50 protein-coding genes and 2 pseudogenes (2 of these 52 running past the window's edge) are annotated in these 56794 nt (G+C 70.5%); 36 read left to right on the plus strand and 16 right to left on the minus strand.

The annotated features are described in order from the left end of the window. From ACH34R_RS34695 to ACH34R_RS34735, 9 genes are all read left to right on the plus strand, one after another. Window positions 1–1008, plus strand: the 3' portion of a protein-coding gene (locus tag ACH34R_RS34695) for a GntR family transcriptional regulator (RefSeq protein ID WP_397565784.1). It extends 135 nt beyond the left edge of the window; 1008 of the gene's 1143 nt are visible here — the last part of the coding sequence; the start codon falls outside the window, past its left edge; its stop codon occupies window positions 1006–1008. A gap of 72 nt (window positions 1009–1080) precedes the next feature. Beyond that, window positions 1081–2376, plus strand: coding sequence for an ABC transporter substrate-binding protein (locus ACH34R_RS34700; RefSeq protein WP_397565785.1), 1296 nt, complete (start codon window positions 1081–1083; stop codon window positions 2374–2376). After that, window positions 2376–3308 carry a carbohydrate ABC transporter permease gene (locus ACH34R_RS34705; protein WP_397565786.1) on the plus strand — a complete coding sequence of 311 codons (933 nt, stop codon included), beginning with the start codon at window positions 2376–2378 and terminating at the stop codon, window positions 3306–3308. Before ACH34R_RS34700 ends, ACH34R_RS34705 begins: the two co-directional genes overlap by 1 nt. Continuing rightward, window positions 3301–4113 carry a carbohydrate ABC transporter permease gene (locus ACH34R_RS34710; protein ID WP_397565787.1) on the plus strand — a complete coding sequence of 271 codons (813 nt, stop codon included), beginning with the start codon at window positions 3301–3303 and terminating at the stop codon, window positions 4111–4113. Before ACH34R_RS34705 ends, ACH34R_RS34710 begins: the two co-directional genes overlap by 8 nt. 42 nt (window positions 4114–4155) lie before the next feature. Beyond that, window positions 4156–5163 (plus strand): Gfo/Idh/MocA family protein, encoded by a 1008-nt coding sequence (locus ACH34R_RS34715; protein ID WP_397565788.1) that lies wholly within the window; start codon window positions 4156–4158, stop codon window positions 5161–5163. Beyond that, on the plus strand, window positions 5160–5930 hold the full coding sequence (locus tag ACH34R_RS34720; RefSeq protein WP_397565789.1) for a sugar phosphate isomerase/epimerase family protein: 771 nt from the start codon (window positions 5160–5162) through the stop codon (window positions 5928–5930). Before ACH34R_RS34715 ends, ACH34R_RS34720 begins: the two co-directional genes overlap by 4 nt. After that, entirely contained in the window at window positions 5927–7384 is a 1458-nt protein-coding gene (locus ACH34R_RS34725; protein ID WP_397565790.1) for a beta-N-acetylhexosaminidase, read from the plus strand. Before ACH34R_RS34720 ends, ACH34R_RS34725 begins: the two co-directional genes overlap by 4 nt. Beyond that, on the plus strand, window positions 7371–8396 hold the full coding sequence (locus ACH34R_RS34730) for an NAD-dependent epimerase/dehydratase family protein (protein WP_397565791.1): 1026 nt from the start codon (window positions 7371–7373) through the stop codon (window positions 8394–8396). The genes ACH34R_RS34725 and ACH34R_RS34730 overlap by 14 nt, the downstream gene beginning before the upstream one ends. Before the next feature lie 2 nt (window positions 8397–8398). Beyond that, complete coding sequence (locus ACH34R_RS34735; protein WP_397565792.1) at window positions 8399–9406, plus strand: dihydrodipicolinate synthase family protein; 1008 nt, start codon at window positions 8399–8401, stop codon at window positions 9404–9406. 46 nt (window positions 9407–9452) lie between these two features. Here ACH34R_RS34735 and ACH34R_RS34740 read toward each other — a convergent pair whose 3' ends face one another. Next, complete coding sequence (locus ACH34R_RS34740) at window positions 9453–10598, minus strand: mandelate racemase/muconate lactonizing enzyme family protein (protein WP_397565793.1); 1146 nt, start codon at window positions 10596–10598, stop codon at window positions 9453–9455. A gap of 95 nt (window positions 10599–10693) precedes the next feature. Then, window positions 10694–10849 (minus strand): annotated as a pseudogene (locus ACH34R_RS34745) (LUD domain-containing protein); the annotation flags it as partial. Between the two features lie 308 nt (window positions 10850–11157). Between ACH34R_RS34745 and ACH34R_RS34750 the strand changes: the two are divergent. Then, complete coding sequence (locus ACH34R_RS34750) at window positions 11158–12273, plus strand: NAD(P)-dependent alcohol dehydrogenase (RefSeq protein ID WP_397565794.1); 1116 nt, start codon at window positions 11158–11160, stop codon at window positions 12271–12273. 20 nt (window positions 12274–12293) lie between these two features. Continuing rightward, window positions 12294–13769 (plus strand): aldehyde dehydrogenase family protein, encoded by a 1476-nt coding sequence (locus tag ACH34R_RS34755; protein ID WP_397565795.1) that lies wholly within the window; start codon window positions 12294–12296, stop codon window positions 13767–13769. Between the two features lie 38 nt (window positions 13770–13807). On the opposite strand, the gene ACH34R_RS34760 is transcribed toward ACH34R_RS34755, so the two are convergent. Then, window positions 13808–14557, minus strand: coding sequence for an IclR family transcriptional regulator (locus ACH34R_RS34760; protein WP_397565796.1), 750 nt, complete (start codon window positions 14555–14557; stop codon window positions 13808–13810). 182 nt (window positions 14558–14739) lie between these two features. Here ACH34R_RS34760 and ACH34R_RS34765 point away from each other — a divergent pair, with 182 nt between their 5' ends. From ACH34R_RS34765 to ACH34R_RS34825, 13 genes are all read left to right on the plus strand, one after another. Next, window positions 14740–15384 carry a nuclear transport factor 2 family protein gene (locus ACH34R_RS34765; RefSeq protein ID WP_397565797.1) on the plus strand — a complete coding sequence of 215 codons (645 nt, stop codon included), beginning with the start codon at window positions 14740–14742 and terminating at the stop codon, window positions 15382–15384. Continuing rightward, window positions 15381–16469, plus strand: coding sequence for a maleylacetate reductase (locus tag ACH34R_RS34770; protein ID WP_397565798.1), 1089 nt, complete (start codon window positions 15381–15383; stop codon window positions 16467–16469). Before ACH34R_RS34765 ends, ACH34R_RS34770 begins: the two co-directional genes overlap by 4 nt. Continuing rightward, window positions 16466–17362 carry an intradiol ring-cleavage dioxygenase gene (locus tag ACH34R_RS34775; RefSeq protein ID WP_397565799.1) on the plus strand — a complete coding sequence of 299 codons (897 nt, stop codon included), beginning with the start codon at window positions 16466–16468 and terminating at the stop codon, window positions 17360–17362. Before ACH34R_RS34770 ends, ACH34R_RS34775 begins: the two co-directional genes overlap by 4 nt. Window positions 17363–17394: 32 nt before the next feature. Further along, the gene (locus ACH34R_RS34780; protein WP_397565800.1) at window positions 17395–17862 is read left to right on the plus strand and encodes a cupin domain-containing protein; all 468 of its coding nucleotides are present in this window, start codon (window positions 17395–17397) and stop codon (window positions 17860–17862) included. 54 nt (window positions 17863–17916) lie between these two features. Beyond that, a complete protein-coding gene (locus ACH34R_RS34785) occupies window positions 17917–18441 on the plus strand; it encodes a DoxX family protein (protein ID WP_397565801.1) in 525 nt (174 codons plus the stop codon). Between the two features lie 244 nt (window positions 18442–18685). Next, window positions 18686–20086, plus strand: coding sequence for an amidohydrolase family protein (locus ACH34R_RS34790; RefSeq protein ID WP_397565802.1), 1401 nt, complete (start codon window positions 18686–18688; stop codon window positions 20084–20086). 122 nt (window positions 20087–20208) lie between these two features. Continuing rightward, on the plus strand, window positions 20209–21432 hold the full coding sequence (locus ACH34R_RS34795; RefSeq protein ID WP_397565803.1) for a sugar ABC transporter substrate-binding protein: 1224 nt from the start codon (window positions 20209–20211) through the stop codon (window positions 21430–21432). Continuing rightward, on the plus strand, window positions 21429–23018 hold the full coding sequence (locus ACH34R_RS34800) for a sugar ABC transporter ATP-binding protein (protein WP_397565804.1): 1590 nt from the start codon (window positions 21429–21431) through the stop codon (window positions 23016–23018). Before ACH34R_RS34795 ends, ACH34R_RS34800 begins: the two co-directional genes overlap by 4 nt. Before the next feature lie 100 nt (window positions 23019–23118). Continuing rightward, window positions 23119–24072: an ABC transporter permease gene (locus tag ACH34R_RS34805; protein WP_397565805.1), complete on the plus strand. Its 954-nt coding sequence runs from the start codon at window positions 23119–23121 to the stop codon at window positions 24070–24072. Between the two features lie 9 nt (window positions 24073–24081). Then, the gene (locus ACH34R_RS34810) at window positions 24082–24969 is read left to right on the plus strand and encodes an alpha/beta hydrolase (protein WP_397565806.1); all 888 of its coding nucleotides are present in this window, start codon (window positions 24082–24084) and stop codon (window positions 24967–24969) included. An 11-nt stretch (window positions 24970–24980) separates the two neighbouring features. Further along, a complete protein-coding gene (locus tag ACH34R_RS34815) occupies window positions 24981–25730 on the plus strand; it encodes an SDR family NAD(P)-dependent oxidoreductase (protein WP_397565807.1) in 750 nt (249 codons plus the stop codon). 60 nt (window positions 25731–25790) lie between these two features. Next, on the plus strand, window positions 25791–26156 hold the full coding sequence (locus ACH34R_RS34820) for a cupin domain-containing protein (RefSeq protein WP_397565808.1): 366 nt from the start codon (window positions 25791–25793) through the stop codon (window positions 26154–26156). 29 nt (window positions 26157–26185) lie between these two features. Beyond that, window positions 26186–27100: an alpha/beta hydrolase gene (locus tag ACH34R_RS34825; RefSeq protein WP_397565809.1), complete on the plus strand. Its 915-nt coding sequence runs from the start codon at window positions 26186–26188 to the stop codon at window positions 27098–27100. A gap of 94 nt (window positions 27101–27194) precedes the next feature. Here the strand turns inward: ACH34R_RS34825 and ACH34R_RS34830 are convergent. After that, window positions 27195–27646 (minus strand): annotated as a pseudogene (locus ACH34R_RS34830) (7-cyano-7-deazaguanine synthase). A 152-nt stretch (window positions 27647–27798) separates the two neighbouring features. On the opposite strand from ACH34R_RS34830, the gene ACH34R_RS34835 reads away from it, so the two are divergent. From ACH34R_RS34835 to ACH34R_RS34850, 4 genes are all read left to right on the plus strand, one after another. After that, a complete protein-coding gene (locus ACH34R_RS34835) occupies window positions 27799–28428 on the plus strand; it encodes a TetR/AcrR family transcriptional regulator (protein ID WP_397565810.1) in 630 nt (209 codons plus the stop codon). A 23-nt stretch (window positions 28429–28451) separates the two neighbouring features. After that, window positions 28452–30083, plus strand: a complete 1632-nt coding sequence (locus ACH34R_RS34840; RefSeq protein ID WP_397565811.1) for an FAD-dependent oxidoreductase — start codon at window positions 28452–28454, stop codon at window positions 30081–30083. Then, the gene (locus ACH34R_RS34845; RefSeq protein ID WP_397565812.1) at window positions 30080–30709 is read left to right on the plus strand and encodes a phosphatase PAP2 family protein; all 630 of its coding nucleotides are present in this window, start codon (window positions 30080–30082) and stop codon (window positions 30707–30709) included. The genes ACH34R_RS34840 and ACH34R_RS34845 overlap by 4 nt, the downstream gene beginning before the upstream one ends. 317 nt (window positions 30710–31026) lie before the next feature. Continuing rightward, window positions 31027–31488 carry a hypothetical protein gene (locus tag ACH34R_RS34850; protein ID WP_397565813.1) on the plus strand — a complete coding sequence of 154 codons (462 nt, stop codon included), beginning with the start codon at window positions 31027–31029 and terminating at the stop codon, window positions 31486–31488. A gap of 294 nt (window positions 31489–31782) precedes the next feature. Here ACH34R_RS34850 and ACH34R_RS34855 read toward each other — a convergent pair whose 3' ends face one another. Next, window positions 31783–34446: a BTAD domain-containing putative transcriptional regulator gene (locus ACH34R_RS34855; protein ID WP_397565814.1), complete on the minus strand. Its 2664-nt coding sequence runs from the start codon at window positions 34444–34446 to the stop codon at window positions 31783–31785. Between the two features lie 59 nt (window positions 34447–34505). Between ACH34R_RS34855 and ACH34R_RS34860 the strand changes: the two genes are divergently transcribed. Beyond that, complete coding sequence (locus tag ACH34R_RS34860; protein WP_397565815.1) at window positions 34506–38054, plus strand: protein kinase; 3549 nt, start codon at window positions 34506–34508, stop codon at window positions 38052–38054. A gap of 121 nt (window positions 38055–38175) precedes the next feature. Here the strand turns inward: ACH34R_RS34860 and ACH34R_RS34865 are convergent, their stop codons facing one another. Continuing rightward, complete coding sequence (locus ACH34R_RS34865; RefSeq protein ID WP_397565816.1) at window positions 38176–38565, minus strand: hypothetical protein; 390 nt, start codon at window positions 38563–38565, stop codon at window positions 38176–38178. Between the two features lie 372 nt (window positions 38566–38937). Here ACH34R_RS34865 and ACH34R_RS34870 point away from each other — a divergent pair, with 372 nt between their 5' ends. After that, window positions 38938–39822 carry a LysR family transcriptional regulator gene (locus tag ACH34R_RS34870; RefSeq protein ID WP_397565817.1) on the plus strand — a complete coding sequence of 295 codons (885 nt, stop codon included), beginning with the start codon at window positions 38938–38940 and terminating at the stop codon, window positions 39820–39822. Between the two features lie 50 nt (window positions 39823–39872). On the opposite strand, the gene ACH34R_RS34875 is transcribed toward ACH34R_RS34870, so the two are convergent. The 7 genes from ACH34R_RS34875 to ACH34R_RS34905 all read right to left on the minus strand — a co-directional run bounded on the left by ACH34R_RS34875 (window position 39873) and on the right by ACH34R_RS34905 (window position 46600). Beyond that, window positions 39873–41174 (minus strand): amidase, encoded by a 1302-nt coding sequence (locus tag ACH34R_RS34875; protein ID WP_397565818.1) that lies wholly within the window; start codon window positions 41172–41174, stop codon window positions 39873–39875. Then, window positions 41171–42331 carry an aminotransferase class I/II-fold pyridoxal phosphate-dependent enzyme gene (locus ACH34R_RS34880; protein WP_397565819.1) on the minus strand — a complete coding sequence of 387 codons (1161 nt, stop codon included), beginning with the start codon at window positions 42329–42331 and terminating at the stop codon, window positions 41171–41173. The genes ACH34R_RS34875 and ACH34R_RS34880 overlap by 4 nt, the downstream gene beginning before the upstream one ends. Next, window positions 42324–42950, minus strand: coding sequence for an RraA family protein (locus ACH34R_RS34885; protein ID WP_397565820.1), 627 nt, complete (start codon window positions 42948–42950; stop codon window positions 42324–42326). The genes ACH34R_RS34880 and ACH34R_RS34885 overlap by 8 nt, the downstream gene beginning before the upstream one ends. After that, window positions 42947–43597, minus strand: a complete 651-nt coding sequence (locus tag ACH34R_RS34890; RefSeq protein ID WP_397565821.1) for an RraA family protein — start codon at window positions 43595–43597, stop codon at window positions 42947–42949. Before ACH34R_RS34890 ends, ACH34R_RS34885 begins: the two co-directional genes overlap by 4 nt. Further along, the gene (locus ACH34R_RS34895) at window positions 43597–44274 is read right to left on the minus strand and encodes an RraA family protein (protein ID WP_397565822.1); all 678 of its coding nucleotides are present in this window, start codon (window positions 44272–44274) and stop codon (window positions 43597–43599) included. Before ACH34R_RS34895 ends, ACH34R_RS34890 begins: the two co-directional genes overlap by 1 nt. Before the next feature lie 82 nt (window positions 44275–44356). After that, on the minus strand, window positions 44357–45028 hold the full coding sequence (locus tag ACH34R_RS34900; protein WP_397565823.1) for a GntR family transcriptional regulator: 672 nt from the start codon (window positions 45026–45028) through the stop codon (window positions 44357–44359). Between the two features lie 198 nt (window positions 45029–45226). Further along, window positions 45227–46600: an MFS transporter gene (locus ACH34R_RS34905; RefSeq protein WP_397565824.1), complete on the minus strand. Its 1374-nt coding sequence runs from the start codon at window positions 46598–46600 to the stop codon at window positions 45227–45229. A 247-nt stretch (window positions 46601–46847) separates the two neighbouring features. On the opposite strand from ACH34R_RS34905, the gene ACH34R_RS34910 reads away from it, so the two are divergent. The 5 genes from ACH34R_RS34910 to ACH34R_RS34930 are packed head-to-tail and all read left to right on the plus strand — an operon-like array spanning window position 46848 to window position 51486. Beyond that, window positions 46848–47702: an urea carboxylase-associated family protein gene (locus ACH34R_RS34910; RefSeq protein WP_397565825.1), complete on the plus strand. Its 855-nt coding sequence runs from the start codon at window positions 46848–46850 to the stop codon at window positions 47700–47702. 1 nt (window position 47703) lies between these two features. Beyond that, window positions 47704–48531 carry a LamB/YcsF family protein gene (locus ACH34R_RS34915; protein WP_397565826.1) on the plus strand — a complete coding sequence of 276 codons (828 nt, stop codon included), beginning with the start codon at window positions 47704–47706 and terminating at the stop codon, window positions 48529–48531. Next, entirely contained in the window at window positions 48528–49925 is a 1398-nt protein-coding gene (locus ACH34R_RS34920; RefSeq protein ID WP_397565827.1) for a dipeptidase, read from the plus strand. The genes ACH34R_RS34915 and ACH34R_RS34920 overlap by 4 nt, the downstream gene beginning before the upstream one ends. Continuing rightward, entirely contained in the window at window positions 49922–50560 is a 639-nt protein-coding gene (locus ACH34R_RS34925) for an allophanate hydrolase subunit 1 (protein WP_397565828.1), read from the plus strand. Before ACH34R_RS34920 ends, ACH34R_RS34925 begins: the two co-directional genes overlap by 4 nt. Further along, a complete protein-coding gene (locus tag ACH34R_RS34930; RefSeq protein ID WP_397565829.1) occupies window positions 50557–51486 on the plus strand; it encodes a biotin-dependent carboxyltransferase family protein in 930 nt (309 codons plus the stop codon). Before ACH34R_RS34925 ends, ACH34R_RS34930 begins: the two co-directional genes overlap by 4 nt. Before the next feature lie 48 nt (window positions 51487–51534). On the opposite strand, the gene ACH34R_RS34935 is transcribed toward ACH34R_RS34930, so the two are convergent. Together ACH34R_RS34935 and ACH34R_RS34940 are read right to left on the minus strand one after the other, a co-directional pair. Beyond that, complete coding sequence (locus ACH34R_RS34935) at window positions 51535–52188, minus strand: hypothetical protein (protein ID WP_397565830.1); 654 nt, start codon at window positions 52186–52188, stop codon at window positions 51535–51537. Between the two features lie 169 nt (window positions 52189–52357). Next, the gene (locus ACH34R_RS34940; RefSeq protein ID WP_397565831.1) at window positions 52358–54106 is read right to left on the minus strand and encodes a right-handed parallel beta-helix repeat-containing protein; all 1749 of its coding nucleotides are present in this window, start codon (window positions 54104–54106) and stop codon (window positions 52358–52360) included. 29 nt (window positions 54107–54135) lie between these two features. On the opposite strand from ACH34R_RS34940, the gene ACH34R_RS34945 reads away from it, so the two are divergent. Continuing rightward, a complete protein-coding gene (locus ACH34R_RS34945; RefSeq protein ID WP_397565832.1) occupies window positions 54136–54969 on the plus strand; it encodes a TetR/AcrR family transcriptional regulator in 834 nt (277 codons plus the stop codon). Window positions 54970–55532: 563 nt separating this feature from the next. Here the strand turns inward: ACH34R_RS34945 and ACH34R_RS34950 are convergent. Beyond that, on the minus strand, window positions 55533–56794 hold the 3' portion of the coding sequence (locus ACH34R_RS34950; protein WP_397565833.1) for a DUF3427 domain-containing protein. 1804 nt of this gene lie beyond the right edge of the window; 1262 of the gene's 3066 nt are visible here — the last part of the coding sequence; its start codon lies off the right edge, out of view — the gene reads right to left on this strand; its stop codon occupies window positions 55533–55535.

The raw sequence follows: 56794 nt of genomic DNA on the forward strand, positions 1-56794 counted from the left end.
GTCAACACCGTGCGCCGCGCCGTGGACCTCCTGGTCGAGGAGGGGCTCGTACGTCGCCGGCAGGGATCGGGCACGTTCGTGACGAACTCCGTCACGGCCACCCCGGGCGCCGGACCACGGCTCATCGGCGCGCTCGTCCCGTCCACCACCTACTACTTCCCCCGGATCGTCGAGGGTATCGAGCGGGCCGCCACCGCGGCCGGCGTCCGGCTCGTGCTCGCCTGTTCCAACTACGACCCCGCCACCGAACTGGCCCAGCTCCAGCAGCTCGTGGACGTCGGCGTCGCCGGCCTGCTCCTGGTGCCCAACCTGCATCTGGCCGCCGACCCGGCCGCCCACCTGGCCCGGCTGCGCGCGCTGCCGGTGCCGTACGTGCTGGTGGAGCGTCGGCCCGCCGACCCCAGGCCGGCCGATCCGACCTCGTATGTGTGCACCGACGTGCACGGCGGCGGCTACGCGGCCGTGCAGCACCTGAGCGGGCTCGGCCGCGGCCGGATCGGCTACCTCGGCCGCGTCGGCACCGCCACCTCCGAGCAGGTGTTCGCCGGATACCGCAACGCCATCGCCGACCTCGGCCTGCCGGAGATCCCGGAGACCACGGCCAGGCAGGCGGTCTGGACCGGCCCCGACCTGCTCGCCTACGCCAACGCCCTGGTCGCCGAGAAGGTGCGCGCCGTGGTGTGCCTGGGCGACCGCGAGGCCACCGCCCTGCTGCCCTACCTGCGCAGGCTCGGGCTCACCGTCCCCGACGACATCGCTCTGGTCGCCTACGACGACGAGGTCGCCGACCTGTCGGAGGTGCCGCTGACCGCCGTGTCGCCGCCCAAGGCCGAGGTCGGCCGGATGGCGACCGAGCTGCTGCTGCGCCGCATCGAGCTCGGCCCGGCCGCCCCGGTCTGCCGCATGGTGGTGCAGCCCCGCCTGGCCGTGCGCGCCTCCTGCGGCGCCGCTTCGGGCAGCCTCGTCGAGGTACGCGTCCCCACTTCGATCGCGCCCGACCCCGAGTGACGCGCCCGGCCCCCGAACGACGCGCGACCCCTTCACCCCCCTGATCCACCCTCTTTTGCTCGTGGAGGACCTATGAAAGTTCGCATGCTCGCCGCCGGCACGCTGGCCGTGCTCGCCCTGGCCGGGACGGCGTCGTGCGGAGGCGGCCCGGCCGGGGAGTCCGGCACGGTCACCCTGCGCCTCGGCTTCTACGCCGGCGCCGGCGACCCCGCCGAGAGGCTCATGCGGGAGCTGGCCAAGGAGTTCACCGCCGCCAACCCGTCCATCAAGGTGGAGCTGGAGGTCGCACCGTACGTCAAGTTCTTCGAGCGGCTGCGCACGCAGATCGCCGGTGGCCAGGCACCACAGGTGTGGCTGTCGGACGGCGTGCTGGTGCAGGAGTTCGCCGCCCGCGGCGCGCTGGCCGACCTCACCGACCGCGTCAAGACCATGGACGCCGCCGCCTACTCTGGCCTGGAGCTGAACCGCGACGACAAGGGCCGCGTCCACGGCTTCCCGCAGGGTGCCCAGACGCCCGTGCTGTTCTACAACAAGAAACTCTTCGCCGAGGCCGGCGTGGCCGAGCCGACCGCCGAATGGACCTACGACGACCTGGCCACCGCCGCCAGGAAGCTCACCAAGGACACCAACGGCGACGGCAAGCCCGACACCTACGGGTTCCGCGCCTACTCGCCCGGCTTCACCGAGAGCTGGTGGCCCATCGTCAAGGCGTTCGGCGGTGAGGTCGCCACCGACGGTAACCGCAAGGTCGCCATCAACACCCCCGAGTCCAGGGCCGCGCTCGACTGGATGCTGGCCGCGATGGGCAAGGACGGGTTCGCTCCCGACTACGTCACCACCGAGTCCTTCGGCAAGGGCGCCGTGCACACGCTGTTCGCCACCGGCCGCGTGGCGATGTCGTACGGCATCTACGCCCGTACCCTGCCCGCCTTGAGCGCGAAGGTCGACTTCGGCGTCGCCCCGCTGCCCAAGGGGCCCGGCGGCCGGGGAAACGTCGGCATCGTCAACTCGTGGGTGGTCAGCAAGGCCGCCACGCCCGAGCAGGCCGACGCCGCCTGGAAGTGGATCACGTACTTCTCCGGCGAGGAACCCCAGAGCCGCTGGGCCAAACTCGGCGAGGCGATCCCGATCAACAAGAAGGCCGCCGCCACGGCACTGCCCGCCGACCGGGGCCCGGTGTTCCTGGAGGCGCTGGACGCCGCAAGCGACCTCGGCACCAACGCCGTGTGGTCGGAGTACACCGAGGCCCTGGCCAAGCGGGTCAATGAGGCGCTGTCCGGTGCCATCCCCGTGGCCACCGCGCTGGAGACCGGGCAGAAGGAGGCCCAGCAGGTCATCGACCGGTTCTATGCGGGGCAGGCGCAGTGATGTCGCTCCTCACCCGCAGGGCGCAGCCGGTGGCCGCCGCGCCGCCGCCGACGGCGCGCACACGCAAGGTCAGGGAACGCGCCTGGGCCCTGGCCTTCGCCTCCCCCTACCTGCTCCACCTGGTCGCGCTGACCGCCTGGCCGGTGCTGGCCTCGCTGTTCTTCAGCATGACCGACTACGACCTGATGTCCCCGCCCACGTTCGTCGGGTTCGGCAACTTCTCCCGGCTCCTCGGCGACGAGGTGTTCTGGCGCACCCTCGGCAACACCGCCTACTTCGCGGTGCTGTTCGTACCCACTCAGACGGTGCTGGCGCTGCTGCTGGCGATGGCGCTCAACCAGCGGCTGCGCGGCATGGCGCTGTTCCGGGCGGCCTACTTCGTGCCGGTGGTCTCCTCGTGGGTGGTGGTCGCCTACGTTGCCGACGCGGTGTTCAATCCGCAGACCGGCATCGCCAACCAGGTGCTCGGCCTGGTCGGGCTGCCGGCCGAGAACTGGCTCCAGGACCCCGCCCTGGTCATCCCCACCCTGGCCGCCGTCGCGGTGTGGAAGGGCGTCGGCTACATGATGGTGCTGTTCCTGGCGGGGCTGCAGGCCATCCCCGAGGAGCGGTACGAGGCGGCCAAGATCGACGGCGCTTCGGCGTGGAGCCGGTTCCGCTACATCACGTTGCCCGGCATCTCCGGTACGACGTTTTTGGTGCTGGTGCTCACCTCCATCGAGACGCTGCAGTCGTTCGAGCAGGTGTACGTGATGACCGACGGAGGCCCGCACGGTGCCAGCGAGCTGACCGTGCTCTACCTGTACCGGCAGGGCTTCCAGTTCTTCCAGATGGGCTACGCCTCGGCCGTGGCGTGGGTGCTGTTCGTGCTGGTGCTCGCGCTCACCCTGGTGCAGTTCCGGCTCCAGCGCAGGTGGGTGCACTATGCGTAAGACGCTGTCGTACATGCTGGTCCTGTCGGGTGCGGCGGTCATGCTGGTGCCGTTCCTGGCGGCGCTGGGCAACTCGCTCAAGAGCTTCGCGCAGTACATCCAGGTGCCGCCGGTGTGGATCCCCGACCCCGTCCAGTGGAGCAACTACGCCGAGGTGTGGGAACGCGCCCCGTTCGGGATCTACCTGGCCAACAGCCTCGTGATCGCCGTTCTGGCGGTGATCGGCAACGTCGTCACCAGCTCGACCGTCGGCCACGCCCTGGCCAGGATGCGCCTGCCCGGCAAGCAGGCCCTGCTCACCATGGCGCTCGGCACGATGATGCTGCCCACCGTCATCACGATCGTGCCGAACTTCCTGCTGTTCCGGTCGCTGGGCTGGCTGGACACGCTGCTGCCGCTCATCGTGCCGTACTGGCTGGCCACCCCCATCGGGATCTTCCTGATGCGGCAGACGTTCCTGGCCATCCCCAGGGACTTCGAGGAGGCCGCCGGCCTGGACGGCGCCAACCCGTGGCAGGTGTTCTGGCGCGTGCACCTTCCGCTGGCCAAGCCCGCCCTGGCCACGCTGGCCGTCTTCACGTTCACCACCTCCTGGAAGGCCGTGCTGGAGCCGGTCATCTACCTCACCTCGCCGGAGAACTACACGCTGCCCGTCGGCGTGCTGAGCCTCAAGGGGCAGTGGGTGGGCAACGACCAGCTCGTCACGGCCGCGGCCATGATGAGCCTGCTGCCGATGCTCGTGGTGTTCGTGCTGGCCCAACGCTACTTCGTCCGCGGAACCATGTCCGCGGGACTCAAGGGCTGACCTCGCATCCCGCTCAGCCTCCTCCACCTCAGAAAGGACATTGTGACCACTACATCCGGGCTGCGCCTGGGCGTCATCGGCGCGGGCACCATCGCCGAGTTCCACATGGCGGCCGCCCGCCAGAGCGCCGGGCGGGTGAACGTCGTCGCGGTGTGCGACGTGCGGGCCGAGGCCGCGGAGAAGCTGGCCGCCGAGGCCGGCGCCCGTGTCCACACCGACCACCGGGCGATGCTCGACGCGGGCGGCCTCGACGCGGTCGTCATCACGGTCCCGCACGCCCTGCACGCCCCCATCACCCACGACGCCGCCGCGGCCGGGCTGCACGTCCTCGTGGAGAAGCCCATCGCCACCACCCGCGAGGACGCCCTCGGCATGATCGAGGCGTGCCGCGCCGCCGGTGTCGTACTCGCCGTCGGCCACGTGCTGCGCTTCGTGCCGACGCTGCGCGCCGCGGCGGCCTACCTGGCCTCCGGCGAGCTGGGCGGCGTCGTGGTGGCCTCCGAGCGGCGCACCGCCGACTACGCCGACCCGGCCCGGCCGCGCTGGTTCCTGGACGCCGACATGGCCGGCGGCGGGATCGTGCTCAACGTCGGCACCCACAGCATCGACAAGCTCCAGATGCTCGTCGGCTCCCCGATCGCCGAGGTCACCGCGCACGTGGCCGTGCCCGCCGGCAAGGCCGTGGAGACCGAGGCGGTCGCGCTGGCCCGGCACGCCGACGGCACCCGCTCGACGATCAACGTCACCGGCACCGGCCTGCCGTTCACCGACGAGGCGGAGATCGTTTGCGGCCAGGGGGCGGTGCGGATCAGCCGCGGCGACGGGGTGTGGTCCTTCCGCGCAGGCGCCGCGACCCAGGTGGCCGCGCCCGAACCCGGCGAGATGGCCAGAGCCTTCGCCGCCCAGCTCAACGACTTCGCCCGCGCCTGCGCCGAGCGCACCCCGCCCGAGGTCACCCCCGAGTACGCGCTGTCCGTCCTGGACGTCGCCCTTGCCATCTACCAGTCGGCCCGTCTCGGCTCCACCGTCACCGTGAAAGGACACCCGTGAACCCGCTCGCCTTCAGCACGCTCGGCACCCCCGGCGCTCCCGTCGCCGAGGTCGTACGGATCGCCGCCGAGCACGGCTGCGCCGGCGTCGAGCTGCGATGCGCCGACGGCGAGATCATCGCGCCTGACACCCCGGCCGCCGGGCTGCGCGCGGTCGCCCGCGCCTTCGCCGCGGCCGACATCGAGATCGTCGCCGTCTGCTCCTACACCCGCGTGGCCCGCCCCGACGGCGACCCCGTCGCCGAAGTGCTGCGCCACGTCGAGATCGCCGAAACGCTCGGCGCGCGGTACGTGCGCGTCTTCGGCGGTGTCGAGGGCCAGTCCGACCCCGCCTCGGCCGCCGCGAAGCGGCTGGCCGAGGTCGCCGCCCAACTGCCGGACAACGGCGTGGACGTCCTGCTGGAGACCCACGACGTGTTCCTCACCGGCCAGGCCGTGGCGGCGGTGCTGTCCGGGATCGGCTCCGAGCGCGTCGGCGCCCTGTGGGACGTCGTCAACCCGTGGCGGGCCGGCGAAGCGCCCGCGCGCACCGCCGACGCGCTGGCGCCGCACCTGCGGCACGTCCAGATCAAGGACGCCGCCTCGCCCGCCGACCTGGCGCCGGTGCTGCCCGGCCACGGTGCCGTCGGCGTGCCGGCGGTGCTGGCCGAGCTGGACCGCATCGGGTACACCGGCTACCTGGCCCTGGAGTGGGAACGCGCCTGGTACCCCGACGCGCCGCCCGTCGGCGCGGCCCTGGCCGCCTTCCGGGAGGTGCTCGGCCGGTGATCCCCCAGGTCACCTCGTGGCGGCCCGGCGAGGGGCTGCTCCCGCTCGGCGCCGATGTGCGAGTGCGGGGGCCGCAGGCCGGGCTCGTGCGCGACCTGCTCGGCCTGCCCCCGCACGGCGACGGCCCGGCCGAGATCGTCTTGCGGCTCGTGGACGACGCCTCCCTGGGCCCGGAGGGCTACGTCCTGGCCATCTCCCCGGAGCGCGCCGACGTCACCGCCGCCGCCGAGGCCGGGTTGCGGTGGGCCGCCCAGACCATGCGCCAGTTCCGCACCCCCGCCGGCCTGCCGTGCGGCGTCCTGCGGGACGTCCCCCGGTACGCCTGGCGCGGCGTCATGATCGACGTCGCCCGCTGGTGGCGGCCCCTGTCCTTCCTGTACGCGTACGTCGACCTGCTGGCGCTGCACAAGTTCAACGTCCTGCACCTCCATCTCAGCGACGACCAGGGCTGGCGGTTCGAGGTCCGCGCCCACCCGAGGCTCACCGAGGTCGGGGCGTACCGGAGGCGGTCCCCGGCCGGGCACGTCCGCGACGGCGTGTCCGACGACACCCCGCACGGCGGCTTCTACACCCAGCGCGAACTGCGCGCGCTGGCCGAGTACGCGGCGACGCGCGGCGTCACCGTGGTCCCCGAAATCGAGTTCCCCGGCCACTCCCAGGCGGCCATCGCCGCCTGCCCGTGGCTGGGCCACCCCGGCGCCGAGCCCATCGAGGTGCGCACCACCTGGGGCATCTCGACGCACGTGCTGAACGCCGGCGACCGTGCCGCCGCGTTCGCCCGCGACGTGCTCGACGAGCTGTGCGAGGTGTTCCCCTCGCCGTACGTGCACATCGGCGGGGACGAGGTCCGCGGCGAGGAGTGGGCGTGCAGCGCCGAGGCCGCGCGGCGCGTGGCGGCCGAGGGGCTGCCCGGCTCCGCCGCCCTGCTCGGCTGGTGGGGCCGCCTGCTGGCGGGCCACCTGCGCGGGCTCGGCCGCCGCACGGTCGCCTGGGACGACATGCTCGACCATGACCCGCCCGACGACATGGTGATCATGGCGTGGCGGGGCGTGGACCGGGTGGAGGCCGCGCTGCGCGCCGGGCACGACGTGGTCGCCGCCCCGCACACGCACACCTACCTCGACTACGCCGAGTCCGACGGGCCCGGCGAGCCGGTCAGCATCTCCGGGCCGCTGCCGCTGGAGACCGTCTACGGGTTCGACGCCGGAGACGCCGTTCTCGGCCTCCAGGCCCAGTTGTGGGGGGAGTACCTGCCCACGCGGGAGCGGTTCGACTACAACGCCTTCCCCCGGCTGTGCGCCGTCGCCGAGGCCGCCTGGTCGCGGGGCCGGGACCTGGGCGACTTCACCCGCCGCCTGTCGGCCCACCTGCCGCTGCTCGACCACCTCGGCGTGCGCCACCGCCGGCCCGGCCAGGCCGGCACAATGGGAGGAGCCCCGCATGTTCGGGTCTGAGAAGGAACTCGAGGAACGGCTGGCCACCCCGTCCGCCGCGCTGGTCGCCGACGCCGCCCGGCTCGACGGCGACCTCGTCATCCTCGGCGCCGGTGGCAAGATGGGCCCCAGCCTGGCGCGCCTGGCCCGCCGCGCCCTGGACGCCGCCGGGCGCGCCACCACCCGCGTGCATGCCGCCTCGCGCTGGTCGGACGAGGCGGCGGCGCGGGCACTGCGCGACGAGGGCGTGGACGTCGTCCGCCACGACCTCATGGGCGGCGACGACCTGGCCGGGCTGCCCGATGCCGGCTGCGTCGTGTTCATGGCCGGCGCCAAGTTCGGCACCTCGGCCGAGCCGTACCGGGCGTGGGCGGTAAACGCCGCGCTGCCGGCCGCGGTCGGGCGCCGCTACCGCGACGCCGCCATCGCCGCGTTCTCCACCGGCAACGTGTACCCGCTCGTAGACGTGGCCCGCGGCGGCAGCGCCGAGGACGACGACCCCGGCCCGGTCGGCGAGTACGCCATGAGCTGCCTGGGCCGCGAACGCGTCTTCGAGCACGCCGCGGCGACCCTCGGCGCACGCGTGGCGATCCTGCGCCTGTCCTACGCCGTGGACCTGCGCTACGGCGTCCTGGCCGACCTCGCCTCCGCCATACTGGCCGATCGGCCCGTGGACGTCACGACCGGGCACGTCAACCTCGTCTGGCAGGGGTACGCCAACGAGGTCGCACTACGGTCGCTGCTGCACGCGCGCTCCCCGGAGCCGTTCGTGCTCAACCTGACCGGGCCGGAGACCGCCTCCGTGCGGCGCGTCGCCACCAGGCTGGCCGCACTTCTCGGCACCGAGGCCCGCTTCGCCGGGGAGGAGTCCGGCACGGCCCTGCTCAGCGACGCCTCCCGCTGCCATGGCCTGTTCGGCTACCCGGACGTCCCCCTGGACACCCTCATCGCCTGGCAGGCCGGCTGGCTGGCGCGCGGCCTGCCGCTGTCGGGCAAGCCGACCAAGTTCTCCGTGCGCGACGGGAGGTTCTGACGATGTCGATCGACCTGCTCAGGGAGGGGACGGTCATCCCCGCCCACCCGCTGGCGCTCACCGGCGGGCGTGCGCTCGACGAGCGCCGCCAGCGCGCGCTCACCCGCTACTACCTCGCCGCCGGGGCCGGTGGGGCGGCCGTCGCCGTGCACACCACGCAGTTCGCCATCCGCGAGGCCGGGCTGCTCCGGCCCGTGCTGGAGATCTCCGCCGAGGTGGTGGCCAAGGAGGCCGGGCGGCCCTTCGTGCTGGTGGCCGGGGCCTGCGGCGGTACCGCCCAGGCCGTCGCCGAGGCCGAGCTGGCCGCCTCGCTCGGCTACCACGCGGTGCTGCTGTCACCCGCCCTGCCCGGTGCGACCGAGCCGGAGCTGCTGGAGCGGGCGAAGGCCGTCGGCGAGGTGCTGCCCGTCATCGGCTTCTACCTGCAGGAGGCGGTCGGGGGACGCCGGCTGAGCCCGGCCTTCTGGCGGGAACTCAGCGGGCAGGAGTCCGTCGTGGCGATCAAGACGGCGCCGTTCGACCGCTACCGCACCGTGGACGTGGCCAGGGCGGTCGCCGAGTCCGGCCGCGCCGGCGACCTCGCCCTCTACACGGGCAACGACGACAACATCCTGGGCGACCTGCTCACCTCCTTCGCCGGTGTCCACGTCGTCGGCGGGCTGCTCGGCCAGTGGGCGGTGTGGACTCACGCGGCCGTGCTCATGTTCGAGGAGGTGCGGCGGGCGCGGGCCGGGGACGAGGCGGCCCTGCGCTCGCTGCTGGCCCGCGCCGCCGATCTCACCGACGCCAACGGCGCCGTCTTCGACGTGGCGGGCGGCTTCCGCGGGTGCATCGCCGGCGTCCACGAGGTGCTGCGCGGGCAGGGGCTGCTCGCCGGGACATGGTGCCTGGACCCGGAGGAGACCCTGTCGCCAGGGCAGGCGCAGGAGATCGCCCGAGTGCGGGCGGCGTACCGGTGGCTGGTGGACGACGACTTCGTGGCCGCCCACCTGGACGACTGGCTCCGCTGACCCGCCGGGGCGGGAGGGCCGCCCGGCCCTCCCGCCCCGTGCGGAGTCAGGTGGCCCAGCGGGCGGTGGCCAGGGAGCCGACGGCCTCCTCGTCCACCTCGACCCCCAGGCCGGGCCCCGACGGCACCAGCGCCGTGCCGTCCACGACCTCCACCGTGTTTCCCCCGACGTACGCCGACCGCACGAACTGCCTGCCGTTCAGGTCCACCGGCGTGTCCACGCCGAACGCCGCGAACAGGTGCAGCGACGCGGCGAACCCGAGGTCGGTGTCGGTCAGCCCCGACCCCATGACCCGCAGCCCGGCGTCCTCGGCGAGCTGGCACAGACGGCGCGACAACGTGAGACCGCCCGACCGCTGCACCTTCGCGATGGCGATGTCCACCGCATCGAGCTTCACGAACGTGGCCAGGTCCGACGGGTGCCGCAGGCTCTCGTCCAGGGCCACCGGCAGCGGGCTGTGGTCGCGTAGCCGCCGCAGGCCGGTGATGTCGTTGGCGGGCAGCGGCTGCTCGAACGCCGACACGTCCAGGTCGGCCAGCCGGCGGGCCATGCGCAACGCGCCGTCCACGGTGTACGCCTGGTTGGCGTCCACCCAGACGGGCGCGTCCGGCGCGGCCCGCCTGACCGCCGCCACCACGGAGAAGTCCGTCGCCTCGTCGTGCAGCCCCACCTTCACCTTGTACGCCCCGTAGCCGTGCTCGCGGCCCTCCTCGACCGCTCGCCGCACCTCGTCGGCGGTCTGACCGGCGACGATCCAGCCCAGCCTGATCCGGTCGAGCCTGCGCTGCCCCCACAGCACCCCGACGGGCACCCCGAGCGCCCGGCCGATCAGGTCGTGCAGTGCCATGTCGAGCGCCGACTTGGCGATGGGGGAGCCGATCGTCAGCCCCCGGTTGATCACCTTCTCGAAGGCCGCGCCGGCCCCGTCGAAATCCCACGCGGCCCGGCCGACCAGGGCCGGGGCGAGGTAGTGGTGAATCGTCGTCGAGATCGACTCGGTGGTCTCGTAGGTCCACGCGGGAGTCGGCGTCGCCTCACCCCATCCGATGATCCCACCGGCGGTCACCTTCACCAGGACGCGTTCCGCGGGCCGGCCCGGGGTGGTGACGCTGCCACCCGAGATACTGAACGACCGGATCGCGGGCAATTCCACGACAAAGGTCTCCACCCGCTCGATGACCAGCGAGTTCATGGATTACCCCCACAGAATGAATTCATACCTATTTCTTTATGGCGACGCGCCAGAATAACACGAATGACGAAATATCATAAATTAATGGAATGAATTCATGGGGTGCATTCGCCCTGGATTCCTGTCCCCGGTGAGCCGCCGATGATGATGACGTCGAGGGCGCGGTGGCCGTGCACGCCCTGAACCCGAGTGAGTTCGATGTCGCTGGTCGCGGACGGGCCGCTGATCCAGGTCAGGGGGCGGGCTGGAGACGGCCATCGTGTGGGGAGTCCGCCGGTGCCACGGCGTGCTCATCACCGAGGCCGAGGACGTGATCGGGCTCTCCAAGCTGTTCGGCCGCATCCCGACCACTTCCACCACTCCAGGGGCCTGCCCCTCGGTGGCCTCCGGGCCGCGATGCCGGCGGTTCGACTGGGTATCGGCACCGCAGAGGGTGCGTGTCTCTGCCACTGAGCAGCAATCGTTCGTGGGCAACCGCGCGCACTCGGCATAGCCTTTTGCTTTCGCCGCGCTGTCTGCGGCGTCCGGCAGAAGGGCAGAAAGGGGGGTGGGCAACGCCATGCAGGTGCGTGCGGCAGTGGTCGCCCGGCCCGGCGGCGCTTTCGTCATCGAGAGCCTCGATCTGGAAGCGCCGCGCCACGACGAGGTGCTCGTGCGAATCACGGCCTCGGGGATGTGCAGGACCGACCTGCACATCCGCGACCAGACGTACCCCGTACCGCTCCCGGTCGTTGCCGGGCACGAGGGCGTGGGGGTCGTTGAAGAGGTGGGATCGGCGATCTCGTCCTTTCGGCCCGGCCAGCGGGTCATCTTGTCCTACCCGCGCTGCGACCAGTGCGCGGCGTGCCTGGCGGCGCGGCCTCAGTACTGCGCGCACGGCTTCGCGCTGTCCTTCGGCGGCCTGCGACGAGACGGGAGCACCGCCCTGCGGGACCCGCGATCGGCCGGCCCGGTCCACGGACACATCTTCCAGCAGTCGTCATTCGCTGGTCACGCACTCACGCGGCCCTCCAACCTGGTCCCCGTCCCTGACGGTGTGCCTCTTGCGGCAATGGCGCCCCTCGCCTGCGGCATGCAGACGGGGGCAGGGGCGGTCGTGAACGTCCTGCGCCCGGCTCCCGGTTCGTCCCTGCTCATCGTCGGCTGTGGAAGTGTCGGGTTCGCCGCCCTCATGATCGCCGCGCGACTCGGACTCAGCCACCTGATCGTCGTGGATCCCGACCCCGGCCGCCGGCGTCTGGCGCGCGAACTCGGGGCGACCTGCACATTGGATCCTCGCGACGGCGCTGTGTATGACCAGATTGCGGACATCTGTCCTGCCGGCGTGTCCTACGCCATAGACACAAGCGCCTCTCCCGATGCCATCTCCGGCGCGGTCGCGGCCCTCGCCATGGACGGCACCCTCGTCCTGCTCGGGGCACCGCCGACCGGGACCACCGCATCGGTGGATCTCAACACGATCCTCAACGGACGGACCATACGTGGCGTCATCCAAGGAGACGCCGTCCCGCAGCTCTTCATCCCGTCCTTGATCGAACTGCACCGTCGCGGTCTGTTCCCCATGGATCGCATCGTGACCTACTACGACTTCGACCAGATCAACCAGGCAGCCGCCGACATGGAGAGCGGATCGACGATCAAGCCGGTGCTGCGCATGCCCGAGCAGCACTCGTGAAACGACCAAGGAGCACACGAATGTCCGGGGTAATCCGGCCGCGCCCAGTGGCCCTCAACCTGATCGACGGCCAGTGGGTCGACTCTCCCGACCACCGTCCGAGCCATGACCCCGCAACAGGCGGTGAGCTGGGGCACTTCGCCTACGCCGACAAGGTCCTCACGCAGACGGCGATCGACGCCGCGGTGCGGGCGTTCGAGGAATCGGACTGGAAGCAGAACCGCCGGCTCCGCCACAAGGTGCTGAACAGCATGGCCGACCTCGTGGAACAGCACAGCTCGCAGCTCATCGAGATGCTGGCGCTGGAGAACGGCAAGGTCCGGGGCGAGGCCGCCTTCGAGGTGGGCATGATCTCGCCCAAACTACGCTGGTGGGCGGCCATGGCCCTCACCGCCCAGGGCCGGTCGGCGGACATGGGCGAGGGGCGCACTTCGATCCTGCTGCGCGAACCGGTCGGCGTGGCGGGCGTCATCGTGCCGTTCAACTCACCCCTCATTCTGTCCGTTCGCTCGCTGGGGCCGGCGTTGGCGGCCGGCACGACGGTGGTGGTGAAGTTCCCCGAGGAGACCGCGCTGGTCAACTCGTTCTTCGCGGAGGTACTGCACCGGGCCGACGGGCTCCCGGACGGCGTCTTCAACGCCGTGAACAGCGACCGCGAGGGAGGGGCCGCGCTGGTCGACTCGCCGCAGGTCCCCGTCATCAGCTTCACCGGTGGCACGCGGACCGGGCGGGCCATCGCGACGGCCGCGGCCGAGCGCCTCAAGCGCTGCTCTCTCGAACTGGGCGGCAAGAGCCCGATGATCCTGTTCGAGACCGCCGATCTGGACGCCGCCGAGCCCGTCCTGGAGAAGGCGATCACCACGTTCGCGGGTCAGTTCTGCATGGCGGGCTCGCGACTGCTGGTCCATGAAAGCATCGCCGACCAGGTCCGCGAGCGCATGACGGCCAGGCTCGGCAAGGTCGAGGTCGGTCCCGCCGCCGATCCGTCCAGCGGCATGGGACCGCTGATGAAGCCGCAGGACGTCGAACGGGTCGACGCGGTCGTGCGCGAGGCGATCGACTCGGGCGCGCGGGTCCTCGTGCGCGGGGGTCCGGTGACCGAAGGTCCCCTGTCCCGCGGGGCGTTCTACCGGCCGACGCTGCTCGAAATCGACGACCCCAAGCTACCGATCGTTCAGGAGGAGACGTTCGGTCCGGTCCTCACGCTGCAGACCTTCTCCACCGAGGACGAGGCCGTCAGGCTCGCGAACGACTCCGACTACGGTCTCGCCGCGAGCGTGTGGTCCCGCGACCTGGACCAGCCCCTGCGGGTGGCTCGAAGGCTCCGGGCCGGGACCGTGTGGATCAACGAGTGGGCGGTGGTTCACGACGAGTTCGAAGAGGGCGGGTACAAGCAAAGCGGCCTCGGGCGTCTCAACGGCTTCTCCGGCATGGACGATTTCCTGGAGGCCAAGCACATCACGCAGAGCGACGCGGCCGGCGGATCAGGCCACTGAGGCTCGGAGACCGGAGCGGTGACCGCGTCAAAGCGATGTCAAGCGATCTGGCGCGAGATGGTCACGCTTGAGGTCAGGACCGCGGCGGCGAGGTTGTCGAGCCGCTTCGCGGAGCGGACCACAATGCCCAGGGCCCCGTGCAGGCGCCCCTGCCCGGTGAGGATGGGCGCGGCCACGGACACCGCTCCCAGGGTCATCTCCTCGCGTGAGTACGCCACTCCCCGGGCGCGCACCTGGCGAAGGTGGCGGTGCAGCCTGCCGGGCTCGGTGATGGTGTACATCGTGCGCCGGTCCAGGCCCCCCTCGATGACCTGGGCCAGCAGGTCGGGCGGAGACCACGCGAGCAGGCACTTGCCGACCGCCGTGGCGTGAAGAGGCAGGCGACCGCCCACCTGGGTCTCGTTCCGTACCGCGGTGGTACCCGACACCTTCTCGACGCACAGCGCCTCAGTGCCGTCCAGGACGACCAACTGGACGGCCTCGCGCGTGGCGAGGAACAGGTCGTTCATGTACGGCAGCGCCGAGTCGGACAGCCCTCGCCGTTGCGGGGCCAGGGTGCCGACCGCCCACAGGCGCATCCCGATCCGGTAGCGGTCCTCGGGCGTCCGCTCCAGGGCGCCCCACGCGACGAGCTCTCCGATGAGGCGGCGAGTCGTGCTGATCGGCAGTCCCGTGGCTCGCGCGATCTCGGTCAGGCTCAGGTCCGGCCGCGCCATCGTGAAGCTCCCGAGGACCGCGAACAGCCGGCCCGCCAGCGAGGCTCCGGGTGAGCCGGTGTTGCCGGCCATGGCTCGCTCCTTCGTCCGGCGGACAATGTCGGGCCATCTTACGCAGCTTGCCACTGAGCGGCACCAAGGGGTGGGCGGTGAGCCGGCCGGTCGCGTAACTTCGCTGGCTGAGCGGGCGGATGGATCGATCCGCTGCTGTGAGCACAGGCGAATGTGTCGTCGGTCAGAGGCGGAAAGAGAACATGGCGCGTGAGATGCGGGAGCGGGCGGTCGAGTCGTCCGACCTCCAGGACGTACTGGCCATCGAGCAGGTCATCGCTCGCTGGGCGGTCTGGCGCGACGCCGGAGACTGGGAGCGGTTCGGGACGCTGTGGCACCCCGACGGCTACATGACGGCGACGTGGTTCCAGGGGCCGGCACGAGAGTTCATCGAGGTCAGCCGGACAGGGTTCGAGAAGGGAGTGCGGATCAGTCACTTCCTGGGCGGCAGCTCCGTGGACGTCGTCGGGGCGCGCGCGATCGCGCAGACCAAGATGACGATCACTCAGCGGGCGTACGTGCACGAGGTCGAGGCGGACGTGGTGTGCCACGGGCGCTTCTACGACTTCATGGCACGCCTGGGCGACGCGTGGAAGATCGTGCGCCGGCAGCCGATCTACGAACATGACCGCATCGACCCCCTGGATCCCGCCGCGACCCTGGATCTGGACCCGACCCGCCTGAGCCGGTTCCCGGTCGGCTACCGGCACCTGGCCTACATGCAGTCCGAGGCCGGGTTCACGGTGAAGCCCGGACTGCCCGGCTTGACCGGCAGCGCGGTGACCAGGCTCTACGCCGAGGGTGAAGCCTGGCTACAGGGGTCGGACCGTCCAGGCGTCCCGCTGTGACCGGCGACGCCCTGCCGGCATCGGCCACCCGGCTCTCGTTCGTCCAGGAGCTGCCGTCGACTCGGGTCGTCTTCGGCAGGGGCTCCGCGGCGGACCTCCTGCCAGAGGTCGAGCGACTGGGCCTGGAGAGGATCGTCGTGATCGCGGACGCCGGCGCGGCCGAGGTCGCGCCGGACTTGATCGCACCGCTCGGCGGGCGCGTCGCGGCGAGCTTCGACGGTGTTCGACCACACGTCCCGGCGGAGGTGGCCACGCGGGCGCGCGAGCTAGCGGCCGACGCGAGAGCCGACGGCCTGCTGGCCATCGGCGGAGGCTCGACGACCGGCACCGCGAAGGCCGTCGCGCTGACCTCCCGGCTCCCGGTCCTGGCCGTGCCCACGACCTATGCCGGATCAGAGATGACCCCGGTGTGGGGAATCACGAGCGGGTCCACGAAGCGGACCGGCCGGTCCCTCGACGTGCTGCCCAGGACCGTGGTCTACGACCCCGGCCTCCTCGACGGGTTGCCGGCCCGTCTCGCGGCGACCTCGTCGCTGAACGCGATGGCCCACTGCGTCGAGGCGCTGTCCGCGCCGGCGAGCAGCCCGCTCATCCGTATCGTCGCGTTGGAAGGGGTCAAGGCCCTTCGCGAAGGACTCGACAAGATGGCGGCCGGCGCGACCCGACGACCGGACGAACTGCTCTACGGGGCGCACCTCGCCGGGACGGCCTTCGGCGTCGCGGGTTCGGGCCTGCACCACAAGATCTGTCACGTGCTGGGCGGCAGGTTCGACCTCGCGCATGCGGAGCTGCACGCGGCGATCCTGCCGGCGGTGATCGAGTTCAACGCCCCCGCGCTGCCGGCCCGGATGGCGGACCTGGCGGCGAGTCTCGCCGCCGCGGATGCCGGGGTGGGGCTGCGGGCCCTCTACGACCGGCTGCGCCTGACCCCCACGCTGGAGTCGGCAGGTCTGCACCCGGCCGACTTCGAGGCGGCGGTGGACGCGGTGGCCGGGGTCTTGCCGCTCGACAACGTCCGGGCCGTCTCGCGAGCAGACGTGCGCGCGATTCTTGAGTCGGCATTCGCGGGAAGGAGGCGTACATGAGGACGAGCCCGACCGACCAGATCGAGCAGGCGGCACGAGAGCGGGCGGTGACCGAGGAGGTCGTCCGCAGCTTCGACCGGACGGAGTCCGAGCGTCTCCGCCAGCTCATGGCGTCCCTCGTGCGGCATCTGCACGCTTTCGCGCGAGACGTGCGACTGACCGAGGACGAGTGGCGGTACGCGATCCGGTACCTCACCGAGACCGGCCGGATCTGCACCGACACCCGGCAGGAGTTCATCCTGCTGTCCGACGTCCTGGGCCTGTCGACGCTGACCGTCGGGATCAACTCCCCGGTGCGGGGAGCCGCCACGCAGTCCACCGTGTTCGGGCCCTTCTTCGTGGAAGGCAGCCCCGAGGTCCCGCTCGGCGGCAGCATCGCCGGTGACCTCCAGGGCACACCGTGTTACGTGCAGGGGCGGGTCACCGGCACCGATGGACGGCCGGTGGCCGGCGCCCGGATCGAGATCTGGGAGGCCGACGAGGACGGCTTCTACGACGTGCAATACGCTGACGAGCGTTGCGGAGGCCGGGCTCACCTGTTCTCCGACCAGGAGGGGCGCTACCGCTTCTGGTGCATCTTCCCCTCGCCGTACCCGATACCCGCGGACGGGCCGGTGGGCGCGCTGCTGCGGGCGACGGCCCGGTCGCCCATGCGGCCCGCGCACATCCACTACCTGGTGACGGCGCCCGGCTACCGCGCATTGACCACCCACATCTTCGTCGCGGACGGTCCGCATCTGGCGAGCGACGCCGTATTCGGGGTCAAGGAGAGTCTCGTCGTCGACTTCGTCCGCCACGCGGGGGGACGCGCGCCGGACGGCTCGATCCAGGAGGGCGGATGGGTGCAGGCCGAGTTCGACGTCGTACTCGGCAAGGACGACGACGCGACATGAGCTGCGGGCCGGCTCTGCGGGGAGACGAGGACATGACCGGAATCGGGCGCTTCTTGGAGCCCGGGCAAGGCGCCCGGCTCGACTTCGGCGGGATCGACACGCTGTTCCGGGTGAGCGCGGACTGGGTCGACGGTGCGTACTGCGTCGTCGAGCAGGTGCTCCCGGCCCGGTATCTGGTGCGGCCACACGAGCACACGTCGGAGGACCAGGTGGCGATCGTGCTGAGCGGGGAGATCGGCTTCCGCGTGGGGGACAGCGAGTTCGTCGGGGGCGCGGGCGCCGTCAGCGTCAGGCCACGCCGGGTGCCCCACGCGAACTGGAACCCCACGGACGCCCCGGCGACCATGCTCGAGATCACCTCACCGGGCCGGTTCGAGCAGTACTGGCACGAGATGGCCGCGAGCGGTCGCCCGGCGGCCGACGTCGCCGCGGACTGGGGGATCTCGTACGTGGACGAGTGGATCGACGATCTGAGGAGCAGGTACGGCCTGCGGGTCTAGGACGGCGAGAGTGCCGCGGGCGTGGCTCGGCGGCGAGAAAGATGGAGAAGTCGGGTGGACGTTCAGATCCTTTTCCTGCGTCTGGTGTTGTCCCTCGTCCTGGGGGCGCACGCTGCGCAGAAGACCTTCGGGTGGTTCCAAGGCCCGGGACTTGCCGGGGCCAAGCCGATCTTCGCGCGGTTGGGGCAGGTCCCAGCGGGTCCGATGGTGGTCCTCGCCGCGGTGTTGGAGAGCGTGTCGGCCCTGCTGCTGCTCATCGGACTGGCCACCCCGCTGGCCTGCGCCATCGCCGCCGGCACCCTCCTGGTCGCCGCCGCGTCGCAGACGCGGCTGTCCGGCAACTGGTGGAACGCCCGCGGTGGAGGGGAGTATCCCCTCGTGCTGGCACTTCTGGCGCTCGGCCTGAGCGCGTCCGGTGGCGGCGGCTTCGCGCTGGACCGCGCACTGGACGCGCCGTGGTCCGAGCCATCGGCCACCGAGTCGTTGGTCTGCCTGCTCCTGGCCGCCGCGGTGGCGACCCTTGCCGCGGCGGGCCCTGTGCTGCGGATGCTGCGGTTCACCAGCGCGGATCGCGCCTGACCGGTCGTCCGGAGGGACGTCGTCGCGTACTGGGCCGTCGCCGGCCGGTGTGCCTCGGCTGCCCTTGCGACGTGCCGCTCAGTGGCAAAGCCCTGTTGTAGTGACCTGCGACACGGTTCTAGCCTTCTCAGACTCCTGCACACACGCACACTGAAAGCAGAAAGCCGATGTTGACCTGCGAATTTCACCATCTCCGCTCCCGCATCCAGGGTGTCGGCCCGGCCGCAGAGGGGCGATGGTCTCGATGAACCGAGTCGTGATCCGCGGCGGCGCGGTGCTGACCCTTGACCCCCAGTTGGGGCAGTTCGCCGCTGCGGACGTCGTGGTCGAGGACGGAGTGATCGCCGCCGTCGCCCCCGGGATCGGCGAGTCCGTCGGCGACGCGGAGGTCATCGACGCCGGCGACATGATCGTCATGCCGGGGTTCGTCGACACCCACCGGCACACCTGGCAGGCGCCCCTGCGCCACATCGCGTCGGACTGGAGCCTGGGACAGTACTTCACCGGCATCCACCGCGGATTCAGCGCGCACTACCGTCCCCAGGACACCTACGCCGGAACACTGATCGGCGCGGTCGAGGCGCTCGACTCGGGCATCACGACCTTGGTCGACTGGTCGCACAACCTGAGCACCCCCGAGCATGCCGACGCCGCCGTCCAGGCGCTGCGCGACTCCGGAATGCGGGCGATCTTCACCCACGGCGGCGGACCGGCCATGTACCAGCAGGTACCCAGCCCCGTACCCCACGACCGCGACGTGGTGAGAGTGCGCGCGGAGCACTTCAGCTCCGAGGACCAACTGGTCACCATGATGTTCGGGCCGCGGGTCTTCCAATACAGCACGCCCGAGATCGCTCTCCAGGACTGGAAGCTGGGCCGTGAGCTGGGTCTGCGCTTCAGCATCCACGTCGGGGACGGCGAGTGGGGCAAGCACGGCCCGGTGGCGAAGATGCGGGATCACGGGCTCCTCGCCGACGACATCACGTACCTCCACTGCAACACCCTGAGCGACGACGAGCTGAAGATGATGGCCGACTCCGGCGGCACCGCTTCTGTCGCGGCGGACGGCGAGGCCACCCAGGGTCACGGCTGGCCGGCGACCGGGCGGCTGATCCGCGCGGGGATCCGGCCCAGCCTGTCCATCGATGTCTGCCCCGCCACCGGCGGCAGCATGTTCCACGCCATGAAGGCCACCATCAGCATCGAGCGGGCCCTGGACAACGCGACCAGGAGCAACGCCGTCGAGCAGCGGGGCCTGGCTCTGACGTGTCAGGACGTGCTGGAGTTCGCGACCATCGAGGGGGCCCGGGCCTGCGGGCTGGAGGCCCGCACCGGAAGCCTGACACCGGGCAAGGACGCCGACCTGATCATGATCCGGACCGACGACCTGGCGATGACCCCCCTCAACCATCCGGCCGGCGCAGTGGTGAACTCCGCCCACACGGCGTTGGTGGACACGGTCATGGTGCGCGGCGAGATCGTCAAGCGTCACGGACGGCTCGTCGGCCAGGACATCCGCGAGATCCGCAGGCTCGCGATCGCGACCCGGGACCACCTTCTGGAGCAGGCGTCCACCGACGCCGGCATCAACGACGCCGCCCTCGGGGGCCACTGGATGCCCGTGCCGCTCGTGGCCGAGTTCTGACGAAGACCGCCGCCGGGATGGGCACGGCGGCCATCGGCGACCACCCGTCTGCGGCATATGACCGGTTCGACCTCTCGGATCCAGCTACACCGGAGAAGCGGCTGTACCCCTAAGGAACGGCAATGAAGCAAGAGAAGTACCAGAGCAACAAGCGACTCGTCGCGCGTCGGGGAACGGCGGTGCTGATCACGTTCGTGATCGCCGCCACCGGGACGGCGTGCTCCACGACGGGCGCGTCGGGGAGCGGGCCCGCGCTCGGCACGCAAGCTCCGGAAAGTGCCGACGCCCGGCTGGTGGCGGACGCGAAAGCCGCGGTCGAACGCGGCTACAAGGGCGATTTCCAGCCGCCGCCCTCCGAGGGCCCCAAGGCCGTGCCTGGCAAGGACGTCTGGTACATCTCCTGCAACCAGCAGTCGTCGGCCTGTGTGGCGCAGGGTAAGGCGTTCGACGAGGCCGGAAAGGAGCTCGGCTGGAACGTGTCGATCCACGACGGCAAGTCGGACCCGACGATCGCCTCCACCAAGATCAGACAGGCCATCGCCGCAGGCGTCGACGGGATCGCCATCTCCTACTACGATTGTCCGGGGATCAAGACCGCGTTGCTCGACGCGCGTGCCGCCGACGTCCCGGTCGTCGCGGCCGGGTCCATCGACTGCGACAGCCCCGCCTACGGCGGGACGGACAAGCCCGGGTTCGCGGCGACGCTGAATCTGCGGGGCACCACCGACGCCGCCGAGTTCTACAAGATGTGGGGAGCCGCGCGCGCCACCCACATCATCGCCACGACCAACGGGCACGCCAACGTCCTCGACTATTTCGAGCGCAGCGAGAAGATCCAGGCCGCCCAGGGCGCCGGCTTCGCTACCGAGATGAAGAAGTGCAAGGGGTGCACCCTCAACCAGCAGGCATTCACCTGGCCGCAGGTGCCCAACCCGGCGGTGCAGCAGTGGCGGTCGGCGCTGCTGAGCCGCCCCGAGGTGGACACCGTCAGCAGCAGCATCGACGGCATCATGGCGCTGGGACTGGACTCGGTGATCCGCGAGTCGGGCCGTACCGACCTGCTGATCGCCGGCGGTGAGGGACTGACTCCCAATCTCGGCCTGATCAGGGAGGGGCGCCAGACCAGCGCGACGGCCCTGTCCTACGGCTGGATCTACTGGGGTCTTGCCGACACCCTGAACCGGCTGCTGGCGGGTGAGCCGCGCGAGTCGCTGCCCAGCCAGGGGATGGGCTGGCAGTACGTCGACCAGGACCACAACCTGCCCGAGAGCGGTGCGGCCTTCGAGCCGAGCTACGACTTCAGGTCGGCCTACCGCAACGTTTGGAACGGTACGAACGCCCAATGAACCCGCCATTTCGAGCACCGACGACGCTCGCACCCGAAGAAGCGGCCAGGCCCGGCGTCGAGGTCGTCAGGCTGTCGAAGACATTCAAGGCGACCAGAGCGTTGCGCGATGTCTCGCTCCAGTTCGCGCCGGGCCAGGTGCACGCCCTCCTTGGTGGGAACGGGTCCGGGAAGTCGACCCTGATCAAGACCCTTGCCGGGATCCAGCCGGGGGACCCGGGCGGCAGGATCGTCGTCGCGGGCGAGTCAACGGCCGCCGACCACGTCACGCCCGCCTGGTCCCACCGGCAGGGCTTGCGGTTCGTACACCAGGATCCAGGCGTCTTTCCCACCCTCAGCGTGGCCGAGAACCTCGCGCTGGGCCACCGCTACGAGACCCGTGGCGGACTGGTGAACTGGGCGGCCCTGAGCAGAAACGCCGCGCGGCTGATCGAGCGGTTCCACATCGAGGCCGAGCCCGGACAACTGCTGGGGGACCTGCGTCCGGCGGACCGGACGATGGTCGCCATCGCCAGGGCGCTGCAGGAGCGGGCGACCGGCCGCGACACGCAGTCGGTGTCGGTACTCGTGCTCGACGAGCCCACCGCCTCGCTGCCCGAGGAGGAGGCGCAGATCCTGCTCCGGGCGGCCCGGCGGTCGGCCGCCGAAGGGCTGGCCGTCATCTTCGTCAGCCATCGCCTGGACGAGGTCCAGGCCGTGGCCGACACGATCACGGTGCTGCGGGACGGCCAGGTCGTAGCCTCAAGACCCCGTGCGGAGCTGACGCAGTCCGACATCGTCGAGCTGATCGTCGGCTCGAAACTCGAACGAGTGGGCAAGGCCGAGCGGCCGGCCAGGACGGGCGTGGTACGGGCGCGGCTCACGGACGTCGCGGTCGGCCCGCTGCGGGGGGTCACGATGGAAGTCCGCGCCGGCGAGATCCTGGGGCTTGCCGGCCTCCTCGGGTCCGGTCGGACCGAAGTCCTCAAAGTGCTGTTCGGCGACCTCAAGCCCACGCGAGGAAAGGTCGAGCTGCCCGGCGGCGAGCACGCCACAGGGTCCATCAGCACCGCGATGCGAAGCGGAATCGCCTACATCCCCGAGGACCGGGCCGACGCGGTCTTCGCCGGTCTGAGCGTGAGGTCGAACTTCTCCGCGCCCAGCCTGAGCCGGTACCGACGGTTCGGATGGGTCCGCAAGAAGGCGGAGAGCCGCGACGCCATCGCCGCCATGTCGCGCCTTCGGGTGAAAGCCGGCTCGTGGGAGGCGCCGATCTCCACCCTCTCCGGCGGAAACCAGCAGAAGGTCGTGCTCGCTCGGTGGCTGAGCCGGTCCCCGCGGCTACTGCTGCTGGACGAGCCGACCCAGGGCGTCGACGTCGGCGCGCGCGCCGACGCCTACGAGATCATCCGCGAGTCCGCGACCGCCGGGATGGCGGTCGTCGTGGTGAGCTCGGACTTCGAAGAACTGGCCGACCTTTGCGATCGGGTCCTCGTACTCGCCGGCGGGCGAGTGGCGACCGAGCTCAGCGGCGACCAGATCGACCAACACAACCTGACGGAACAGGTGCTGATGCGAGGGACGACCACCGATGACCCCGAAGACTGAACTCACCGCCGCCGACGGCATCAAGGTGACGGGCGGCACTGGCGGCACTGGCGGCACTCGGATCAGGTCGCGGAAGCACGGCAAGCTGGTCAGCGCCGACATGCTCGAGAAGTTCGGCCTGCCGGTGCTGCTGGTGGTGTTGATCCTGTACTTCTCGTTCAGCCTGCCCGGTACCTTCAACACCCCTGCCAACTGGCGCGCCATCGCGATCTCCCAGGCGGCCCTGGCGGTGGCGGCCATGGCCTTGATGTTCCCCCTGGTCGCGGGGCGGTTCGACATCTCGGTCGGAGCCAATGTCGGTGTTTGCTCGATCATGACCGCGGCGTGCATGTCGAGATACGACCTCGACCTCGTCTGGGCCATCCTGGTGTCCATCGCGGTCGGCTCACTGATCGGCCTCATCAACGGGGTGATCATCGCTTACCTGGGTGTCAACTCGATCATCACCACACTGGGCGTGAGCATCGTCCTCGGCGGATTCGTCCAGGCCTACACCGGCGGAGTACCGATCAGCGAGAACCTCTCGCCGACGTTGACCGACCTCAGCCGAACCGCGTTCGCCCAGGTCCCGGTGCTCTTCCTGATCATGGCCGGCATCGCCGTCGCGGTGAACGTGTTCTTCCGCCACACGGCCTTCGGCCGCACGCTCGAAGCCACGGGCGCGAACGAGGTCGCGGCGCGGCTCAACGGAATGCCCGTGCGGCGCGTGGTGGCGTCGAGCTTCGTCCTCGCCGGACTCCTGGCCGGCGTCGCGGGCGTGCTCCAGGTGGCGAGCCAGGGCAACGGAAATCCCTCTGTCGGCGGCATCTCGTACATCCTGCCGCCGCTCGCAGCGGTGTTCCTGGGTGCGACCACGATCCGGCCCGGAACCTACAACGTGCCCGGCACGATCATCGCGCTCTTCTTCGTCGGTGTCGCCGTGTCGGGGCTCGCCATCATGGGCGTCGAGCCCTGGGTCACCGACGTTCTCAACGGCGGGGCCGTCATCGTCGCCGTCAGCCTCTCGGCGCAGTTCCGTCGCCGTCGCACCGGCACCGCAGAACTAGGTTCCTGAGGAGGAACGATGAGCACTCTCGACGTACCCGGCGCCCGCCTGCACTACCAGGTAAGGGGCAACGGTCCGCTGTTCGTGATGGTTCCGGCCTCGGGAGGCGACGGCGACATCTTCGACGCCGTCGCAGATGAGCTGGCCTCGCGCTACCGCGTGGCCACCTACGACCGGCGCGGCTTCTCCCGAAGCCGGCTCCACGGTCGCCAGGACTACGCACGACGGTTGGCCACGGACGCCGACGACGTCAGTCACCTCGTCGAGCACCTGGCGGACGGGCCTGCGACGATCTTCGGCAACAGCTCCGGCGCCGTCGTGGCTCTCGAGGTCCACGTCCGTCATCCCGACGTGGTGGCGACGACGATCGCGCATGAACCGCCGGCGGTGCGCCTGCTGCCCGACGGCGAGGAGTGGGTCTCCTTCTTCGAGGAGGTGTACGACCTCTATCGGGCGGCGGGCATCCACGTGGCACTTGAGCATTTCGCGAACCGGATCGCCCACGGCAGCGAGATCGACATGATGCAGAAGGCGATGGACCCGAACAACGGCAGCAAGGTGGCGGCGAACGTGACGTACTGGTTCGAGCGTGAGTTGCGCCAGTACACGAAAGTCCTGCCCGATGTCGAGGCGCTCGCGAGAGGAGCAGATCGTCTCGTGCTCGTCGGAGGCCGGGAGTCTAAGCAGCAGGTCTGCTACCGACCCAACGAGGTGCTGGGCGCTCGGTTCGGGCTGGAGGTCGTGGACCTGCCGGGGGGACACGTCGGCTTCCTGACGCACCCGGGCGAGTTCGCGCGCGAGCTGCTGCTCGCGCTGGATCGCGGCACCCGGCCTTCTCCCGAAGTCGCGGGCGCGTCCACGCACGTGCTTCATCACGACCAACTCAAGAACGGCGGAACGAAATGACGCGTATCGCAGTGGTGACGGGGGCCGGCCGGGGGATCGGGCTGGCCATCAGCCGAGCGCTGGCTGACGAGGGGTACAAGGTCGTCGCGGGGGCGAGAACGCTGACCGATGACCTGCGGGCCGTCACGCCTCACGTGCTGCAGGTCGACCTCGCCACCAGCACCGGCGCCCAGGCACTGGTCGACCACGCCATGGACGAGTTCGGTTCCATCGACCTCCTCGTCAACAACGTCGCCGGCACATCGCACCCGGCGGGCGGTCTTCTCGACCTGGACGACGCGGCCTGGCAGTCGACCTTCGAGGCCACGTTCTTCTCGGCGGTGCGGGCGACGCGGGCGGCGATGCCGGCCCTGCTCGCCAGTCGGGGCGCCATCGTCAACATCGGCTCGGTCAACGCCCGTCTGGCCGTCCCGCGGCTCGTGGCGTACTCGGCTGCCAAGGCCGCGCTGCTCAACCTGGGGAAAGCCCTCGCGGAGGAATTCGGCGGACGCGGGGTGCGAGTCAACACGATCTCGCCGGGACCCGTCTGGACCGACATCTGGACGCAGCCGGGTGGCGCCGGAGAGGCGCTCGCGCGGAACGCCGGCTCCTCGCTGGAGGACTTCCAGGACCGCTTCGCCGATGTCATGGGGTTGTCGACCGGGAAGCTCGCCGAGCCCGAGGAGATCGCGGCCCTGGTGGTCTTCCTGGCCTCGGGAAGGGTCGCGAACATGAGCGGCGCCGAGATCGTCGTCGACGGCGGCATGATGAAGACGATGTGAGCCGGCCACCCGGCGCACGCTTGCGAGAAACCACCCCATCCATCGAACGAGGGAGACAGCATGGCGAACAGCGACCTGGTCATCGGCCACCGGTGGCAGACCGAGTGGACCGATGACGTCGATCTGCTGAACCTCGGGGAAGGGGTTCAGGTCAAGATCATGTACACGGACGCCGAGCGCGAGATCATCAACATGCTCATCAAGTTCCCGCCGGGCTACGTCGAGCCCGCACACACCCACGAGAGCGAGCACTCCAGTGTCGTCCTCGAAGGTGTGCAGATCGTCGACGGTCGTGCCCTGCACCCAGGGGACTGCCTGCACGGCCCGGCGAACGTGGAGCACGGGCCGTTCAGCTACCCCGAGGGAGCGGTCCTCTTCTCGGTGTTCCGCGGCGGTTCGACCCACCACAAAGTAGTCGAGGCATAACGGAAAGGGGAGAGGTGTTGCCGGGGTCGTTGCATCCACAGGCCCGCGCCTTTCTGGACTTCGTCGGTGAGGTGCCGGCACTGGACAGCCAGACGACCCGGCAGAATCGTTCGGACAGCCGCCGACTGGTGGCGGCGCTCAGCGGCGAGCCGGCTGCGGTTCACCAGGTCGTTGACACCGAAGTGCACACCGAGCAGGGCAATGTGGCCCTGCGTGTGTACCGTCCCTCTGAGCGGGACGGCCTGCCAGTGGTGGTGTACTTCCATGGCGGCGGATGGGTGCTGGGAGATCTCGACCTCTGTGACAACACGTGCCGAGCGTTGTGCAGTGATTCCGGCACCGTGGTAGTGAGCGTCGATTATCGCAAAGCGCCCGAACACCCATTCCCCGCTGCTTACGACGATGCTCTGGCGATCACCGAGTCGCTGCTCGACGGCACCAGCGGGCTGAGGATCGACCCGGACCGGGTGGCGGTCGCCGGCGACAGTGCCGGCGGCAACCTGGCCGCCGCCGTGGCTCTGGCGCTCCGAAACCGCCCCGGCCTGCGCCATCAGGCTCTGGTATACCCCGTGACCCAGATCGTCGTCGGCTCCACACAAAGCTACCTGGATTTCGCCGACGGGTATTTCCTCACCGCCCGCGACATGCAGTACCTGCTCAAGCTGTACGCCCCGGACGCCGACCCCGGTGACGCTCGCCTCGCGCCGCTGTCGGCGTCCGACCTGACATCGGTTCCACCGGCGACGGTGGTGCTGGCGGAATGCGACCCGCTGCACGACGAGGGCGAGCAATACGCCGCTCGCCTCGCGGAAGCGGGCGTGCCGGTCACCGTGCACCTCTTCGAGGGCCAAGTCCATCCGTTCATCCACTTTGACGGTCTCGTCGACGCGGCCCATGCCGCCCGACGAGTCCTGGCCGAAGCGCTTGCCGAAGCCCTGCGCTGAAGCGCGCCCCGAGGACTGCCGACCGGCGACCTCGGGTGGCCCTCGGGCAGCAGGTCGAGCCGGTGGCCGGCGCTGAAGGGGAACCGTTTCGCGATCACGTACACGGCGTCTCCGGGTTTTCGTGGTCGGTGGGGCCGGGGACTCGTGCCAGGACGAACGCCTCCTTGCGCTCGGTGCAGGTACCGCACCGGCCGCAGTGCCGCGCCTCTCCCGCGTAGCAGGACCAGGTGTCGGCGAACGGGACGCCCAGGTCTGCGCCGAGCCGGACGATGTCGGTTTTGGTCATGTCCATGAACGGCGCGACGACCTGGAAACCGCTCGCCCTGACGGGTAGATGGCGTGATCGCCCGCGTGCGCGCCGAAGGCGACGGTGTCGGCCTTGACGGAGATGGCCAGGGCTACGGCGATGTCCAGCAGCAGGGCGTTGCGGTTCGGGACCACGGTGACGTGCATGGCATCGTCGGTGTAGTGCCCGGCCGGGACCGTCGCGTGGTCGTCAGTGAGCGCGGTCCCGGACAGGACCGGCCTGAGGCCGCGCAGGTCGATTCGGAACCCTTCAAGGGTGTTGCTCGCTGGGGCGGTTGCGAGTGGAGGAACGGCCGTTGCCGAGACCCCTTTGTCAGGGTTTTCCCTGAGGTTACCCCGGCTTCTCTACCAATGGTAGGCAATCTGAGCCTGAATGAATACGCTGCCAACCATTGGTAGACAAGCAGGAGGGCGTGAAGAAGATGGTTCGGGTTCGCGCGGAGGAACGTCGGCAGGAGCTGATCGCGGCCGCATCCGCGATCATCGCGGAACGCGGCGTCGACGAGTTGCGCACCCGGGAGGTCGCGGCGCACGTGGGCATCACCCACGCCAGTCTGCACTACCACTTTCCCAGCAAGACCGATCTGATCCGAGCCGTCCTCGATGACGTGATCGGCAGGCAGATCGTACAACCCGTGATCAACCATGACGGGCCCGTTACGGCGGCGCAGCGGTTGCGGGCGTTACTGAGCACGCTCACCAACGCCGACGGCCAAGAGCCACAACATGTCGTGGTGCTCAAGGAACTGCATCGATACGCCGACAGGGATAACGCGGCGCGAGCATTGCTGGAGCCGTGGCTCGCCGGTTGGCGGGTGTTCCTGGTCGATCTGCTCGCGACGGGACAGCGCGAAGGCGATTTCCGTGCCGATCTCGATCCGGCCGCCACCGCGTCCGTCATCATGCTGGTCATTCTCGGCCTGCGGCTTGGCGGCGTGCTCGCCCCCGAAGCCGACCAGGCACTGGCGGACCAGATCCATCAGTTGCTCGCCCCGCCGTCCGCGGCCGGCCTGTGCCCCTGACCCATACCTTTGAGGAGTTTCCCATGTCCAGCAAGCGTGTCCAGGAAACCTGCGAGGTTCTGGTCGTGGGCGGTGGGCCGGCCGGGTTGTGCGCGGCCTTGTTCCTGGCCCGCAACGGCATCAACGTGGCGGTGGCCGAACGACGCGAGCACACCGGCGCCTTACCGCGAGCGTTCGCATTGACCAGCCGCACGATGGAACTGTTCCGCGTGGCAGGGCTGGAGGACAGAGTACGCTCGGCCGCTGCGGGGTTCGGTCACATCCGGCAGATGATGGCGGCCAGGACGCTGGCAGATCCGGAATTTCACTGGATCAGCGACGCACGCGCGCCCAGCGCGCAGCCGAGCCCGTACAGCCCCGCGGACCTCCTCATGTGCCCTCAGAGCAGGTACGAGGCGGTGCTCGCCGACGCGGCGCGTACCGCCGGCGCCGATCTACGGCCGGGCACGGAATTGGTGTCGTTCACCTCGGACGCGGACGGCGTGACGGCGCTGCTGCGATCCGTCCGCGATGACATCGAGTACGAGATCCGTGCCCGGTATCTCGTGGCGGCGGACGGCGCACGCAGCACCATCCGCGAGACCCTGGGTATACCCCGTACCGGCCAAGGGGCTCTGATAGAGGCGGCGGTCAGTGTCCTGTTCCACGCTGATCTGACCGACGCGATCGCCGGACGAGAGTTCTTCCTGTGCGCGCTGACCGGTCCAGAGGTTCGTGGCGTGCTCATCCCGATTCCTGACACAGGCCAGGCCGTGCTCGGCGTCGGATACGATCCACAGCGGCAGAGCGCCGCCGACTTCACACCCGAGCGGTGCACACAACTGCTTCGCCACGTCACCGGGCAGCCGGAGCTACCGGTGACCGTCGAGCAGATCACGGCCTGGACGTCCGGGATGCGCATCGCTGAACGGTTCAGTGCAGAACGCATCTTTCTCCTCGGTGACGCGGCACATCAGATGACACCCGCCGGCGGCTTCGGTGCCAACACCGCGATGCAGTCCGCCCACAACCTGGCGTGGAAACTCGCCGCCGTGCTCGGCGGCTGGGCCGATTCGGCGCTCCTGGCCTCCTATGAGGCCGAACGTCGTCCGGTCGCCTGGGCGACCGCCGAGCAGGCGGCGTTGCGCACCGCACTTCAGCACGGGCCACTGCCACGATCCCAAGCCGGTGAGCTGGCCGACGAGCCTGCGATCACTCTCGGCTACCGCTACCCCTCGCACGCGAGCGGCGGCGCCGACGGCCCGGCGATCGGCCGTCACCCGTGTCTGGACGGCTCCCCGGGCAGCCGCGCGCCCCATGTCTGGCTCCAGCGCGACGGTCGCCGGATTTCCACGATCGACCTTTTCGACCGCTCGTTCACCCTGCTCTCCGCCGGCGCGGACGGGCCATGGGGGGAGGCGGCGCAGCGCATCGCCGAGTCAACCGCTATCCCGCTTCGCCATCACGCCATCACGCCATCTGCAGGCAACGCGGAGCTGTGGGATATCGACGGCCGTTGGCCCCAGACCTACGGCCTGGGGCCGGGCGGCGCGGTACTCGTCCGCCCGGACGGCTATATCGCCTGGCGCGCTCCAGAATCGCATCCTGATCCCCACGACATGCTGCGTCAGGTCCTCGCCACCCTGACAGGAACCACTGCGAGGAACGAGAAATGACCACCCCCACACCGCGATCCCTCATCACCGCGGGCCTGGCCTGCGCAGCGGCATTCGTCCTCACCGGTCTGCTGGTGCGCCAGATGCCATCGCCCCTGGACCGCCTGCTACTCGACGGCATCCGCCTCGTGCCCGGCAGCACACTGGAACGCCTCGCCACCGTTCTCAGCGCCATCGGCGTACTGGCCGGCCTCACCCTACTGATCACGGTGGCGATCCAGGCGTGGCGAAAAGGGACTCCATGGCTGCCGCCACTGTTGTCCTTCGTCCTACTCGTGAAGTGCGGCTCGCTGGTCACCCTCCAGGCCGTGTTCCGGCGACCAGGGCCACCGGCGGTCTCCGGGACCTTCAGCTATCCAAGCGGACACGCCACGATCGCCAGCGCTCTCGCCGTCACCAGCATCGTGATCAGCGTCATGTACGCGCGCCACCTGCTGCGCGCCTTGATCCCCCTGCAAGGAGCCGCAGTAGTGATCACCATGGCCAGCAGGGTGGCTCTGGGCGAGCACTACCTCACCGATGTGCTGGGCGCGATTCTGGGGACCTCCGCCATCGCACTACTCGGCCTGGCAGTAGCAACAACCCGATGGCCTGGACGCCCCCAGAACGCCAGGGCGATGAAATGATCAACTCTCGGTTACGACAACTATGGATCGCCGTGTGGAACGACGCGAAGTCCTCTACCGACCGACGCCTTCGGCGCAGCCCGCCAATACTCTGGCACTCAAGGTATCCACACATCGGGGGCAAAGCCCCCGCGATATGCCCTTTGGTTGCTTCGGCGTGCGCTGTCTAGGAGGCATGGGGTGGGGTGGGTTCAGCGTCGTCTGAGTACTGCCCGTAAGGCGATGAAGCCCTTCGGAAAGTAGTCGATCCACCGCTGTGCGTACACGATGGGGAGGTCCCGGCAGGAACGCCGACCCCCCACTCCCTGGAGGTACCGATGAAGCAGCCCCGCCCCTCAGCACCCCCCACCGGTCACCGGCCGCCGCTGGCCGCCCGCGCCGCCCTGGTGGCTCTGACCGCCGCATCCGCCCTGACCCTGACCGCTCCCGCCGCCACGGCCGAACACCGGCAGGCCGGATGCGGCACCGGCATCGAGCAGTGGATCAGTAACTCGTTCGCTCAATACCAGGGATACCTGCGATCCTCCGACGGCGAGACCGTCGACGTGATCGTCCGACTGGACGGACAGGACGCCACCGTCCTCTTGAACGGCTCTCCCCAACCTCCCCAGCCCTACCAACTGGCCCCCTCCGCCGGCACCATCAGCTGGGGGCCGTTCGCCTTTCCCAGCACCCTGTCCGACCCATCCTGCGCAGATGACACCGTGACCGACGCCGAGATGTCCGTCCAGACCCCAGGACAACCCACCATGCAGGGCCGGGGCTACCGCACCGGCTGACCCCGCCGACACAGCCGATCACGCTCGCCACCCCCGCCCTCGAAGGCAGCCTGTCCATCACTACGGAAGCGCGACCGTGGTGCTCGATGGTCAAGCACCCTACGGTACCGACGACGTTTCGGACGACGTCACTCAAGACGCGGTGCTCATGTTCGCGCAGCGACCTCACCGACCAGGAGGCCGCGCCTGTGCCTGGTGGGTTACTTGTACTACTGCACCCACCACTCGACGGTGTGCGCCCTACCGAGGTTGAAAAGCGCGTGGTACCTCGAATGCCCCGCATTGTGAGCTCCGCTACAGCAGGGCGAGTGCTTGATCGCGACCGTGGTCGTCGCCCGTCCGGGTGAAGGTGGTCAGCGCTTCGGCGGCCAGGTCGCGGGCTCGGCTGGTGGCATGGGGATGATCTTCGATGAGGGCGAGGCGGGCGAGGGTGAGGAGTGCGTACGCGCCGAGAAGCGGGTCGCCGAGGGCCGTGGCGATGGCCCGGGCCTGCTGGGCGGCGGTCCTGGCGGCGGTGGTGTCGCCGCTCGCGAGGTGGGCCGCGGCGGTCTCCAGGAGGACGTCGCAGTGCCGGTGCCGGTCGCCCAGTGCGGCGAACAGGCGGGCGGCCTCGTCCAAGCGTTCGATGCCCTGCTGAGTGCGCCCGGCGCGGATCAGGGTGGTGCCGAGGGCGTGGAGTGTTTCGGCGGTCTCCCGCGTGTCGCCGATGGCCGTCGCGGGCAGGCAGCCGGTCAGGGTGCGCTCGGCCTGGTCGAGGCGGCCGAGAGCGAGGTGGACCTGGCCGAGTCTGCGCCGGGTCCGGGCGGCGTTGCGGTGGTCGCCGGCGCGCAGGAAGGCGGCGAGGGCAAGCCTGAGCTGGTCGTGCGCCTCGGCGTAGCGGTACTCGGCGTGGAGCAGGTCGCCCTGGTCGCGCAGGATCAGTGCCTCATCCCGAGGTCCGCCCGAGCGGCGGGCCGCCTCCAAGGCCAGATCGGTCACGTGCCGCCAGTCGGCCAGGAAACGGTGCCGGCCGAGGAACGGCGCGAGCAGGTGCGCCAACCGCCGGCACTCCTCGTCCAGGCCGCTGCCGTGCAGGTCGGTGACCAGTGCGACGAGGAACTCCCGCTCGGCCAGCAGCCACTCGATCGATTCGCGGATGTCGATGGTGGCCGGAACCGTGCCGGGGACGCCGGAAACCAGCGCGAACCGGGAGGCGGTGATGCGGGCGGCGGTCACCCGGGCCAGGTCGGCCAGCACGTCACAGACGCCCTCGCCGAGCAGTTCGCGGGCGAACAGCCGGGTCAGCGGGTGCATCCGGTACCGGGCCTGCCCGGCGACGTCGATCACGTGGTGTTCCAGCAGCCCCGCCTCCACCAGCGTTTCGGCCTCGGGATCACCGTCCTCGATCGCCTCGCCGTGCCCTGGCATCGCGCGGTCCGGCACCGCCTCCTCCCCGGCCGCTCGCCGGGACAGGCGCGTGGTCACCCAGCCGGCGACGCTCGGCGCCGACAGCGCGCCCAGGCCGCGCAGCGTCCGGCGGGCCGCCTCGGGCAGTCCGTCGTAGCCGAGGCGGAACACCCCGCGCAGCGTCTGGTCACCGGCCTGGATCCGGTCCAGCCGGCTGCCTTCATCCCGTAACAGCCCTGCCAGGTAGCCCACGGGCCAGTCGGGGCGGGCGCCGAGCCTGGCCCCGGCGATGCGCAGCGCCGCCGGCAGCCCGGCGCAGATCTCCACCAGTTCAGCGACACCCCCGCGGTCGGGGCCGATCAGGGTGGTCAGCAACTCGGTCGCGGTGGCCGCGTCCAGCGGGCCGACCAGCAGGCGGGTCGCGGCGGTGAGCCCGGCCAGCGCGGAACGGCTGGTGATCACCGTGGGGCAGGAGGTGAGCAGGGGCCGTACCTCGCCTTCGGCGGTGGCGTTGTCCAGGAGCATCAGCAGGTGCCGGTTGGCGCTGTAGGTGCGCAGCAGCCGTGACCGTGCGTCGAGATCGGGAGGGATGGCCTGGGCGGGGCAGCCCAGCCATCGCAGGAAGTCCTCGGCGACGGCCGCGGGGGAGGGCGTCTGGCGCAGGTCGGCGTATAAGACGCCATCAGGAAAGCGTTGCCTGTGCCGCCAGGCGGCGTGTACGGCCAGGGCCGACTTGCCCACTCCGGCCGGGCCGTGGACGATGACCTGGTCACCGATAACGCGGTCGATGAGGTCGCGGCGTCCGGTGAAGGCCGGGATATCGTGCGGTAGCAGCATCGGCGGGCCCGCCGACAGGTGCAGCGCGACATCGTCGTGCAGCATGCGGTGGTAGAGGAGTTGCAGCGCGGGGTCGGGTTCGATGGCGTGCCCGTCGTCGAGTTCACGGCGTAGCTCGGTGTAGGTGGCCAGGGCGTCCACGCGCCGGCCACTGCGATACATGGCCAGCATGTAGTGGCCGCGCAGCCGTTGCCGGGCCGGGTGCCGGGCGACCAGGTCTTGCAGTTCGGCCAGTACCTGCTGGTGACGGCCGGCGTCCAGGTCGTGGCCGATCCGGGCGTCAAGCGCCAGCAGCCGTAGTTCCGCCAGTTCCGCGCGCAGCCGCCCGGTCTCCTGCCAGCGCACGGCCTCCGGATCGACATCGGCCAGTACCGGACCCCGCCACAGCGCGAGCGCCTGGGCCACCTCCTGCGGCCCGCCGGCCGTCACCAGCCGGCGAAACCGGGCGAGGTCGATCTGCTCGTCATCGGCCATCAGCGTGTAGGTGCCGGACCGGGTGGCGATCATCTCCCGGCCGAGCAGTTTGCGCAGCGCGCCGACGTACCCGCGGATCAGGGAGTCGGAGCGCTCACCGGTCTCGCCCGGCCACAGCAGGCGGCGCAGCTCGGCGACGGTCATCGGGCGGCGGGAGTTGAGAATCAAGATCGCCAGCAGTTCGCGATGCTTGGGGACCCCCGGAGTGCGGTCCCGGCCGCCGTCGCACACCTGGAGTGGCCCCAATATGCGAAAATCCACGACGAATCCCCCAAGTGGGTGGATGAACGCGCCTTCAGCGGTTCACAATCGCATATCTGATGGACATTCTCCTCCCATCTGATCCGATCCGGCTGGGCCACTGGTGGCCGGCCCGGCGGCTGGGCGCCGGCGGTCAGGGCGTGGTCTATGAGGCCTACGACGAGACCGGACGCAGGGCCGCGGTCAAAGTCCCACGCCTGGACGACGGCCTGTCACGCACCCGGCTGGCCGCCGAGGCCGAGGCCGCCCGGCGGGTGGCCTCCTTCTGCACCGCCGCGGTGTGGGAGGTCGCGGCCGACGCCGACCGGCCCTACATCGTCAGCGAGTACGTCCCCGGCCCCGACCTGCGCCGCGCGATGCAGGCGAACGGCCCCTACGAGGGCGACGCGCTGCGGCGGCTGGCGATCGGTATGGCCACGGCGCTGACCGCCATCCACGCGGCCGGCATCGTGCACCGCGACTTCAAACCCGACAATGTCATCCTCGGCCCGGACGGGCCGCGGGTGGTCGATTTCGGCGTCGCCCGTCAGGTCGGCCCGACCACCAGCGGGCCGATCATGGGGACCATCGCCTATATGGCGCCGGAGGTGCTTACCGGCCGCGCCGCCGCTCCGGCGGCCGACGTGTGGGCGTGGGGGCTGGTCGTGCTGTACGCCGCCAAAGGCAAAGACCCGGTCCGAGCCTCCGCCCCATCCATGTCCCCGGCCCCGTCTCCGGCCCCGTCTCCGGCCCCGTCTCCGGCCCCGTCTCCGGCCGCGTCTCCGGCCGCGCTCATGGCCGCCGTGCTGGACTTCCACCCAGATCCGGCCGATCTGGCCGCCCTGCCCGCCCCGCTCGGCACCCTGGTGGCGGCGGCTCTGGCGCACGCCCCGGCCGACCGGCCCGCCGCCACCGAACTGCTCGCGTCCCTGCTCGGCACCCACGGCAACGAGCTTCTGGCCGCCGGAGGCCGCGCCGCCGCGGCGCTCACCGGCGTACCCGATCCGGACCCGGATCTCGGGCAGATCGCCGAGGCGATCTATCAGGAACTGTCCGGCCGCGAGCAGCGCGTTCTGCCCGATGTGCTGCTGCGCATGGCCGGCGGTGACGGGAGTCTGCACGCCGTCTCCCGGGCGGGGCTGCCGCCCGGGGCGGCGACCGACGCGCTACTGGCACTGTACGGCTCAGCCGGACTGGTCACAGTCTCCGAGGCGGGGGCCTACACGCTGGCCACCCCGGCTTTGGTACACGCCTGGCCGCGACTGCGGCAATGGGTCGCCGCCCATCGCCAGGACCTGCCGATGCTGCACCGGCTGGCCGAGGCCGCGCGGGTATGGGACGAACACGGCCGCAAACTCGGCGACCTGCTGCACGGCTCGCAATTGGACCGGCTGCTGGGCTGGGCCGCCACCGGGCGGGGCGAGCTGGTGCTGCTGGAGGCCGAACGAGCCTTCCTGACCGCCGGCAGCCGAGCCGCCACCCGCACGCGGCGGGTACGCCGGATATTGACCGCCGCCCTCAGCATCCTGCTGGCCGTGGCGGTGACGGCCGCCGGCATCGCCGTGCGCAACCAGCAGACCGCCGACCGGCAACGCGACCTCGCGATCTCCCGCCAACTCGCCGCGGAAAGCGAACTCACCACCGACCCCTCCCTCGCGGCGCGGCTGGCCGCGGCGGCCTGGCGGATCAGCCCCACCGACGAGGCCCACACCACCATGGTCAACCTCCTGGTCCGCCCCGCACGCGGCGTCCTCACCGGCCACAGCGAGACCATCATTTCGGTGGCGTTCAGTCCGGACGGTCGAACTCTGGCCAGCAGCGGCACTGACAGCACGGTGCGGTTGTGGGATGTACGTACTCGTCGGCAGCTCGGCGATCCGCTGACCGGCCACAATGGCGCGGTCACGTCGGTGGCGTTCAGTCCGGACGGTCGCACTCTGGCCAGCGGTGGCAATGACGGCACGGTGCGGTTGTGGGATGTACGTACTCGTCGGCAGCTCGGCGACCCGCTGACCGGCCAGAGTGACGAGAACGCGTCGGTGGCGTTCAGTCCGGACGGCCGCATTCTGGCCAGCGGTGGCAATGACGGTACGGTGCGGTTGTGGGATGTACGTACTCGTCGGCAGCTCGGCGACCCGCTGACCGGCCAGAGTGACTCGATCACGTCGGTGGCGTTCAGTCCGGATGGGCATACCTTGGCCAGCGGCGGCAGTGACAGTACGGTGCGGTTGTGGGACGTGCGCGCCCGTCGGCAGCTCGGCGTAATGCTGACCGGCCAGAGTGGCGTGAACGCGTCGGTGGTGTTCAGTCCGGACGGGCATACCCTGGCCAGCAGCAGCCTTGGCGGCGCGGTGCGGTTGTGGGACGTGCGTACCCGCCGGCAGCTCGGCGATCCGCTGACCGGCCAAAGTGGCACGAAGGTCGTGTTCAGTCCGGACGGCCATACCCTGGCCAGCAGTGGCGATGACACGGTGCGGTTGTGGGATGTACGTACCCGTCGGCAGCTCGGCGACCCGCTGACCGGGCATGGTGATGAGATCGCGTCGGTGGCGTTCAGTCCGGACGGCCGCACTCTGGCCAGCGGCAGCAGTGATAGTACGGTGCGGTTGTGGGACGTGCGCGCCCGCCGGCTGCTCGGCGCGCCGCTGACCGGGCATGGTGATGAGATCGCGTCGGTGGCGTTCAGTCCGGACGGTGACACCCTGGCCACCAGTGGCGACGGCGCGGTGCGGTTGTGGGATGTACGTACTCGCCGGCTGCTCGGCGCGCCGCTGACCGGCCACAATGGCGCTATCACGTCGGTGGCGTTCAGTCCGGACGGCCGTACCCTGGCCAGCAGCGGCCGTGACGGTACGGTGCGGTTGTGGGAGGTGCGTACCCGCCGGCAACTTGGCGCGCCGCTGACCGGCCACAGTGACTCGATCATTTCGGTGGCGTTCAGCCCGGACGGCCGTACCCTGGCCAGCAGCGGCATTGACGACACGATGCGACTATGGGACGTGCGCACCCGCCGGCAGCTCGGCGCGCCGCTGACCGGCCACAGTGCCACGAAGGTGGCGTTCAGTCCGGACGGCCATACCCTGGCCAGCAGCGGGCGTGACGGCGCGGTGCGGTTGTGGGACGTGCGTACTCGCCGGCAGCTCGGCGTACCGCTGACCGGCCGCAGTGGCGTGATCACGTCGGTGGCGTTCAGTCCGGGCGGCGACACCCTGGCCAGTGGCGGCATTGACGGCGCGGTGCGGTTGTGGGAGGTGCGTACCCGCCGGCAGCTCGGCGCGCCGCTGACGGGCCACAGCGGCGCGATCGCGTCGGTGGCGTTCAGTCCGGGCGGCCATACCCTGGCCAGTGGCGGCATTGACGGTACGGTGCGGTTGTGGGAGGTGCGTACCCGGCGGCAACTTGGCGCGCCGCTGGCCGGCCGCAGTGACGCGATCGCGTCGGTGGCGTTCAGTCCGGACGGCGACACCCTGGCCACTGGAAGCGAAGACAACACCGTACAACTGTGGGGCGTGGGCATGCCCGAGGACCTGCCCGCCGCCGTCTGCGCGATCGCCGGCGGCTCATTCACCCCCGCTCAATGGGCGCAGTACGTGTCCCCCGACACCCCGTTCCGAACGGTCTGCCCTTGAGAAATCAGATCCGCTCAGATCCGCCCCCAACGCACGCCGCCTCCCCGATCCCTATAGGGCCGGGGAGGCGGAAGGCCGGCTCTAACAGGCCCGAGCTATTCGGATAGACCCGGGCCGGCCACTAGCACTTCAGGGTGAGCATGCAGTAGAGGCTCCGCGCGTGCTTGCGAACGTACCTTTTGACCGTCGGGTGATTCTTGAAGTGGGTCCAGCCCTTTCTCGCGATCTGTTCGAGCTTGTTCCACAGAGCCATGCCGCCGGCCTTCATGACGGCCTGGCAGATCAGCCACTTCTTCCAACTGCTCTTGAACCGCTTGCAGGGATTGGGCTTGCCCTGCGCGAGCGCCGTCGGGGCCCCCGCACCCGCGGAGGTTGTGGTGCTCTGAAGCCCCGTCGTGGCCGACGCGGAACGTAGCCCGGATGTGGTCGGCGCGGCTTGGGCGAGGGCCGGAATGGCGAGGAGGGCCATGGTGGTCAGCAGCGCCACCACCAGCGTCCTGAGGGATCGCATGTGTTCTCCTTCCGTTCTTCACTGCTCCTGTGAGGAAGTTCTGAGGCGGAATGTAGAAGCGATCATGTTGAGGGTCTGTTGAGTCACTGTTGAGTCGAGAACGCGTGCATTGCGCGCACATCGGGGGAGGCAACAGCGGCGTTTGGACAACTACCGGCGACCGAGATGTGAGGTCTGACCACTCCGTAGAAGCGGCGGTCGGTATAGGCGGCGATGCCATGCGTGTGGTCACGGTCGCTTTGCCCGGTTCCCGGGAACGTCCCGTGAGGTGTGCTCGATCATGGACAGCGCCGATCAGGGGCGGTCTCGGCGCGGAGATGACGATATCGTGAGCGACATGAAAGAAGCCGTATCGAGTCGAGAGACGACTCGATGATCGAGGTGCGGCAGGCCCGTTATTTCATCGCCGTCGCCGAGGAACTGCATTTCGGCCGGGCGGCCGAGCGGCTGCGGATGTCGCAGCCTCCGCTGAGCCAGGCCATCCGTCACCTCGAACGGCAACTCGGCGCACGGTTGCTCGAACGCACCAGCCGCGCCGTCGCGCTGACCGAACCCGGGCGTGTGTTCCTCGGGCACTGTTACACGCTGGTGGCGGCGGCCGAGCGGGCGGGCGTGGCCGCCGAGCTGGCCCAGGCCGGCTACCTCGGGACCTTGGCCATCGGTGCCGTCACCAGCGCGTTCTCCGAACCGCTGCCCGCCATTCTCAGCCGATTCCACGCCGGCCGTCCGGACATCGACCTACGGGTGCGGGAGGTGGACACCATGGAGGGGGTACGGGCCCTGCTCGACCGGCACCTCGACATCGCGGTGATCCGCCACGGGGCCGACGACGAACGGCTCCGGTCGGACCCGCTGCGCCGGGACCGCTTGGTGGCCGCCGTTCCCGAGGGGCACGAACTGGCCGCCGAGGGCGTCGTGGATCTGGGTGTGCTGGCCGATCAGCCGTGGGTGTGGATCCCGCGGTCGATCTCGCCCACCTACCATGACGAGCTGGTCATCGCCTGCCGCAGGGCAGGGTTCAGCCCCGAGCCGCGGCATCAGGCCAAATCCATCCATTCGCAGCTCGCGATGATCGGCTGTGGACTGGGGGTCGGCCTGGTCCCGCACACCTCCGCGAGCGCACCCGCGCGCGGCGTCGCGTACCTGTCGTTGCGGGAGCCCGTCTTCCTGGTCGAACTCGCCGTCGTCCGCCGGGCCACGGACACTGAGCCGCTTGTGGAGCATTTCGTGAGCTGTGCTCTGATGCAGGCCGGGTAGCGCTGAGACGAACGGCGCGGCCCGGCCCGCGACGGCGGGCGAAGTACGGCTCATGAAGAGCCGAGTGCCCGCTCGACCATGGCCGCGAGTCGCAGCAACCGGTGATCCGCGCCCCTGCCGCCGACCAGTGTGAGGCCGACCAGCCGGTTGGCCGGGGCCGGAAGGGTGACGGCCGGGCGGTCAAGGAGGTTGGCGAGCCTGCTCGTCCGGAGAAGATGGGGATTGATCTGTTTCTCGCTCTCGGTGCTCAGGTCGTCGAACAACGGCGGGAGCCTGGGGGCGGTGGGCATGAGCACGGCGTCCCAGCCCGCGGTGCGGGCGTCCACACTCGTGATCAGGCGTTCGCGTGTCCGCAGCGCCGTCAAGTAGTCGCATGCCCGGAGCCGTTCTCCTCGTTCGAGGCGGTCGCGGGCGAGCGGGCCGAGCAGGTCGCGGTCCAGTGGGGCCGAGCGGGCCCATGCGGCGGTCTCCGCTGCCGCGAAGTCGCCCTGTTCACGCAGTGCCGGGAGGTGGTGGAATTCCGGTATGTCGACCTCGGTGAGCCGGAAGTGCTCGCCCAGCCGCTTCAGCAGATGATCGAGCGACGTCTGGACGTGCGGGTCGCAGCCGTCCCAGACATAGGTGCGGGGCAGCGCCAGGATCGGCCGGGTGAGGTGACGGGGCGCGCTCGGCGGCGTACCGGCCAGTACGTCGAACGCGCGCCGTACGGTGGCGACGTCCCTGGCGATCAGGGCGGGCCCGTCGAGCGTGGGGGACAGCGGCAGCAGGCCGTCGCGGGAGAGCGCGCCACGGCTGGGGCGAAAGCCGACGACGCCGCAGAAGGCCGCCGGGATCCGGCTTGAGCCGCCCTCGTCGGAGACGAGGGCCAGCGAAACGAGCCCGCGTGCCACGGCCGCGGCGTCACCGGTGGAAGAACCTCCGGCCACCCTGCGGGCATCGTGCGGGTTGGCGATGCCGGGACCGAGCCCGACCGCCGATTCCGCGAGCTCGGTCATGGCCGCGTGCCCGAGCGGGATCGCCCCGGCGGCGCACAGGGCCCTCAGAGTGACCGCATCGGTGGTCGCGGGCGGGGCGGCGCGCAGGGCGCGGCTGCCGCCCGTGGTCACCACACCCGCGACGTCGATGTTGGCCTTGACGCTGATCAGTTCGCCGGCCAGTGGACCGGTGAGTTCGGCGCGGTCGATCAGAGCCGCCGCGGCCCGCGCCCGGCCGGCCAGCAGCACCTCGAACACGTCAGGGTGCGCGGTCGCCGCGCTGATCGCGGCCTCCACCGATTCGGCCGCCGTGGTGGGGGCGGGGGCGGTCCGGGACGCCGGCCGCCCCGGACCGGCGCCGGCGCGGCGATCGGTCATGTGAGGTGACCCAGGGCACGGCGCAGGCGGTCGATGGCCTCCGCCATGGCGGTGCCGCTCACCGCGAAGCCGATCCGAAGCCGGTCCGGCGCCCCGAACACCTCGCCGGGCACGACGGCGACGTGAGCGGTCTCCAGGAGCCAGGCGGCCAGGTCGCTCGCGCTGCTCCAGCGTCCGGAATGGCGGGCGAGCAGGCCCGCCACCGAGGGAAAGACATAGAACCCACCGGCGGGCAGCGGGCAGTCCACCCCGGGCAACGAGTTCAGCGCTTCGTGGAGGATGTCGCGATTGGCACGGTAGCGGTCGTGGGCCGCGCGCACCGACGCACGGCCCCCGCTCAGTGCCTCCTCCGCCGCGGCCTGGGTGATCAGCGGGACGTGCGTGATGGTCCGCGAAACCGCGCGTGACGCGCGGGCGAGGACGGACGCGGGACCGGCGAGCCACCCCACGCGCCAGCCGGTCATGGCGTGGGCCTTGGAGACCCCGTTGATCATGATGCAGCGCTGCCGGGCGTGCGGGGCGGCGGCGAGCAGCGCGGTGTGCGGGGCGTCGTAGACGAACTCCTGGTAAATGTCGTCGGTGATGCACCACAGATCATGGCGCAGCGCCCAGTCGGCGATCTCGGCCAGTGCCGCGCGGGGGTAGACGGCACCGGTGGGATTGCCCGGACCGGCCAGGATGAGCGCCCGGGTGCGAGGAGTGCGCGCGCGTGCCAGATCGTCCGGCGTGGCGAGGAAGCCCGCGTCGGCACCGGCCCGAACGGTCCGTGCGACGCCTCCGGCGGCTTCGATCACGCCGTGGTGCCCGGGCCAGCCGGGGGTGGTGACCAGCACCTGGTCGCCGGGGTCGAGTACGGCTTGGAGGGCGAGCGCGAGCGCGTGCTTGGCGCCCAGGGTGATCTGGACGTCACCGGCGTTCCACGGCAGTCCGGTCGCCTCGGCGAGCCGGGCGGCGGCCAGGGCCCGAAGCCCCGGGAGCCCGGCGGCGCCGCCGTAGTGGTGCAGGGCCGGATCGCCCGCGATCCGTGCCACGGTGTCGGTGATGTGCGAGGGAGTGGGCAGGTCGGGTTCGCCGGCGGCCAGGCTGATCACGGCGGCGCCTTCGGCGCGAAGCCGCGCGGCGCGGGCGCTGATGGCGAGGATGGCGTTGTCACTCACCGGCCCCTCCTCGGGGTCCGGAAGGGGAGAGGTCGTAGAGCTCAAGGGTGGTCCTTCCAGCGCGCAACCCGGCCAGGATTCGTTCTTCGGCGCGGACCCGCTCGTCGGCGAGGGCCAGCACCCGCCCTGCCTCCGCCGCCGGCAGGCAGACGACGCCGTCCTCGTCGGCGACGATGAGGTCGCCGTGCGCGACCGGTACGCCCCGCAGCACGATGGGCTCGCCGAGCAGGCCGGGATGGTCCTTGGCGGTCCGGAACACCGCGACGGAGGAGGCGAAGACGGGAAAACGCAGCCGAGCGAGTTCCGTCACGTCCCTGACCCCGCCGTCGATGACCAGGCCGAGCAGCCCGCGCGCCTGGGCGGCCACGGCCAGCACCTCCCCCCAATGCCCGCAGGCGGCCCCCTGGAGGTCGGCGACCAGGACATGGCCCGGCGGCGCGGCGACCACCGCGTTGTGCAGGGCGAGGTTGTCCCCGCCGGTCCCTCGGATCGGGTAGGCGGGTCCGGCGAGGCGGGCTCCGGGCCAGGCGGGCCGCAATCCCCGGGCGCAGGCGCAGTCCAGTCCGGACGCCTCGTACAGGGTCGCGGTGGAGTGTCCCCCTCCGTGCGGCACCCTCATCGGGGCCCCCGTTGCAGGCCGTGGTAGCCGAAGTCGGCGCGGGCCTGCCGCAGCGCGCGCCCCTGGCGTACCGCCCGGACGATGGCGCGCTCGGCCTCCTCGATCCGGCCCGCCACCTCGACGACCTCCTCCAGCCGCGCGGCCGGGACCACCACCACGCCGTCGGCGTCACCGCGCAGAACGTCGCCTGGCGCGACGGACACTCCGGCGATGGACACCCGGCCGCCGACGGCGGTCAGCCGCACCCGGTCCTTGCCGGTCCGCATGAACCTGCCCCGGCTGAAGAGCGGATATTCCCGGTCGAGAGATGTGGCCACGTCCCGGCACACGCCGTCGATCACGGTGCCCGCCACGCCCCGGGCGATCGCCGTCTGCGTCATGATGCCGCCCCAGACGGTGCAGTCGGTACGGCCGGCGTTGTCGATCACCACCACGCCGCCGGGCGGCACGTCGTCGAGGAAGTCGCCCACGTCGCCGTCTCCGCGTCCGGCCGGCTCGTAGCCGACGGTGAAGGCGTGCCCGGTGAGCCTGGCCGCCGGCCCGAGCGGGACGAGGCCGAGCAGCGCGCCGGGGAGCCCCAGGGCGTCGAGCGCGTCGGACAGGGCGGCGGTGGGCAGCGCCGAGGCGCGCGTGATCAGGTCGTCCATCAGTGCTCCTCGATCCCGGCCAGCCGGGCGTCCCGCATGGCCGCGTCCAGGGGTACGCCCGCGCGCAGGTCGTCGGCTATCGCCCGTTCCCGCTGGTCGAGCGCCTGGGCGGCGAGCAGGACATCCCTCGCGCGGGCCCTGGGCACGAACACGACCCCGCTCTCGTCGGCGACGACCACGTCTCCCCGCGCGACGGTGACCGAGTCGATCCGGACCGGCTCACCCGCGCTCACCTGCCGCAGCCGGCCGCGTGCGGTGGCCGGGACCCCGCCCCGGGCGTACACGGGAAAGGCCAGCTCACGCGCATCGCGAATGTCACGGCACGCGCCATCGGCCACCACGCCGCGCACACCGCGCAGCCGCGCGCCGAGGCTGAGCAGACCGCCCCAGCACGACACGTCGGTCCGCCCGCCGTTCGCGATCACCATCACATTGCCCGGGCCGCCCGCCGCGACGGCCGACGCGGCGATGTGCGTGCCGGCCGTCTGATCGGTGACGGGGGCGAGTTCGACGGTGGCGGCGAAACCCACCACCTTGGGATGTCCCCAGACAGGGACCATCCCCCCGATGCCACTGGGCAGGCCGGCCGCGTCGAGTGCGTCGCTGATCGTCGTGCTGTCCAGGGCCTCGTAGCCGGCCAGCAGCGCCATGTCCTTGTCGTCGTCCTTGTCGTCCACGGACTCAGCTCATCAGGGCCAATCGATATTGGGAAGGTCCTGATACGTCTACCGGCGATATGAGAAGCGACTCGATGCGAAGTCATCCGACCCGCGTGGCGCGTACGCCGTCGAGGACCTGCCGTTCGGAGTCTTCGAGATAGACCAGCAGCGCCCCGACGCACTGCGCACGGCGACCGGTGCGCAGCAGTTCGTACAGCTCCCGGTCACGTCCGGCCCAGGTGCGCTGGAATGCCTCGTCGTCCCCCGAAGCCGCCCAGGCCAGCCGCAACTGGGCCAGAAGACTGCGGAAGAAGTCATCGACGCGCCGGCTTCCGAGCACGGCGACCAGCGCCTGATGGAAACGCAGGCTGGCGGTCGCCGCCGCGCGCCACGCGCGAGCCTGTTCCGCCCGTTCGCTGGCGATCACCGCCGCCTCCATGTCGGCGAAACGGTCGTCGTCGGCCGTGGCGCTCTCCGTCGCCGCCTGCACTTCGAGTGCGCGGCGCGCGCGGTAGATGTCGCGTACGTCGGAGCGGGTGAGGGTGCGTACCGCGGCGCCCTTGTTCGGGACCTGGACGACCAGGCCCTCCGCCACCAGGCGGCGAAGCCCCTCCCGCAACGTGTTGCGGGAGATCTTCAGCTCGGCGGCCAAGGAGATCTCCCGCAGCGGAGAACCGGGCAGCAGCGCGCCCTCCAGGATCCGCTCGCGTAGCATGTCGGCGATCCGATCGGCTGCGCTCGGACTGCCCGCCTCGTCGGCATGCTGTGACATACCTTCAGATTAACAGTGATTGATCAACAATTCGACGCGGGCGATCGGGAAGCGAACGCACAGGTGAGTGCGCTGGCGATGGGGTGAAATCGCGGGCGCGGAGCGGTGCCGGATATGCCGCACCTCCGGTTGTTGAGCAATTCCGGCGAGTCCCGGAGAGTCCTCGGAAAGCCCTGGAGAGTCCGGTCTTTGCGCCGGTCAGGACTGCTCGCGTGCGGCGGCCTCGCTGAGCGGCCTGCCGTGCGTCTCCGGTGCCAGGAAGAGCGAAGCGATCGCGCCGATCACGCTCACGGCGCCGACGACGAGCATCGTGGTCGAGATGCCCGTGCCGTCGAGCAGGAACGGTACCGCGAACGTCCCGATCACGCTGCCGACGCGGCTGATGGCGAGCCCGACGCTGAACGCCGTGGCGCGGATCTCGGTCGGGAAGATCTCGTTCGGATAGATCCACTGGAGGATCGTGGGCCCGCCGATCGCGATCGCATAGATGCCCAGCAGGAGCACCACGACCGGCGTCGGCGCGTCGGCGAGCGCGCCGAGCGCGAGCAGGCTCGCGCTCGCCACCACGAACGGCCAGATGAGCAGGGTGCGGCGGCGCATCCGGTCCGCGACCGCGGTGGCGACGAGGGTTCCGGCGAGGAAGAGCAGGCCGATCATTACCGACCCGATGTCCACCGCGCCCGATGAGCTGAGGTCGAACGCGGCCAGGAGCTTGGGCCCGAAGACGTAGAGCGCGTACACGGGCGCGATCGAGCAGGCCCAGAAGATCCCCACGAACACCGTGCGGCGCAGGTACGGGTGCCGGAAGACCAGCCGGAAGCTGGTTTTCGCCGGCTCCTCGTGGAGCCCGGTGAGCTGGGCGTCCGGCCCATAGACGGACCGCAGCACCTGGAGCGCCTCCTCGGAGCGCCCCTTGCTGAGCAGCCAGCGCGGCGACTCCGGCATTCCGGCGCGGGACACGGCCAGGGCCACCCCGATGACGGCGGGGGAGAGCAGGATCCACCGCCACGCCCCCGGTCCGAACTGGGTGAGCACGACGGCGATCAGGTAGGCCATCGCGTTTCCCGCCGACCACATGATGGTCTGCAGGCCGATCAGCCTGGCCCGGGATTTCCGTGGCGCGAACTCGGCCAGCAGCGAGGACGCGATGGGATAGTCGGCGCCGATGGCGATGCCGAGGAGCACCCGCAGCACGACGAGCTGGACGATGTCGGTGACGAAGAACTGGGCGGCCGCGATCACGGTGATCGCGACGATGTCGAGCACGTACATCACCCGGCGTCCGATCAGGTCGGTCAGGTAGCCGAGGAGAACGACCGCGGGAAAGCCGACCAACGGCGCCACCGCGAGGGCGCTCTGCCAGAAACCGCTCAGGTTCCACTGAGCGGTGATCTGCGGGAGGGCGAGACCGATCACGCCGAGCGCGTAGCCGTCGAGGAACGGGCCGCCGGCGCAGAAGAGGGTGAGCTTGCGGTGGAACGACGTGATGGGTGCGTCGTCGATGACGTTTCGGGTGGGGGCGCCGCGACGTGGCGGCCCGGTCGGCGACTCGGTCTTGTCGGGTGTGGTCATCATTCCTCCTGCTTGGGGGGCATTTTCTGGGCCTGGAGGTGTAGGGAGAACATAGATTGCTCAACAATGTTCGTCAATGCTCGGAGCGATACTGGGCAGATCATCGACACTTCTCCAGGTTGGTCCAGCTCTGATCGCCCTCTTGATTGTGGAGCAATCTGCCGCCTACCCTGTCGGAGGACAGGACGATCACCATGTGCGGTGGACGGTCCGCTGACCCCCACCGCCGATCAGAACGAGGTGAAAGATGACCTCTCCCCAGGCGGCCTACCAGGCCAAGGCGGGCAGCATCCTCGACGTCGACCGGCGCTTCTACGATCGGCTGGCCGAGCGCACCGGCGAGCGCGAGATGACCGAATCGTTCGTCATCCCGATCCGGTCCGGCCGGGCATGGGAGGTCCCCGCGGGACATCTGTGCCGGATCATCACGACGGACGAGGGGCCACAGGTCGGCGACTTCAACGTCTGGAACCGCCACAACCCCAGGGAACGCCTCTGGGCCGCGCGGACCCGCCAGCTCCAACGCGCTCACGTGAGCCGTTACGACCGGCTTTGGTCCACACTTCCCTACCTGCGACCGCTGTTGACGGTCACCGGCGACTCCCTGGAGTCCTACGGGGTGGACGGCGACGGCGGACGGGTGCACGACCTGCTCGGCTCACGCTGCGACCCCTACGTCAACCGCATCCTCACCGGCGAGGACTTCGACTTCCACTGCCACTCCAACCTGGTCCGCGCCGTACTGCCGTACGGCCTGACCGAGTCGGACGTCCACGACGTGCTCAACATCTTCCAGTGCACCGGCCTGAACGACGAGGACCGCTACTTCATGAAGGCGTCGCCCGCCAAGCCAGGGGACTTCTTCGAGTTCTTCGCCGAGCAGGACCTGCTGTGCGCGCTGTCCACGTGCCCGGCGGGCGACCTCTCCCTGCCGTTCTGGGGTCCGGAGGCCCGTGATCCTCTGGAGGTGTGCAGGCCGCTGGCGGTCGAGGTCCACCGCCCGGCCGCCGGTCTGATCGATGGCTGGTCTCCGACGCCACCGGCGTCGTATCAGGGCGTGCACGGCCTCCGTGCACCGGTCTGGTCTGTGAACGGGGGCTGATGTGTCCGAGCGCGCCCGGCCGGCCATCGACCTCAACGCCGACCTCGCCGAGGGGTTCGGCCGCTACGCGCTGGAGGGCGACGTCGCGGTCATGCCCCTGGTCGACTCGGCCAACATCGCCTGCGGGTTCCACGCGGGCGACCCCAGGACCATCGACGCGGCGGTGTCCGCCGCCAAGCGGCACGGGGTGCGCGTCGGGGCGCACCCCGGGTTCCCCGATCTGGTCGGCTTCGGCCGCCGGATGATGGCGCTCGGAACCCATGAGATCACCACCGACCTGGTGTACCAGATCGGCGCGGTGGACGCGTTCTGCCGGCGGCACGGGGTCAGGCTCCGGCACGTCAAGCCGCACGGCGCGCTCGGCAACCTGGCATGGCAGGACACCTCCGTGGCCGACGCCGTCGTGGCCGCGGTGGCGTCCGTCGATCCTGAGCTGGCCGTGCTGGCGATCAGCGGCTCCGCGCTGGAGAGCCGCGCCCGCGCGGCCGGGCTGCCCGTGGCCAGGGAGGCGTACCTGGACCGGGCCTACCGCGCCGACGGGACACTCGTGCCGCGCACGGAGCCCGGCGCGGTGCTGCACGACGAGCACGCGATCGTCGAGCGGGCTCTGGAACTCGTCCGGCACGGAACCGTACGGGCCGTCGATGGCACCGTGCTCGACGTCGGCCCCGACACCCTGTGCCTGCACGGCGACACCGACATGGCCGCTCCCCTCCTCTCCGCCGTACGGACCGCGCTGGAGTCCGAGGGGGTGGCGCTGCGCGCCTTCGGCGGCCCCGCTGATCTCCCGCGAACCGCCCACCCCGCCCCGAGGAGCACCCGCCGATGACCGTGGAAGCCGACGTCAGGGCCTTCATCCAGGCGAACGGCGATGCGTTCTTCGCCGACCTCGCCGAATGGCTGGCCATCCCCTCGATCTCCATCGACCCTGACCGAGCCGGCGACGTCCGGCGATCCGCGGACTGGATCGCCGGCGCCCTCCGGCGGGCGGGCTTCCCGACGGTGGAGGTGTGGCCGACGGCAGGCCATCCCGCGGTGTTCGCGGAGTGGCCCGCCGCGGAGCCGGACGCCACCACCGTGCTCGTGTACGGGCACCACGACGTCCAGCCGGTCGATCCGGTCGAACTGTGGGACACGCCGCCCTTCGAGCCGACGGTACGCGGCGAGCGGCTGTACGCGCGGGGCGCATCGGACGACAAGGGACAGATGCTCTTCCACGCCCTCGCCGTACGCGCGCACCTCGCGGCCACGGGCAGGTCCGCACCCGCGATCCACCTCAAGCTCCTCATCGAAGGCGAGGAAGAGGCCGGGTCGCCCAACCTCGACTCGCTCGTGCGCGGGCACGCCGATCGCCTCGCCTGCGACGTCGTCGTCAACTCCGACGCCAGTATGTGGTCCAAGGACGTCCCCACCACGTGCACCGGGATGCGCGGCATCGTCGGAGCGCGGATCGTGTTCCGCGGGCCGTCGAGCGACGTGCACTCCGGGTCCTTCGGCGGTGCCGTGCGCAACCCTCTGACGGAGCTGTGCCGGGTGCTCGCCCGCCTGCACGACGACCGGGCCCGGGTCGCCATCCCCGGCTTCTACGATCGCGTGGCCGAGATCACCGAGGCCGAACGGGACCTGTTCGGGCGGCTGCCGTTCGACGAGCGGGAGTGGCTGGCCAAGGCGCGGTCGCGGGTCGCGTACGGCGAGCAGGGCTACACCACGCTGGAACGCGTTTGGGCCCGGCCCACCGCCGAGCTGAACGGCATCTGGGGCGGGCATCGGGGCCCCGGGCTCAACACCATCATCCCCGGCGAGGCCGGGGCCACGGTCACCTTCCGGCTCGTGGCCCACCAGGAACCCCTGGAGATCCAGCACGCCGTCCGGCGCTGGGTGGAGGACCTGACGCCCCCCGGCATCGAGGCTCAGGTCGAGTTCTACGCCGATGGCGTCCGGCCCATCCTCACGCCGCTCGGCCATCCGGCCCTCGGGGCGGTGACCCGTGCCCTGGAGCGCGCCTTCGACCGTGAGGTGCTCTACACCCGCGAGGGGGGATCGGGCCCCTCGGCCGTCCTTCGCGATGCGCTCGGAGCCCCCGTCGTGTTCGTCGTGATGACCGTGCCCGACGACGCCTACCACGGGCCGAACGAAAAGGTGGAGATGCCGTTGCTGCTCAAGGGCGCGGAGGCGGTCGCGTACCTGTGGGACGAACTCGCGAGTCCCGGCGGGCTGCGGTGACCAGCGGTGCGGACAGGGTCGCCGGAATCCGCCCGGCCGGCGACCGGGCGGTCCTGATCGAGCTGGACGACCTGGACAGCGTGCGGCGGCTGCACGAGGAACTGTCGCGGGCCCACATCACAGGCGTGGCCGACATCGTCCCCGGGGCTCGCACGCTCCTCGTGATCGCGGACCGGCCGCACGGCACCGCCCTGGCCGCCGCCGTACGCCTCGCCCGCGGACCGGCGGCCCCGTCCGGCGGGACGGCGCCGCCGGCGACCGTGCGGCTCCCCATCCGGTACGACGGCGCGGACCTCGCGGACGTGGCGAGACGTTGCGGGATCACCGTCGCGGAGGTGATCGAGCGGCACAGCCGTCCCAGGTACACCGCCGCCTTCCTCGGACTGTCGCCTGGGTTCGCCTATCTCGTCGGCCTGGATCCGGTCCTGCGGCTACCGCGGCGAGACACCCCCCGGACCTCGGTACCCGCCGGCGCGGTCGCCATGGCCAGTGAGTTCACGGGCGTCTATCCGAGGCCGTCACCGGGCGGCTGGCACCTGCTCGGCACCGTGGAGGAACGCCTGTGGGATCTCGATCGCGACCCCCCGGCGCTGATCACGGCCGGGGTCGCCGTGCGTTTCGAGCCGCTCGCATGAGAAGCATCGACGTACCGTACTTCCTGGTCCGAGAACCGGGACCGCTCACCCTGGTGGAGGATCTCGGCCGTCCCGGCCACGCCGCCCTTGGCGTCCCGCCGTCGGGAGCGCTCGACGCGCCCGCGCTGAAACTCGCCAACCGTCTGGTCGGAAACCCCGAAGGCGCCGCGGGTCTCGAAATCGCCTTCGGGCACCTGATCGGCGAGTTCTCCGACGGCCGATGGTTCGCCGTGACCGGCGCCGATCTCGACGCCCGGCTCCACGAGACCCCGCTGACCCCCAACGTGCCCTACTACGCCGCACCGGGGCAGGTGCTGCGCATGAGAGGCCGCCGGGGCCGTGGTGTGCGGGCCTACCTCGCGATCTCCGGCGGTATCGAGGTGCCCGCGGCACTGGGCAGCAGATCGGCGGACCTGATGTCGGGCCTTGGCCCCGCCCCGCTGTGCCGCGACCGGCGGCTCCCGCTCGGGCGTCCGTCCGGCCGGCTGCCCGGCGTCGATGTCGCACCCGTCGGCGCGATCGTCGAATCACCCACTCTGGAGATCGTCCCGGGCCCTCGCGACGACTGGTTCACACCGGACGCGCTGGAACTGCTCACCGGTTCGCCGTACACCGTCACCGCGGACGCGAACCGGATCGGTATCCGGCTCGCCGGCCCCGTGCTCCCCCGGAGCCGGACCGCCGAACTCCCGTCGGAAGGCATGGTGACCGGCGGCCTTCAGGTGCCCCCGTCCGGGCAGCCCATCCTGCTGCTCTCCGACCATCCCACCACCGGGGGCTACCCGGTCATCGCCGTCGTGACCTCGGCCTCCCTCCCTCTCGCAGCCCAGCTCGCCCCCGGCGACACCGTTCGCTTCCACCGGGTCCCCCGCCTTGAGCCCCGCCGCGCTGACCGTCGGAAGGAAGAAGGCTTCCCATCCGGATAGGTGGCCTTGCGGCGGCCCAATGCACCACGGCGTCGTCGGCGTAGCGCTCTATTGATCAGCGACCGGCGCGTTGACAGCCTGGAACCAGGCGTTGCTTTTCGTTAGGAACTGCAACACGATCGCCGGGACGATGAACAGGGCGGTCCAGATACCGAACAGCGTCAGGGCCCCCAGCACGGTCAGCGCGATTCGGGCGCCGGCGTTCCCTCGCCGCATGAGCTTGGCAAGGACGATAAGGACTACCCCGTAACCAGCCAGCAGGAACAGCGTGAACGACCCTGTGTACAGAGGGGCCGATCGCGGATTGAGGAAATAGAGAATCGTGCTGATGGCCAGTATCGCCCCGTAGCAGATCCACAACGTCGAAGCGATCGAAACGGTCCGGGGCGGCGGTGTCCAGTTCAGGCTCGCTTCATGTTCGAGCGGACCTGGCCGGTGGTGCTGAGGTGGCGGTTCGTGGGATTCGTCGGACGGCGTGGACTCCCGCTCACTCGTCATGTCACGCAGTCTTCCACAGCTGTCCTTCGGGCCGCCCTCACCAAGTTCGATCCTGTCTGCGACCAGATCGAAGCTCAGCTTGTGCTTTATGTGCGCCACGAGTGCGGAAGGTGAGGTCGTTGTGTGGGTGATTTTGCCGGATGCGGTGCTGTGCGAGAGATGAAGACGAACGGGTCCAGCCGAGATATCGGGAAAACCGGTCATAAGCCGATCTCGACGCCAGTTTCCCCAGGCGTGGCTCGTCGAGCCAGAGCTGCAACTCGGTGCGGAGTTCGGGCGGGCACCTCGCCGGTCGTCTCATCGACGATGAGGTCGCTGGTGCGGGTCGGTGCCGGGCCCGAAGTCGGGGACGTTCACGCCGAGGTGCATCAGGTCATGCTCCTGCCCCCCGGCCGCGCCGCAGACCCGCGCGGGCCTGAATGTGCGCGGTGGCCTCGTCCAGTCCTTCGGCCAGCGTGGTGTTGTCCTCGTAGGTGACCCCGTTCGGGACCGCGTCGGCCCCGTAGGGGTCGGCGTCCCAGAAGTTGCCCCGGTAGACGACGTTGTCCAGCGGCGGCGACACCTGCAGCGCGGCGGTGTTGTCGGCGCCCGCGACCACGTTGCCCTCGACGGTCACCCAGGCGGCGCCGTAGTCGGTGTAGAGCCCGAAGTTGTACGGCGTGCGCGTGTCCTTGATGACGTTGCCGCTGATCTCGGCGCCGTCGTCGTGCGAGCTGCCCTGAGGACCGGACAGGTAGACGCCGCCGCCGTCGGCGAGCACGCTCATCGTGCCGGTGGTGAGGTTGCGCAGAATGCGGGTGCGGCGGCTGGGTCCCGCCACGATGCCGCAGTGCGGGACCTCGCGGACGTGGTTGCCGGCGACGGTGCAGCCGTCGGTGCCGGACAGGGCGATGCCGGGGGAGCCCGAGTAGTCCAGGCCGACGCGCTCGACCAGGTTGTCCTCGACGAGGACGTCGCTGCTGCCGGTGACCGTGATCGCGGAGGCGGACAGGGTGTCGAAGTCGCAGCCGCGTACGACCAGCCCCGAGCCGCCGGTCAGGCCGAGCCCGGCTGCGCCGAGCCGGGTGAACCGGCAGCCCTCGAAGACGATGTCGCCGGCGTCCTCGGCGACGACGCAGGCCGGGATCGTCTCGGCTCGGCCCGGCACTGTGACCCACGCCTGGCCTTCGACGATGACGACCTTCTCGATGGGGCCGCCGTCGTAGTGGCCGTTGCCGTGGTAGTGCAGGAACCCCGCCGGGCCGCTGGGGCGCAGCCAGGTGGCGTCGGCGAAGACCAGGCCACGGAAGGAGACGCCGTGCGCGCCGGTGACGCGTACCAGGGTCTCCAGGGCGGGGGCCACGACGCGGGGCCTCTCGCCGGGGTGGGGCAGGTAGCGCAGCCGATGGTGGCCGGGGCGGGAGCGGTCGAGGACGAAGGTGCCCGGCTCGGTGAGGAAGGCGGCGTCGTTCTCGATCCTGGTGGGCAGCGGCGGGCCGGTCTGGACGTGCTCCTCCCAGGTGAAGTTGTAGAGCTCGATCGCGCGGGCGAAGGCGGGCTGCGCCATGGTGATCGCCGCGCCGTCGCCATCGGCGGTGACGGCGGCGACGCCCATGCGGGCCTCGGTCCACGGGTAGACGCCCCGGTGGACGAACTCGACGTCGGACGGGCTGCGCCAGGCGAGCGGGGCGGCGCTGTCCGTGACGTAACCCGTGACGGTCCGGGTGGCGTCGCCGGGCAGGGCGTCGATGCCGGCGCGCTCGGCGCGGCGGAGCGGATCGCCGGTGTAGAGCTGGCGGGTGTCCAGGTCGCCGACGTCGGCCACCAGGTGGCCGTCCTCCTCGCGCCAGCCGGTGATCTCCCGGCCGCCGCTGACGACGGCCGTCTCCTGGGTGGGGGTGCCGTAGCCGAAGGCCTGGTAGGTGATCCGGTGGCCGTCGGAGCCGCCGTCCTCGCCGGTGAGCACGAGGGTGGCGGCCAGCGTGTGAGTGCCGGCGCGCAGGTGGACGACGACGTCGCCGGACAGCTCCCGGGCGGCGAGCCTGGCCCGGTCGAGGGTGGCGAAGGGGCTTTCCTGGGTGCCGGGGCCGGCGTCGTCGCCGTGCGGGGAAACGTACAGGTCTTGCTTGTTTATGGCGTACATGGGTATACACCGTAAACGAGGAGGATGACATGGGCAAGGCGCACGACCCCGATCTCGGAGTGGAACTGCTGTGGGGCCAGGGCCCGCGTGCCAGGCTGAGCGCGGGCCGGATCGTGCGCGCGGCCGTCGAGGTGGCGGACGCCGAGGGCCTGACCGGCCTGTCGATGCGCAAGGTCGCCGAGCGCCTGGGCTTCACCACGATGTCGCTGTACCGGCACGTGCCGGGGCGCGACCACCTGGTCGACCTGATGCAGGACGCGGTCCTGGCCGGGGTCACGGCCCCCGATGGGCGGACCTGGCGGACGCGGCTGGAGGCGTGCGCGCGGCAGGGGTACGAGCTGCGCCGGCGGCATCCGTGGCTGGCGGAGATCCGGGGCGGCCGGCACGTCCCCGGGCCCAACGCGGTGGCGTACTACGACTCGATGCTCGCCACGGTGCGCGACACCGGCCTGACGCCGGCCCAGATGATCGCCGTGGTCGACCTGGTCGGCAGGTTCGTCGACGCCGAGTCGCTGCGGCTGGTGGAGACCAGGCGGGCCGAGGAGAGCAGCGGCGTCAGTCACGAGGAGTGGTGGGGGGCGCGCGACTCGCTCTACGCCCGCCTCGACCGCTATCCGACACTCACCTGGTTGTGGGAGTCGGGCGGCTACGACGAGCCGGAGGACCCGTTCGAGTTCGGCCTGGCCCGCCTGCTCGACGGCGTCGAACTGCTCGTCACCCAAAACCGTGACGAAAACCGTGACGAAAGCCGGTGCCGGATGTGCGGCGAGCCGGTGGAGCAGCCGGCGTCGGGGCGGCCGCGCGCGTACTGCTCGCGAGCCTGTCAGCAGCGCGCCTACCGCAGGCGCCGGACGGACCCCTGACCGGGCGCCCGGCCTGGGCGACCGGGCAGCGGGCGGACCCCTGGCCGCCCCCAGGAGTCCGGCACGCCGCGCATGCGCCCCCCTCGACGCCCGGTGTCGGTGACCTCCGCCCTCGCGCCGAAGCGGCCGAGCGAAAAGGCGCCCCTACTTTGGCGACCGCTGCCTACAACCAGGCCGCCCTCGTCGCCTCGGATGTCGGATTCCCGGACCTCCCCCGGACAAGATGCAGCACAGATGGGCAGGAAAGCCTTGATGTCGGCGCACATCAGGAGCTAGTGATAACCGAAGGCTTTCACCTGGGGAATACCCGCTGACCGCCTTGTCTATGTTCGCGTAGCCCTCGCTTTAGGAGAGCTCGCGCCATTTCGAGCCCAAATTCTTTACTCATGGGCGTTATGTAGTTGCTGTCTGACGTGCATTGGCGCCTCGGCAAGGACAGCTCGTTGTCCATTGCCTGACGGGTATTTAGCCTGGCCAGAGCGATACCTGTAGTCGAAATCTGGCAAGACGTTCCCGCTTCTCAACTGTGCGTGTCTTCATGTGAGGAGTGCCATCCGGTTGGGTCAGCCAGCGGTGGCCTTGGCGTACTGGAACACCTCGGGTGGAAGCGGGTGGTCTAGGTGCCAGACGAAGCGAACTGGTCGCTCGCCTTCGTGGCTCACGTACCGCATCGGGCCCGCGTACGTGTACGGCGGAGCGCCCAGCCCTTCGTCACGCTTGGATTGCCTGATGAGCAGATGGACCGTGGATTCACCCATCAGGTAGCGGCGGGCGGTGGCGGTCGAGGTGCGCAGGGTGCTCTGCGATTCCCATTGGAACAGGTTCTCGCTGATCGCCCGGTCATGGTACAGGGTAGTGGGGGAGTAGTGGTCCTCGGACTTGTCGATGGTGACGAAGAATAGGTCCGCTCGGTGCTCCGGTACGTATTTGACCCCTTCGCGCATGTGGGCGGGCTTGTCGATGCCGAAGGCGGCCAGCACTTCGTTCTTGCTGTAGCGGGCGTGTACGTGCAGCGGCACCACCGCGTCCAGTGGCGGGGTCACGTGGCGGAGACCTGAGTGAAGTACGTCCACCAGCTCTCCAAGCTCGGCGGCGCGGACGCCGGTAAGGCGGGCGAGCCGGGCTTCCATCCCGGATACGGGCTGGGTGCCGCCCCACAGCATGGCGTCCAGCATGGCCAGTAGGCGGAGCTCGCGCGGGGATCGTGGCAGTCGCCCGGCGAGTACGTCGGTCAGGAAGGTGAGCCGTTCGACGTCGTCGATGTGCAGCATCCGGCCGAAGGCCCGGCCGAGCCCTTCGTCGGCCGGTACGGGGTCGAGTCCGGCGGTGTGCCGGAGTGAGGCCCAGCCCTGGCGGCGCCGGTACAGGTCCTCCACCTCCAGGCCGGTCTCCCGCAGGAAGGTGGACAGGCCAACGTCGCCGAGGTCGCGCAGCTCGCGTGCCAGGTCTCGCCAATTGAGGCTGAGTGCCTGGCGTATGTTGTCGAGGACGAGCCGGCGTACGTCGCGGTCCAGGTCGATCACGCAACCGGCGGGCAGCGTCGGGAAGCCCTGCTCGATCTCCCGCGCGATGCCGGTACGGCTCGCGCCCGTGAGCGCCCGGTAGCGCCGGTCGAAGCGGAATTGCTTGTGCTGGTGGCCGACGAAGTCGAGCACCGTCAGGCAGGGCTTGTCGTCGGCCAGCCGCAGGCCGCGGCCGAGCTGCTGGAGAAGGACGGTGGCGCTGTCGGTGGGCCGCAGGAACAGTACGGTGTCGATCTCGGGGACGTCGACGCCTTCGTTGAAGAGGTCGACGGTGAACACCGCGTTGATCTTGCGCTCGCGCA

The organism is Spongiactinospora sp. 9N601, from assembly GCF_044326295.1.
GTDB classification, from domain to species: domain Bacteria; phylum Actinomycetota; class Actinomycetes; order Streptosporangiales; family Streptosporangiaceae; genus Spongiactinospora; species Spongiactinospora gelatinilytica.

Bases quoted from the DNA above. Each gene is read 5' to 3' on its own strand.
- ACH34R_RS34735 (WP_397565792.1), top strand. From the start codon at position 8,399: ATGTCGATCGACCTGCTCAGGGAGGGGACGGTCATCCCCGCCCACCCG.
- ACH34R_RS34935 (WP_397565830.1), bottom strand. From the start codon at position 52,188: ATGACCGGTTTTCCCGATATCTCGGCTGGACCCGTTCGTCTTCATCTC.
- ACH34R_RS34760 (WP_397565796.1), bottom strand. From the start codon at position 14,557: ATGGCCGGCAACACCGGCTCACCCGGAGCCTCGCTGGCGGGCCGGCTG.
- ACH34R_RS34875 (WP_397565818.1), bottom strand. From the start codon at position 41,174: ATGACCGATCGCCGCGCCGGCGCCGGTCCGGGGCGGCCGGCGTCCCGG.
- ACH34R_RS34885 (WP_397565820.1), bottom strand. From the start codon at position 42,950: ATGAGGGTGCCGCACGGAGGGGGACACTCCACCGCGACCCTGTACGAG.
- ACH34R_RS34765 (WP_397565797.1), top strand. From the start codon at position 14,740: ATGGCGCGTGAGATGCGGGAGCGGGCGGTCGAGTCGTCCGACCTCCAG.
- ACH34R_RS34790 (WP_397565802.1), top strand. From the start codon at position 18,686: ATGAACCGAGTCGTGATCCGCGGCGGCGCGGTGCTGACCCTTGACCCC.
- ACH34R_RS34920 (WP_397565827.1), top strand. From the start codon at position 48,528: ATGACCGTGGAAGCCGACGTCAGGGCCTTCATCCAGGCGAACGGCGAT.
- ACH34R_RS34850 (WP_397565813.1), top strand. From the start codon at position 31,027: ATGAAGCAGCCCCGCCCCTCAGCACCCCCCACCGGTCACCGGCCGCCG.
- ACH34R_RS34870 (WP_397565817.1), top strand. From the start codon at position 38,938: ATGATCGAGGTGCGGCAGGCCCGTTATTTCATCGCCGTCGCCGAGGAA.
- ACH34R_RS34700 (WP_397565785.1), top strand. From the start codon at position 1,081: ATGAAAGTTCGCATGCTCGCCGCCGGCACGCTGGCCGTGCTCGCCCTG.
- ACH34R_RS34865 (WP_397565816.1), bottom strand. From the start codon at position 38,565: ATGCGATCCCTCAGGACGCTGGTGGTGGCGCTGCTGACCACCATGGCC.
- ACH34R_RS34905 (WP_397565824.1), bottom strand. From the start codon at position 46,600: ATGACCACACCCGACAAGACCGAGTCGCCGACCGGGCCGCCACGTCGC.
- ACH34R_RS34910 (WP_397565825.1), top strand. From the start codon at position 46,848: ATGACCTCTCCCCAGGCGGCCTACCAGGCCAAGGCGGGCAGCATCCTC.
- ACH34R_RS34930 (WP_397565829.1), top strand. From the start codon at position 50,557: ATGAGAAGCATCGACGTACCGTACTTCCTGGTCCGAGAACCGGGACCG.
- ACH34R_RS34780 (WP_397565800.1), top strand. From the start codon at position 17,395: ATGACCGGAATCGGGCGCTTCTTGGAGCCCGGGCAAGGCGCCCGGCTC.
- ACH34R_RS34900 (WP_397565823.1), bottom strand. From the start codon at position 45,028: ATGTCACAGCATGCCGACGAGGCGGGCAGTCCGAGCGCAGCCGATCGG.
- ACH34R_RS34940 (WP_397565831.1), bottom strand. From the start codon at position 54,106: ATGTACGCCATAAACAAGCAAGACCTGTACGTTTCCCCGCACGGCGAC.
- ACH34R_RS34810 (WP_397565806.1), top strand. From the start codon at position 24,082: ATGAGCACTCTCGACGTACCCGGCGCCCGCCTGCACTACCAGGTAAGG.
- ACH34R_RS34860 (WP_397565815.1), top strand. From the start codon at position 34,506: ATGGACATTCTCCTCCCATCTGATCCGATCCGGCTGGGCCACTGGTGG.
- ACH34R_RS34890 (WP_397565821.1), bottom strand. From the start codon at position 43,597: ATGGACGACCTGATCACGCGCGCCTCGGCGCTGCCCACCGCCGCCCTG.
- ACH34R_RS34755 (WP_397565795.1), top strand. From the start codon at position 12,294: ATGTCCGGGGTAATCCGGCCGCGCCCAGTGGCCCTCAACCTGATCGAC.
- ACH34R_RS34730 (WP_397565791.1), top strand. From the start codon at position 7,371: ATGTTCGGGTCTGAGAAGGAACTCGAGGAACGGCTGGCCACCCCGTCC.
- ACH34R_RS34840 (WP_397565811.1), top strand. From the start codon at position 28,452: ATGTCCAGCAAGCGTGTCCAGGAAACCTGCGAGGTTCTGGTCGTGGGC.
- ACH34R_RS34710 (WP_397565787.1), top strand. From the start codon at position 3,301: ATGCGTAAGACGCTGTCGTACATGCTGGTCCTGTCGGGTGCGGCGGTC.
- ACH34R_RS34795 (WP_397565803.1), top strand. From the start codon at position 20,209: ATGAAGCAAGAGAAGTACCAGAGCAACAAGCGACTCGTCGCGCGTCGG.
- ACH34R_RS34750 (WP_397565794.1), top strand. From the start codon at position 11,158: ATGCAGGTGCGTGCGGCAGTGGTCGCCCGGCCCGGCGGCGCTTTCGTC.
- ACH34R_RS34820 (WP_397565808.1), top strand. From the start codon at position 25,791: ATGGCGAACAGCGACCTGGTCATCGGCCACCGGTGGCAGACCGAGTGG.
- ACH34R_RS34740 (WP_397565793.1), bottom strand. From the start codon at position 10,598: ATGAACTCGCTGGTCATCGAGCGGGTGGAGACCTTTGTCGTGGAATTG.
- ACH34R_RS34705 (WP_397565786.1), top strand. From the start codon at position 2,376: ATGTCGCTCCTCACCCGCAGGGCGCAGCCGGTGGCCGCCGCGCCGCCG.
- ACH34R_RS34945 (WP_397565832.1), top strand. From the start codon at position 54,136: ATGGGCAAGGCGCACGACCCCGATCTCGGAGTGGAACTGCTGTGGGGC.
- ACH34R_RS34805 (WP_397565805.1), top strand. From the start codon at position 23,119: ATGCTCGAGAAGTTCGGCCTGCCGGTGCTGCTGGTGGTGTTGATCCTG.
- ACH34R_RS34800 (WP_397565804.1), top strand. From the start codon at position 21,429: ATGAACCCGCCATTTCGAGCACCGACGACGCTCGCACCCGAAGAAGCG.
- ACH34R_RS34845 (WP_397565812.1), top strand. From the start codon at position 30,080: ATGACCACCCCCACACCGCGATCCCTCATCACCGCGGGCCTGGCCTGC.
- ACH34R_RS34775 (WP_397565799.1), top strand. From the start codon at position 16,466: ATGAGGACGAGCCCGACCGACCAGATCGAGCAGGCGGCACGAGAGCGG.